At 70.3% G+C, this 57,298-nt stretch carries 48 protein-coding genes (1 of these 48 cut by a window edge); 26 read left to right on the plus strand and 22 right to left on the minus strand.

The genetic code is table 11. The annotated features are described in order from the left end of the window. The first annotated feature begins 360 nt into the window (after nt 1-360). The 7 genes from D9598_RS18780 to D9598_RS18810 all read left to right on the plus strand — a co-directional run bounded on the left by D9598_RS18780 (nt 361) and on the right by D9598_RS18810 (nt 6,914). Nucleotides 361-774 (plus strand): ester cyclase, encoded by a 414-nt coding sequence (locus tag D9598_RS18780; RefSeq protein WP_198368075.1) that lies wholly within the window; start codon nt 361-363, stop codon nt 772-774. 513 nt (nt 775-1,287) lie between these two features. Beyond that, nucleotides 1,288-2,478, plus strand: coding sequence for an NAD(P)/FAD-dependent oxidoreductase (locus D9598_RS18785; RefSeq protein WP_198368076.1), 1,191 nt, complete (start codon nt 1,288-1,290; stop codon nt 2,476-2,478). 22 nt (nt 2,479-2,500) lie between these two features. Continuing rightward, the gene (locus D9598_RS18790; RefSeq protein ID WP_198368077.1) at nt 2,501-3,187 is read left to right on the plus strand and encodes a DUF2848 domain-containing protein; all 687 of its coding nucleotides are present in this window, start codon (nt 2,501-2,503) and stop codon (nt 3,185-3,187) included. A 14-nt stretch (nt 3,188-3,201) separates the two neighbouring features. After that, nucleotides 3,202-3,588 carry a cupin domain-containing protein gene (locus D9598_RS18795; protein ID WP_198368078.1) on the plus strand — a complete coding sequence of 129 codons (387 nt, stop codon included), beginning with the start codon at nt 3,202-3,204 and terminating at the stop codon, nt 3,586-3,588. Further along, complete coding sequence (locus D9598_RS18800) at nt 3,585-4,940, plus strand: amidase (RefSeq protein ID WP_198368079.1); 1,356 nt, start codon at nt 3,585-3,587, stop codon at nt 4,938-4,940. The genes D9598_RS18795 and D9598_RS18800 overlap by 4 nt, the downstream gene beginning before the upstream one ends. A gap of 128 nt (nt 4,941-5,068) precedes the next feature. Then, nucleotides 5,069-6,079, plus strand: coding sequence for a tripartite tricarboxylate transporter substrate binding protein (locus D9598_RS18805; protein ID WP_198368080.1), 1,011 nt, complete (start codon nt 5,069-5,071; stop codon nt 6,077-6,079). 115 nt (nt 6,080-6,194) lie between these two features. After that, nucleotides 6,195-6,914, plus strand: coding sequence for a GntR family transcriptional regulator (locus tag D9598_RS18810; protein WP_198368081.1), 720 nt, complete (start codon nt 6,195-6,197; stop codon nt 6,912-6,914). Nucleotides 6,915-7,502: 588 nt separating this feature from the next. On the opposite strand, the gene D9598_RS18815 is transcribed toward D9598_RS18810, so the two are convergent. The 3 genes from D9598_RS18815 to D9598_RS18825 form a co-directional block, all read right to left on the minus strand. Next, nucleotides 7,503-8,063 (minus strand): transposase, encoded by a 561-nt coding sequence (locus tag D9598_RS18815; RefSeq protein WP_198368082.1) that lies wholly within the window; start codon nt 8,061-8,063, stop codon nt 7,503-7,505. A 149-nt stretch (nt 8,064-8,212) separates the two neighbouring features. Further along, a complete protein-coding gene (gene mobF / locus D9598_RS21525) occupies nt 8,213-12,784 on the minus strand; it encodes a MobF family relaxase (protein ID WP_198368083.1) in 4,572 nt (1,523 codons plus the stop codon). 12 nt (nt 12,785-12,796) lie between these two features. Then, on the minus strand, nt 12,797-13,093 hold the full coding sequence (locus D9598_RS18825) for a hypothetical protein (RefSeq protein ID WP_198368084.1): 297 nt from the start codon (nt 13,091-13,093) through the stop codon (nt 12,797-12,799). Nucleotides 13,094-13,459: 366 nt separating this feature from the next. On the opposite strand from D9598_RS18825, the gene D9598_RS18830 reads away from it, so the two are divergent. The 8 genes from D9598_RS18830 to D9598_RS18865 all read left to right on the plus strand — a co-directional run bounded on the left by D9598_RS18830 (nt 13,460) and on the right by D9598_RS18865 (nt 18,053). Further along, entirely contained in the window at nt 13,460-13,969 is a 510-nt protein-coding gene (locus D9598_RS18830) for a hypothetical protein (protein ID WP_198368085.1), read from the plus strand. Nucleotides 13,970-14,137: 168 nt separating this feature from the next. Next, on the plus strand, nt 14,138-14,908 hold the full coding sequence (locus tag D9598_RS18835) for a hypothetical protein (protein WP_198368086.1): 771 nt from the start codon (nt 14,138-14,140) through the stop codon (nt 14,906-14,908). Further along, nucleotides 14,905-15,516: a hypothetical protein gene (locus D9598_RS18840; RefSeq protein ID WP_198368087.1), complete on the plus strand. Its 612-nt coding sequence runs from the start codon at nt 14,905-14,907 to the stop codon at nt 15,514-15,516. Before D9598_RS18835 ends, D9598_RS18840 begins: the two co-directional genes overlap by 4 nt. Before the next feature lie 17 nt (nt 15,517-15,533). Beyond that, entirely contained in the window at nt 15,534-15,809 is a 276-nt protein-coding gene (locus D9598_RS18845; protein WP_198368088.1) for a hypothetical protein, read from the plus strand. 134 nt (nt 15,810-15,943) lie between these two features. Then, entirely contained in the window at nt 15,944-16,189 is a 246-nt protein-coding gene (locus D9598_RS18850; RefSeq protein WP_198368089.1) for a hypothetical protein, read from the plus strand. A 133-nt stretch (nt 16,190-16,322) separates the two neighbouring features. Next, a complete protein-coding gene (locus D9598_RS18855) occupies nt 16,323-17,195 on the plus strand; it encodes a DUF932 domain-containing protein (RefSeq protein WP_198368090.1) in 873 nt (290 codons plus the stop codon). 70 nt (nt 17,196-17,265) lie between these two features. After that, on the plus strand, nt 17,266-17,535 hold the full coding sequence (locus D9598_RS18860) for a hypothetical protein (RefSeq protein WP_198368091.1): 270 nt from the start codon (nt 17,266-17,268) through the stop codon (nt 17,533-17,535). Continuing rightward, complete coding sequence (locus D9598_RS18865; protein WP_198368092.1) at nt 17,532-18,053, plus strand: hypothetical protein; 522 nt, start codon at nt 17,532-17,534, stop codon at nt 18,051-18,053. The genes D9598_RS18860 and D9598_RS18865 overlap by 4 nt, the downstream gene beginning before the upstream one ends. A 500-nt stretch (nt 18,054-18,553) precedes the next feature. Here D9598_RS18865 and D9598_RS18870 read toward each other — a convergent pair whose 3' ends face one another. Next, nucleotides 18,554-19,885 carry an aminotransferase class III-fold pyridoxal phosphate-dependent enzyme gene (locus D9598_RS18870; protein WP_198368093.1) on the minus strand — a complete coding sequence of 444 codons (1,332 nt, stop codon included), beginning with the start codon at nt 19,883-19,885 and terminating at the stop codon, nt 18,554-18,556. A gap of 228 nt (nt 19,886-20,113) precedes the next feature. Here D9598_RS18870 and D9598_RS18875 point away from each other — a divergent pair, with 228 nt between their 5' ends. Genes D9598_RS18875 through D9598_RS18915 form a run of 9 tightly spaced genes read left to right on the plus strand, consistent with a single transcriptional unit; the run spans nt 20,114 to nt 30,318 of the window. After that, nucleotides 20,114-21,226 carry a C45 family autoproteolytic acyltransferase/hydolase gene (locus tag D9598_RS18875; protein ID WP_370592085.1) on the plus strand — a complete coding sequence of 371 codons (1,113 nt, stop codon included), beginning with the start codon at nt 20,114-20,116 and terminating at the stop codon, nt 21,224-21,226. Further along, nucleotides 21,223-22,773: an ABC transporter substrate-binding protein gene (locus D9598_RS18880; RefSeq protein ID WP_198368095.1), complete on the plus strand. Its 1,551-nt coding sequence runs from the start codon at nt 21,223-21,225 to the stop codon at nt 22,771-22,773. The genes D9598_RS18875 and D9598_RS18880 overlap by 4 nt, the downstream gene beginning before the upstream one ends. 7 nt (nt 22,774-22,780) lie before the next feature. Further along, a complete protein-coding gene (locus D9598_RS18885; RefSeq protein WP_198368096.1) occupies nt 22,781-23,728 on the plus strand; it encodes an ABC transporter permease in 948 nt (315 codons plus the stop codon). A gap of 7 nt (nt 23,729-23,735) precedes the next feature. Beyond that, on the plus strand, nt 23,736-24,548 hold the full coding sequence (locus D9598_RS18890; RefSeq protein WP_198368097.1) for an ABC transporter permease: 813 nt from the start codon (nt 23,736-23,738) through the stop codon (nt 24,546-24,548). Further along, nucleotides 24,545-26,161, plus strand: a complete 1,617-nt coding sequence (locus D9598_RS18895) for an ABC transporter ATP-binding protein (protein WP_198368098.1) — start codon at nt 24,545-24,547, stop codon at nt 26,159-26,161. The genes D9598_RS18890 and D9598_RS18895 overlap by 4 nt, the downstream gene beginning before the upstream one ends. 53 nt (nt 26,162-26,214) lie before the next feature. Beyond that, entirely contained in the window at nt 26,215-27,102 is an 888-nt protein-coding gene (locus D9598_RS18900) for a GntR family transcriptional regulator (protein WP_198368099.1), read from the plus strand. 32 nt (nt 27,103-27,134) lie between these two features. Then, a complete protein-coding gene (locus D9598_RS18905; RefSeq protein WP_198368100.1) occupies nt 27,135-27,968 on the plus strand; it encodes a polysaccharide deacetylase family protein in 834 nt (277 codons plus the stop codon). Further along, complete coding sequence (locus D9598_RS18910) at nt 27,965-28,711, plus strand: polysaccharide deacetylase family protein (RefSeq protein WP_198368101.1); 747 nt, start codon at nt 27,965-27,967, stop codon at nt 28,709-28,711. Before D9598_RS18905 ends, D9598_RS18910 begins: the two co-directional genes overlap by 4 nt. A gap of 29 nt (nt 28,712-28,740) precedes the next feature. Continuing rightward, nucleotides 28,741-30,318: an ABC transporter substrate-binding protein gene (locus tag D9598_RS18915; protein WP_198368102.1), complete on the plus strand. Its 1,578-nt coding sequence runs from the start codon at nt 28,741-28,743 to the stop codon at nt 30,316-30,318. A 19-nt stretch (nt 30,319-30,337) separates the two neighbouring features. Here the strand turns inward: D9598_RS18915 and D9598_RS18920 are convergent, their stop codons facing one another. The 6 genes from D9598_RS18920 to D9598_RS18945 all read right to left on the minus strand — a co-directional run bounded on the left by D9598_RS18920 (nt 30,338) and on the right by D9598_RS18945 (nt 40,753). Next, nucleotides 30,338-31,924, minus strand: coding sequence for an ABC transporter substrate-binding protein (locus tag D9598_RS18920; RefSeq protein WP_370592087.1), 1,587 nt, complete (start codon nt 31,922-31,924; stop codon nt 30,338-30,340). A 23-nt stretch (nt 31,925-31,947) separates the two neighbouring features. Then, on the minus strand, nt 31,948-33,669 hold the full coding sequence (locus tag D9598_RS18925) for a M28 family peptidase (protein ID WP_198368104.1): 1,722 nt from the start codon (nt 33,667-33,669) through the stop codon (nt 31,948-31,950). Nucleotides 33,670-33,681: 12 nt separating this feature from the next. Continuing rightward, entirely contained in the window at nt 33,682-35,271 is a 1,590-nt protein-coding gene (locus D9598_RS18930) for an ABC transporter substrate-binding protein (protein WP_198368105.1), read from the minus strand. Nucleotides 35,272-35,433: 162 nt separating this feature from the next. After that, nucleotides 35,434-36,243, minus strand: a complete 810-nt coding sequence (locus D9598_RS18935) for an IclR family transcriptional regulator (protein ID WP_198368106.1) — start codon at nt 36,241-36,243, stop codon at nt 35,434-35,436. 53 nt (nt 36,244-36,296) lie between these two features. Continuing rightward, entirely contained in the window at nt 36,297-37,997 is a 1,701-nt protein-coding gene (locus D9598_RS18940) for a M28 family peptidase (protein ID WP_198368107.1), read from the minus strand. 542 nt (nt 37,998-38,539) lie between these two features. Next, nucleotides 38,540-40,753: an ABC transporter substrate-binding protein gene (locus tag D9598_RS18945; protein WP_198368108.1), complete on the minus strand. Its 2,214-nt coding sequence runs from the start codon at nt 40,751-40,753 to the stop codon at nt 38,540-38,542. A gap of 272 nt (nt 40,754-41,025) precedes the next feature. Here D9598_RS18945 and D9598_RS18950 point away from each other — a divergent pair, with 272 nt between their 5' ends. After that, nucleotides 41,026-42,378, plus strand: coding sequence for an LLM class flavin-dependent oxidoreductase (locus tag D9598_RS18950; protein ID WP_232477440.1), 1,353 nt, complete (start codon nt 41,026-41,028; stop codon nt 42,376-42,378). A 31-nt stretch (nt 42,379-42,409) separates the two neighbouring features. Here D9598_RS18950 and D9598_RS18955 read toward each other — a convergent pair whose 3' ends face one another. Genes D9598_RS18955 through D9598_RS18970 form a run of 4 tightly spaced genes read right to left on the minus strand, consistent with a single transcriptional unit; the run spans nt 42,410 to nt 47,771 of the window. Next, nucleotides 42,410-44,452 (minus strand): ABC transporter ATP-binding protein, encoded by a 2,043-nt coding sequence (locus D9598_RS18955; RefSeq protein ID WP_198368109.1) that lies wholly within the window; start codon nt 44,450-44,452, stop codon nt 42,410-42,412. Then, the gene (locus D9598_RS18960; protein ID WP_198368110.1) at nt 44,445-45,296 is read right to left on the minus strand and encodes an ABC transporter permease; all 852 of its coding nucleotides are present in this window, start codon (nt 45,294-45,296) and stop codon (nt 44,445-44,447) included. Before D9598_RS18960 ends, D9598_RS18955 begins: the two co-directional genes overlap by 8 nt. Further along, nucleotides 45,293-46,249 carry an ABC transporter permease gene (locus D9598_RS21665; RefSeq protein ID WP_370592086.1) on the minus strand — a complete coding sequence of 319 codons (957 nt, stop codon included), beginning with the start codon at nt 46,247-46,249 and terminating at the stop codon, nt 45,293-45,295. The genes D9598_RS18960 and D9598_RS21665 overlap by 4 nt, the downstream gene beginning before the upstream one ends. A gap of 7 nt (nt 46,250-46,256) precedes the next feature. Then, entirely contained in the window at nt 46,257-47,771 is a 1,515-nt protein-coding gene (locus D9598_RS18970) for an ABC transporter substrate-binding protein (RefSeq protein WP_198368111.1), read from the minus strand. Nucleotides 47,772-48,062: 291 nt separating this feature from the next. Here D9598_RS18970 and D9598_RS18975 point away from each other — a divergent pair, with 291 nt between their 5' ends. Next, the gene (locus tag D9598_RS18975) at nt 48,063-49,373 is read left to right on the plus strand and encodes an NtaA/DmoA family FMN-dependent monooxygenase (RefSeq protein WP_232477441.1); all 1,311 of its coding nucleotides are present in this window, start codon (nt 48,063-48,065) and stop codon (nt 49,371-49,373) included. Nucleotides 49,374-49,507: 134 nt separating this feature from the next. On the opposite strand, the gene D9598_RS18980 is transcribed toward D9598_RS18975, so the two are convergent. The 8 genes in view from D9598_RS18980 to atzF are tightly spaced (at most 41 nt apart) and all read right to left on the minus strand, a layout consistent with a single transcriptional unit that may run on beyond the window. Next, nucleotides 49,508-50,836, minus strand: coding sequence for an AtzE family amidohydrolase (locus tag D9598_RS18980; protein ID WP_198368112.1), 1,329 nt, complete (start codon nt 50,834-50,836; stop codon nt 49,508-49,510). Beyond that, the gene (locus D9598_RS18985) at nt 50,833-51,018 is read right to left on the minus strand and encodes an AtzG-like protein (RefSeq protein ID WP_198368113.1); all 186 of its coding nucleotides are present in this window, start codon (nt 51,016-51,018) and stop codon (nt 50,833-50,835) included. The genes D9598_RS18980 and D9598_RS18985 overlap by 4 nt, the downstream gene beginning before the upstream one ends. Before the next feature lie 15 nt (nt 51,019-51,033). Beyond that, on the minus strand, nt 51,034-52,704 hold the full coding sequence (locus D9598_RS18990) for an ABC transporter ATP-binding protein (RefSeq protein ID WP_198368114.1): 1,671 nt from the start codon (nt 52,702-52,704) through the stop codon (nt 51,034-51,036). Between the two features lie 3 nt (nt 52,705-52,707). Continuing rightward, nucleotides 52,708-53,604 carry an ABC transporter permease gene (locus D9598_RS18995; RefSeq protein WP_198368115.1) on the minus strand — a complete coding sequence of 299 codons (897 nt, stop codon included), beginning with the start codon at nt 53,602-53,604 and terminating at the stop codon, nt 52,708-52,710. Between the two features lie 2 nt (nt 53,605-53,606). Then, nucleotides 53,607-54,617, minus strand: coding sequence for an ABC transporter permease (locus D9598_RS19000; protein WP_198368116.1), 1,011 nt, complete (start codon nt 54,615-54,617; stop codon nt 53,607-53,609). 16 nt (nt 54,618-54,633) lie between these two features. Further along, nucleotides 54,634-56,229, minus strand: coding sequence for an ABC transporter substrate-binding protein (locus D9598_RS19005; RefSeq protein ID WP_198368117.1), 1,596 nt, complete (start codon nt 56,227-56,229; stop codon nt 54,634-54,636). Between the two features lie 41 nt (nt 56,230-56,270). Continuing rightward, nucleotides 56,271-56,672: an amidase gene (locus tag D9598_RS19010; protein WP_198368118.1), complete on the minus strand. Its 402-nt coding sequence runs from the start codon at nt 56,670-56,672 to the stop codon at nt 56,271-56,273. Next, nucleotides 56,669-57,298: the final stretch of an allophanate hydrolase gene (atzF, locus tag D9598_RS19015; RefSeq protein ID WP_198368119.1), read on the minus strand. It continues 762 nt past the right edge of the window; the window shows 630 of its 1,392 coding nt (coding positions 763-1,392); its start codon lies off the right edge, out of view; its stop codon occupies nt 56,669-56,671. Before atzF ends, D9598_RS19010 begins: the two co-directional genes overlap by 4 nt.

The following is a 57,298-nucleotide window of genomic DNA, read 5'->3' on the forward strand; positions in this document are numbered from 1 at the left end:
GCCTCGGTCTCGTTCATCGTGGATGGCGCGGAGCGAGCTTCGGGCATGCCTTGGACCAAGCGACTGCACCTACTCAAAGGTGAAGGTGATGTCCGCTTCGGAGCACAAACGGCACTCAGTTTTCATGACTGCTCTGGGCGCTAAGCTGCCGACCGCTGTGCCGCCGTAGGGGATGGCCAGCGTATTGAGGGCTATCGTCATTATCTGCTGACCGGGACCTGCAACAGGGAGCCTTTGCTGTACAAGGCAGGGAGCGCACCGGTTCTCCTGGGATGGGGCATCCTTCCCCTGCATGATGCTGCGTTGATCCGGCTTCAACGAATCGGGGCGGCCGAACCAGTCAGCAGGGGGAGCAACACCATGTCGCCCGATATCGAACAAGCGAGAGCGTTCTTCACCGCATGCGAAGCGGGTCTGGGTTGGGATGCATGCCGTGCCTATTGCGCACCAGACGCCACGTTTTTAGCGCAGGCCGCTGCGCTGGCCGGCGTCACCACGGTGCAGCAGTACACCGAATGGATGCGTGACCTCCTCGAGGTTCTCACCGACGGCAGCTATGAGTTGAAGTCCTTCGCCGCTGATGAGGAGCGCGGCAATGTCTGCGCCTATGCCACCTTCTCTGGCACACATCTGGCTGGCGGGCCGATGCCGCCGACCGGCAAGGCCACGACAACCGATTATGTGTACGTGATGCAGTTCGAAGGCGGCAGGATCGTGCATATGACCAAGATCTGGAACTCCGGGTACGCCCTACGGGAGCTTGGCTGGGCCTGACCGGCAGTGGCTCTGCGGCGCCCGCGTCGGGCAGACGGTAGCCGCCTCCCGGCATCGCCCGGCCGCATTGCCATGGCCGGTCGAATTGCCGTCAGGGGTTCGCTGGACAGAGTAGAGGCGCCTGGCGTTGCGGCATTCTGTCCTGGTCGGCGGCCGCCAACAGCGGCAGCGCCGCGTCGTCCAGCCTGCGCACCTCCCACAGCGCCCGGCGTCGGGAGATGGGCCGCTCGTATAGCGCGGCACTGGAGCCTTACCGGCATCTTCAGACCTAATAGCCGCTGTTCCAGCACGGACCCGCTTATCCGAGCCGCCTCGCGCCCACCAGTAGGCTCCCTCCAGCAGCGTAGTCTCGCCGTATAAAATCTCACAGTGAAATTTTACTGTTGCATGGTTACGCTTCCTTGTTCAGAGTTCGGCATCCCAACTGTGGCCAAGCCTGACCCTGGGAGCCCTGTGCAGGGCCTTCGGTCATGGGGCGCGGGGAGGGCGACGATTCGCGGAAGATTGGAAGGCATGCCGACACACCATCCTGTTCTCATTGTCGGCGCAGGCCCGGTTGGGCTTGTTGCCGCAGCTGAATTGGTCCGCCTGGGCGTGCCTGTCCAAGTGCTGGAGGCCGGACCAGACCTCTCCGGGGAGATGCGCGGCTCCACCTTCCACGCGCCCACCCTGGACCTGTTGGATGGAATCGGCGCCGCCAAGGCGATGATCGGGCAGGGGATCGTCGCGCCCCGCATGCAGTACCGCAGCCGCAATCAGGGCATCATCGCCGACTTCGACTTCGGCGTGCTGTCCGACGTCACGCGCCATCCCTTCCGGCTGCAGTGCGAGCAGTTCAAGCTCACTCGAATCCTCCACAGCATGCTGACGGACAAGCCTGGCTTTTCCATTCGCTTTGACGCTCGGGTGGCCGGTTGCACCGACCATGGCGACGCGGTGGAGGTCCTGCTCGAGAACGGCGAGAAGATCACAGGGTCCTACGTCATCGGTGCCGACGGCGCCCGCAGCCCGATCCGCAAGTCCTCGAACATCGAGTTCGAGGGCTTCACCTGGCCGGAGCGCTTCCTTGTGCTCTCCACGCCGTTTGACTTCGCCACGCTGATCCCAGGGCTGGCCGATGTCTCCTACTACGCCGACCCGGAAGAGTGGTTCTTCCTGCTGAAAGTGCCCGGTGTGTGGCGCGCCATGTTTCCCGTTCCCGCCGAAGTCGAGGACGAGGAAACGATGACAGACGACTACGCGCGGGCCCGCTTCGCTCGCATCGTCCAGGGGCGCGACGATTACCCCATCCGCCACCGCACCCTGTACCGCGTGCATCAGCGCGTGGCGAAGACCTTCCGCCAGGGGCGCGTGATGCTCGCGGGCGATGCCGCCCACATCAACAATCCGCTCGGCGGCATGGGGCTGAACGGTGGCGTGCACGACGCCTTCAACCTGGCCGGGAAGCTGGCCCAGGTATGGCATGGCGAAGGGGGTGAGGAGTTGCTCGACCTGTACGACCGCCAGCGGCGGGGCGTCACGGTGGAGCATGTGCAGCGCCAGACCATCGCCAACAAGCAGAACCTGGAAGCCAAGGAGCCGGAGGCGCAGCGCGCCTTCCGTGAGCGGATGGCGGATACCGCCGCAGACCCGGCCAAGGCCCATGCCTACCTGATGGGTGTTTCCATGATCAATGGCCTGCGCCGCGCGGCCGAGATCCGCTGAACGCCGCACGAGAGCATCCAACATGACCGAACTGACTTTCGACTTCCTGAGCGTTGGCTCGGCGGACCGCCGCAGCGTCGCCATCAAGAGCTTTGTGATCGCAGGCTGGACCGGCCGCGATACGCACAAGCTGCAGGAGCATATCGAGGAGTTGCGCCTGCTAGGCGTCACCCCACCAGCGAGCACGCCCTGCTTCTACCCCGGCGGTAGGGAACTGCCGACAACCGCGGCAACGATCGACTGCCTTGGCGCCGAGTCCAGCGGAGAAGCGGAATTCGCCATCCTGGTGGACGAGGACGGCACATGGTGGGTCGGCATCGGCTCGGACCACACGGACCGCAAGGTTGAGACCTATTCGGTCGCCGTGTCCAAGCAGGTCTGCCCCAAGCCCATCGCACCCGTACTCTGGCGCTTCGACGAGGTGGCGGAGCACTGGGACCGGCTGGAACTACGTTCCTGGGTGCAGGACGGCGCTGACTGGACGCTGTACCAGGAAGGCGCTGTCGCCGCGATGCGCGACCCGCGCGATTTGGCGGCAGCTTACAAGGCGCTCGGCCGCGAGTTGCTCCCGGGCACCTTGATGCTGGGCGGCACGCTGGCGGCGATTGGCGGCATCCGCCCGCGCGCGGGCTTCCGCATCGAACTGCGCGATCCTGTGCTCGGGCGCGTGATCAACCACACCTACACGGCCAATTGGCTGGCTGAATAAGGCGGAAGCACATCATGCCGATTACCAAGGAACACCTTGAGTTCCATGTGCCTGATCTGAGCGCAGGCTGGGAGGTGCCGAAGGGTTATCCCGCAGGCATTCAGCAAAAGATCCTGGCTGGCAAGCTGGACGAGGAGAACAAGCGCGGCCACCGCACGCGCCTCCTGCGCTTCGAGCCTGGCGAGTTCACCACCGCACCCTTCGTGCATGACTACTGGGAAGAGGTTTGGCTGGTTTCCGGCGACCTGGTCGTTGGCAACGACGCACAGGGCAACGGCGGTGAGTCCTTTGACAAGGCGGCCTATGCCTGCCGCCCGCCTGGCGCCTATCACGGCCCCTTCAAGTCCAACACGGGCTGCACGCTGCTCGAGATTCACTATTACGACGAGACGCCGAAGTGAGTTCCGGAGGTCTGCCCACCCTTGATGGCCTGGCGGCCGACCTTGCCGCCGGACGGACCACCAGTCGCGCGTTGGTGGAGGAGCGCCTGGCGCGGATCGCCGATCCGGCCGGTGAGGGTGGGCGGACCTTCGTGCAGGTGGATACCAAAGGCGCTCTCGCGGCGGCCGAAGCCATGGACGCCTTGCGCGGGGCAGGGGCCGCACCGTCGCCTTACGCTGGTATTCCCGTTTCCGTGAAGGATCTGTTCGATGTCGTCGGGCAGGTGACCCGCGCGGGTTCTCGCGCGCTAGACGATGCTTCGGCGGCTACCACCGATGCCGTCGTGGTGGCCCGGCTGCGGCGTGCAGGGTTCGTGGTGGTGGGCCGCACCAACATGACCGAGTTCGCTTACTCGGGCCTGGGCATCAATCCGCATTACGGCACGCCGCGTAATCCCTGGCGCCGCGAGGAAGGCCATGTGCCCGGAGGTTCCTCCTCCGGCGCCGCGGTCTCCGTGACCGATGGCATGGCGCATGCGGCGCTGGGCACCGACACCGGCGGCTCCTGCCGCATCCCTGCGGCATTCACCGGTCTGGTCGGCTTCAAGCCTACAGCGCGGCGCGTTCCCTTGGTGGGCAGTGTGCCGCTGTCTACCACGCTGGACTCCGTCGGCCCGATTGCCCGCAGCACGCGCTGTTGCGCGATCATGGACGCGGTGCTCTCGGACGAGGCCATCGAGGCGCTGCCCGAGGTGCCGCTCGACGGGCTGCGCCTGCTGCTGCCCGAGACGGTGGCTCTGGACGGCGTCGAGGATGCGGTGGCCGCCGCCTTTGACGCCGCGCTCACCCGCCTGTCGCGCGCGGGAGTGCGCATCACGCGGGCCCCGGTTCCGGAGTTCGCTGAGGTGGCAGCCATGAACGCGTTGGGCGGGTTCACGGCTGCGGAAAGCTTCGCCTGGCACCGCCCGCTGCTGGCGCGGCGCGGCGAGGATTATGACCCCCGTGTCAGCAGCCGCATCCGCCGCGGCGCCAGCATGTCGGCCGCCGACTACCTGGACCTGGCGCAGGCCAGGGCGGATTTCGTGCGCCGTGTGTCCGCGCGGATCTCGGGCTTCGACGCGGTGGTCATGCCCACCACGCCGATCCTTCCACCGCGGATCCGCGACCTGGAGAGCGAGGCTGCCTACACGACTGCGAACCTGGCGGCGCTCCGCAACCCGACGCTGGTCAACATGATGGATGGCTGTTCCATCTCCGTCCCCGCGGCCCGCCCGCCGGAGCCTCCGGTGGGCCTGATGTTCGCCGCCGCGGCAGGGGGTGACCGCCGCCTGCTGGCCCTGGCGGCAGCCGTGGAGGCTTTGCTGGTGACCTGAGCGAGCACCGGCGCCTCGACCGGGGAAGCCCCCGGAATGCCTTTCGGGAAGCCAGTCACACGAGCCACGGCAACAAGGACCGTCAGAGTCCTGCCTGGCGCCGATCAATGGTTCAAGGAGGCAAAGCAATGTTGCGTGACACTGGGATCCGGCCCTGCCCGAAAGTACTCGCTCGGCTGGCACTGGCGGCCTTCGCCGCTGTCTCCGTCACATCCGCAGGCGGCACGGCGAAGGCGCAGGACAAATGGCCCGACCGCCCCATCCGCGTGTTGGTTCCTTTCGCGCCGGGCGGCGTCACCGACAGTATCGGGCGCCTCAGCGCTGAGTGGCTCGGCAAGTCGCTGGGTCAGCCCGCCCCGGTCGAGAACCGCAGCGGTGCCAATGGCGCCATCGCCGCCGAGGCTGTGGCGCGCAGTGCCCCTGACGGATACACGTTGCTCACCGCCAGCGCATCGCAGATGGTGATGCTGCCTGCTCTCATGCAACTGAACTTCGACCCGGCGAAGGATTTCGCGCCGGTGTCGATCGTTGCGAGCAATCCTATGGTCCTAGCCGTGAGTTCCTCGCTGAACGTCACCACGCTCAAGGATTTCGTGGCGCTGGCGAAGGTACAGGCAGGCAAGCTGGACTACTCCTCGGCAGGCAATGGCTCCTCCACGCATCTGGCGATGGCTTTGCTGATGAAGCGGGCGGGCATCGAGATGCAGCACGTTCCCTATCGTGGAGGCGCACCGGCCATGCAGGCCCTCCTGACAGGTGAGGTTGCCGCCTATTTCGGCAACCCCTCCGACATGATCCCACACCTCGGAGGCGGCCGCATCCACGTGCTGGCCGTGGCGGGGACAGAGCGTATCGCGAGCCTGCCCGGCGTCCCGACGGTGGCCGAAAGCGGCTATCCGGAGTTCCGTGCGGAAACCTGGAACGGCCTGGCTGCACCTGCCGGGACCCCTGCGGCCGCGATCCGGCGCATGGCCAGCGCCCTGGGCGAAGCTTGCGCTGACGCGAAGTTCCGGGATTCTCTGGAGCGCCTCGGCACCACGCCGGTCTGCAGCACGCCTGAAGCCTTCGCTGAGGCGATGCGGCGGGATGCGCCGCTTTGGCAGGAAGCCGTCCGGATCTCCGGCGCCCGCCTCGAGTGAGGCCGAAGGTGCCGTTGCGCGCCTCGTGCCCGGTCCTCGTGCCAAAACGGTTCTTGTAACGCGGGCCGGTGTGCCGCAAATCGGCACGACCGGAAAGAGGCGAGGAAACAAGGCGATGGGCGCACCGGTCATCAGGAACTCTCGGTGGCTGACACGTACCGCCAATCCGGCCACGAGTGGCTATTCGGAGCAGGCGCGGGCCGTGCCGTTGAAGGATCAAGCCTACGAGGTCATCCGCCATCAGATCATTACCTGCCGCTTCGCACCCGGCGAGAAGCTGAACGAGGCGCAGGTCGCTGAAGCTCTTGGGCTGAGCCGTATGCCGGTCCGCCATGCACTGGCGCGGCTTCGCCTGGAGGGGCTTGTGACCATCCGGCCCCGGAAAGGCATTGAGGTTCGTCCTATCGACCCGGCGGAACTGCTGCAGATCATTGAGGCGCGTACTGTCAACGAGTGTCATGCGGTGCGCCTCGCCGCCGCTCGTTTCACCGCAGAGGACGCCGCCGCCATAGATGGCGTCCTGCGCGACACCGAAGCCGCGCTGGGCCAGCATGACACCGAGGCTTTGATGCTGCTGGACAAGTCCTTCCACGCCGTCATCGCCCAGGCCTCCGGCAACACCGTGTTCCTGGACATCCTTGGCAATCTCCACGACCGCGCTGTGCGCTTCTGGTTCATCTCGCTGGAACAGGAAGCGCAGCAAAGCAGTGTGCTGCAGGAGCATCGATCCATTCGCGACGCTCTTGTGGCGCGCGATGCGAGCGCGGCCAGTGCGGCGATGGAGCATCACATCGCTGCGTTCCGCCGGAATGTCATGGTGCTGATAGGGCAGTGAAGCCAGTGTAAGGCGATCAACCGCCTTCATCGGACGGCGGCCAGATGTGATGACCAAGCCGATGTTACGCCGCCCTTGGCGGCCACCGGTCTGGCCTTGCGAGCGTGCGGCGGCGAAAGTGGCGCCCATGCGACTGCCGCTCCAATCACGGGTTCGGCGCCGCACCGGTACCCGGTGCACGCGGCGAGGATGATGGAAGCGGGAGGGCGACTGCTTCCTCCGCGTCAATCCTTGGCGGTCCGGCCGACGAGAGCGGTCCTACTCCAACCTGACGACTGGGCCTGCTAGGCGGGGGAGGCGGGCGCCGTCGGATTGGCCCGGCGGGCGTGCCGCTGCCTGAGCTGTCGCTCGCAACCTTGTCCTGCCGCTCGCAGGCGCCGCGGACGTTGCTCGGCTGCGGCTCCGGGAGCGGGAGGAGCCGGTCGCGGGTCGCGGCGGCCGCGCCGGGGAATACTTCGATCCCGGCGATCTGGCGCAACTCGGACATGGAGACGGCGCGCCACGCCATGCCCAGCGCGTTCTCGACGAGGTAGGCGGCCGCTCCGCGCCTGAGAATGTAGGCCGCCTTGTACAGGGAGGTTGTAAGCGTCAGCCGATGGCCGCAGGCTTCGCCTCTGGCCTGAAGTTCCACGGCAAGAGCTCTTCGATGCGGGTCACAGGGTGGCCGCACGCGAGGCGGTCGAGCACGGAGGTGATGTAGGCTTCGGGATTCAGGCCGTTGAGCTTGGCGGTCTCAGCGACGGTGTAGATGATGGCGGCGCGCTCTCCGCCAGTGTCGGATCCCACGAACAGAAAGTTCTGCCTCGTCACAGCGATGCCGCGCAGCAGCCGCTCCGAAAGGTTGTTATCGATCGAGAGCCTGCCATCCTCCAGGTAGCGTGCCAGGGCGTCCCACCTGTTGAGTGCGTACTGCATCGCCTTGCCCAGGGCCGACTTGCCCGAGAGGCGTCGACGCTGCGCCTGCATCCACGCGTGCAGCGCGGCGAGTAGCGGCTTGCTGCGAGCCTGGCGTGCGGTGAGGCGCTGCTGAGCAGGCTGGCCGTTGATCTCCGCTTCGATGGCATAGAGGGCGGCAATCCGTTGCAGCGCTTCCTCGGCGACGCTGACGTGTCTTTTGAGCTTCACGTCCGCTTTCGAGCGGGACGGCAAACCATTACTACTTCCGCTTTGGCGCGAAGCCGACGGTCCATAGAGTTGGCCATCTATGTCCGCTCGCCTATCACCTCCGGACATGCGCCGAGGGTATGGAGATGGCTGGAACTCCAAACTTTCGCGTGAGTGCAGCGGATAAGGCGGCTTCAGCGTAACCTTGGCGCGCGCCGCTGCTCTCTTTGCTCTGCTGCCTGATGGCGGGATGTGGTCCGCGGCGGCTCGGCGATGAAGGCCGGAAGTTGGCGCAGAGCATGCTCCACGGCAGTCGTCACGGGCTTGTTTCCCTGGCGTTTGGCCAAGTCGTTCCAGTCAGTTCCTCGGTCATCCGGCGAGAAGGTCGGCAGCGCGACAGCGCCCCCCACAGCCGCTGCCGCGGCTTCAGCCTTCTCCCTGCCGACGTTGGGGAGCGGCGGCGAGCGGCGCGGCAGATGGTGGTCATTGTCGCCCGCGATGACGATGGGCCGCTTTGGATCGTGGGCGCGGTACGCCTTGGCCACAGTCTCCAGGTTCGAGGCGTTGAAGGCGACCGCCACCGGCAGATGTGTCGCCGCATGCAAGGTCGCGCCTGTTGCATAGCCCTCTGCGATCAGCAGCGGCTGGCCAGATTTTGGCGTGCCGATCAGCGCGTGCCCGCCCTCGGTCCTGGCCCCTTTGAGAAACAGCTTGGACCCGTCTACCCCAATGCGCTGCAGCCCCCAGAGGCTGCCATCGATACCCTGCACCGGCACCAGCAGCCGGCCACGCGTATCCTGCCGGAGCCCGTGCGAGTGCACCCCTTTGGCCGCGAGATACGGATGGGCGGCCGCAGGTCTGGCTGCCTCCCAGAGTTTCTGGGCCAGCCGGGCCGCGCGTGCCTGCACGGCCTGCCGTTCCTTGGCGCGCTCGGCTGCCCGGACCGCGGTCTCCGCCGCAAGCGCTGAACGCTGCTCGGCGGTCAATGGCTTGCTCGGCCGATCCGCCTTCCAGCGGATCTCGGTGCCGGTCTTGTGGTTGCGAATGTAGCCCGCCGGCCAGCCATCCAAGTGCCCAACATAGGCGCCGGACTTCTGTCCTTTGCGGTCACCCTCGACCGGCACACGGCGGAGCGTCCCGTCCATCTCGACCGTCCCGGACACCTTGAGCCCCGCACGTTGTAGTTCGGCCACGAAACCGGCCATGGCCTCAGAGGCCGAGAAGGAAGCCGGCGTCTGGGGCGCGCGTGCCCGGGCTGGACGCGTTGAACGCCGCGGGCCGGCTGGAGCCGATGCTGGCGCTGGGGCTGTTGGAGGCGGCTCCATGGGCGCCTGACCTGGCGCCGGCACCGGTTGCAAGCTCGCGCTCTGCCGCAGGCCCTGCAGAGCTTCCTGGCGTTCGCCCAGCGCCACAGCCAGGCGGTCCGCGACCGCCGCGAGGACCTGTTCATCCCGCTTCCGCTGCGTGGGGCGCCGGAGGCTTGGCTTGCGCTCACGCTGCTGGATCAAGCGTTGCCAATAAGTGGACGGCTCAGTCGGCACCTGATTGGCCTGAGGCTTGCGGTACCTGGCCACAATGCCCCCCGCCCGGGTCTGCTCTGCCGCCGCCCTGTTGGTGAGCGCTGCGGCCGCAATTCGGGTCTGTGCAGCCGCAGATGACGCGGCCGGCCTCCCCCAGCCCCGCTGCTGGACCTGCTGTGCCAGGTCACGCAAGCTCCTCCAGCGCCCTTCCAGCACCTGCTTCAATCGCATCGCCATTTCACCCATGGCTTGCCTTTCCCGCTGCTGCCGCGTTCGCTGGGAGAGAGTGGTGGGCCGTTGTCCCGCCGCGTCCCGGACCTCTGCCCGGTGCAGTCCCCGCTGCAGGGACCGGGCTGCACCCCGGCTGACACCCTGCACCCGCTCCAGCAGCACCAGCGCGCTCGCCTTCTCCGGCTGCCGGGACAGGTTGCGTGCCATGTTCTCCCACACGTGCTCGGCCGCGATGGGCCGACGGTCGCCCAGCGCCCGGCGCTGTTGCACCTCGCGCCGCTCGGCGCCCTCCGAGGTGATGAGCCAGGAGCGATGGGTATGGCGACTCTCGGCCGTGTAGCCCTTGTAGCCCTGGATCGCGGCGGTGCCGCCCGGCAGGGCATTGATGTGCTCGTGGCTGGTGAGGCCCTGCGCCGCGTCGATGGTGAGCACATCGCCGGGCGCCAGCCGTGTCCTCCCCGTGCTGCGGTCCCGCAAACTGTCCCAGGTCACCAACCCGTCGTGGCCAGCAGCGGTTCGCAGCACCAGCCCTTCCGGCGTGACCGCCCGGAACTCCAGCACCGAGCCGTTATGGCCGATGTTGCCGCGCCCGCCGCTGAGCAACCGCGCGTTCACCCGGTCGAACAACCGCACCCGGTCCCCCGGCGCGAGCGTCAGGGTGTACTCTGACCTGGTCTGGTCTGTGGCCAGCAGGCTGACGCAATCGGCCCCGAGCTCCCCCATCGCTCGCCGCTGTTCTCGGATGGCGCTCGCGATGGCCCGGGCGTCGGCATTGGTTGGTGCCGAGACGCTGAGGGTGAACCCTGCGTCGCCAGCATGAGCCTCCCGCCGCGCCCGCCAGAGCGCCGCTACCCGCTGCACCGCCTCGCCGTAACCACCCGGCACCACCTCAGCCGTTCCGTCCTCACGCTTGAGCTCCAGAGCCTCGGCGGCCCGGCCAGCTCGGAACAGCCCGGCAATCTGCTGCTCGCGCTCGGACTGCTGCCGGCGCGTGGTCAGGATCTCGGGCACCGCTTCCGGGCCGAGCGCACGGCGCATCAGGGTGATCACCGGGCCGGCTTCGATGCTCTGACACTGCTTGTCGTCGCCCACGGCCACCAGCCGGAACCCGTGCCGCGCCCGCAGCCGCAGCAATGCCAGCATCTGCCGCGCGCCGACCTGGCCTAGCTCGTCCAGCACCACTACGCTGTTGCGGCCGAGGACGATCCGCTCCTCCTGCGCTGCCTTGAGGAAGCCGGCGAGCGCCAGGGTGCGGTCAATGCCAGCGGCCTTCAGCGGCTCGGCCTGCCGCCACGCCAGCGCGACGCCGATCACCGCGTCGCCTTGTGCCGTCCAAGCGTCTACCAGCGGCCGCAACAGGGTGGTCTTGCCCGATCCGGCCACGCCGATGGCCACGCCGACCGCGCCGCCGGTGCCGAGCCGCAGCATGGCCCGCCGCTGGGCTTGGCCGTGGGCGTCCAGGAAGCTCAGGCCAGCCTTCTGGGCGGCCTGCTGGATCGCGCGCGGTGAAAGCGCGCGGGACCGGTCACCGGCCGCTGTGCGGGCCAGATCGACTGCCTCCTGCTCCTGCTCCACATGCAGGGCCGTCGTCACCCGCACCTCGCCGCGGTCGCTCTCACGGCCCCAGATCAGGGCCGTCTGTTGCCCGTCCTGCCGCACCCCGTGCTGGCGCATGGTCCGGGTCAACGCATCCACATCTGCCCGCGCACCCTCGGCGCCTGGCGTCATGCCGGCCGCGATCAGCGCCCGGGCCGCAGCCGACCGCAGGTCGGCGCCGTTCAGCACGGCGCTGCGCCCGAACTCGGCCTCGAGTAAGGGTATGGCGTTCTCGTATCCTGCAGCCAGCCGTGCGCTGCGGTGGGGCAGGGGCGGTGTACCCTCCAGCCAGATGACGCTCTGGTGCCGCCAGCCCAGCGTCTCCGCCTGCTCCCGCCACGCCGCGAAGTCGGACAGGTCATCGGTCTTGCTCTTGCGGGCCGCATGGGTGCCGCCCTTCAGGAAGTCGATCCGCATCTCGGGCGTCATGCGGTCCCAGTCGAGCCCTCGCCGCACCGCCTCCTCGCGGGCGGCCTGTTCACCGTCGCGGGTCCGCTTGCTGAACTCCTGGCACACCGCCTCCGGGATCGCCGGCAGCCGCGCCATACCGGTGCGCTCCTCCAGCTCCACCGCGATGCTGGCCCGCGTCAGGTTGGCGGCCAGCTGCGCCTGGTACACGGCGCCATACTCATGGATGCGGGTGCGTGTGGCGGTGAGATCGAGCGCGCCGACATGACCGCCCTCCGTCACCACCAGGTTCGGCACGGCATTGTGGGTGTGCAGCTGCGGGTCGCCCGCCCCGGTCGGATCGCGGTCCGGGCGCAGCGTGTGCAGCTCCGTGACCGCCTCGCCCGTCACCGCGTCCGTGCGCACCACCTCGACGGTCGGCCGGGCGGTGAAGTGCTCGAAGCTGATCCAGCCGATGTGGCCCGGCTCGGCCGCGCCTTCGCCACCCTTGCCCCGCCGCGCCACGCCGATGTCCTGGGCGACGTAGCGCAGCGTCGCATCCACCGCCTCGCGATGCGCCTGCAGGATTGTCGCGCGCTCCGCCTCCGTTGGCGCAAAAGCCCAGGCCAGGCTGACACTCTTGGGCGCGGAGAAACACAGGTCGATGTAGCTGATGCTGCGGGTGGTGGTGGCGTCGTTGGTCACCAGCTCGGCCCCATCGGCCCGCCGCCCTCCAAGGATCTGGCTGACCTGCTCCAGGCTCAGCGTGCTGTGCGGCTCAAGGCCCAGCGCGGCGGCGAGCCTGGGGTGCATGTCGCGGCGCGGCTGCGGCCGGGTGCCCTGCCGCGGCGCCTCCGGTCCAGCCTCTCCCTCTGGACCCGTGCCGGCACCCAGTTCGACGGCGCGGTTCCGGGTGTAGTAGTCCGCCATGTCCACAGCCGGCTGCGACAGAGTTTCCTCCATCAGGTGATCGGCCATGGCGCGACCACCGGACGGAGCAGAACTGGCGGCGCCTTTGCGGAAGGTCAGCACCGGCGCAGATGCTCAATGCTGTCCGCGCTGCACAGCGGCTTCTTCTTCGACATCCTCGCGGGTGGGCATGCCGGTCGCGGCTGCCTCGATCCGCTGCAGAACTGCGGTCTGCTCATCCAGTCGCGTCACGATCTGCTGCAGCAGATCGGGCAGGGGGCTGTCCTCCGGCTCCTCGGTCGCTGCCTCCAGGATGCGTTCCAGCATCTCGGTGTGTGTCGCTTGCGTCTCGGCCATCATGCGCAAGCCTTGGGTCAGCACCTCAACGGTTTCGTGCAAGTGCCTCAGTTCGGTCGAGAGAGGATCAGCCACGCCGTACTCCATCTGCTCACTCGGTGCGACATCAGGACGTCCCGATGCGATCAAACGCAAGCACCTTCTAGGTTGCATTGGTCTGTCGAAGATTCCTCCCAAGCGGATTGGCCAATTCACTTACCAGAGACCAAAGTGATGATGTTGCGATCAGGTCCTGATTTGTGTCGACTCAGTCGCGACCGTGTGTCGACTGTGTCCTGCTTCTGTGTCGTGTGCATCAGCATCTTCTTCAAACCTTGTGTCGCATGTGTCGCGAGTGCGTGTAGGCTGTGTGCGGATTTGTTCGCGAGGCCCTTCAGGCTTGCATTGCATCGCCAGTCTGTTTCAGGCTGCGGGAGGCGCGAAACAGATCAGGGAGCGCGCATGCCCGAGACCAACGCTGTCACAGTTGCTGACAGAGCTCGAAAGTTCTTTGCTGACCTGCCCGGACGCTCGCCGCTGCTCGATTGGATGCGGCAGAACCACGCGGTGATCACACACCAGCTGCAAACCAGTCGGCCACGCTGGGCCGGCATTGCCCAGGCACTGGCCCAACAGGGGGTGCGCGATGCCAAGGGCCAACCGCCCAAAGGTGAGACCGTGCGGCGGGCCTGGCAGCGGGTCACCGCCCACCAGACGGCAGCAGGGCGTGAGCAACGGCCGGTGCGAGCGGAGGCGACGACGGTGCCGCAGACCGCCCAGGCTTCTCCGGCAGTAACCAGCGAGCCGACCTATCAGCCAACAGTTCCAACGGCTCCTGGGTCGTCGGGGGCCTCGTCACCGGTCCAGCAAGACGTGCCGGTGCGACCGGCGACATCCGTCTTTGATCCCATGGAAGGTGCCTTCGAGCCCGCCAGACCGCCACGCCGGTTCCGGCCGGTCAGCCTTCGCTAATTGCCAGAGGACACCCGCGCCATGACGTCATCCTCTCCCGCCCACGGACCGGCGTTTTGGGCTGGTGCTTCCCCCGCGCCGCGCCTGTTCAGCCGCAGCCGCTCTCTGGAGCATGAGCCTGAGATCCCGGTCGGGCCGGCGGCGCTGCACCGATCCGAGGCATCCACCATGCTGCCCGCCGTGTCGGCGGTGGATCTCGGCGGCGGCCCCACAGCGGTTTTCGTCATGGGACCGGGCCGCAGCGGCAAGACCACCCTGCTGCGCTACGTGGTGGAAACCATGAAGCCGGATAGGCCGGCGCTGGCCGCGGCCCTTGATCCCCATAACCGTTCGCTGGCTGCCTTCCTGAACAGCGTGGAGCAGCCACCGACCCATGAGCCGGCGGGCGTGGCCCGGTGGGCTGAGGAACTGCTGGCCTTTGTGATGGCCGAACAGCATTCGACCCTACTCGATATGGGGGGCGGCGACCTCAGCATGGGCCGGCTGCTGGCGGACGTGCCCGACCTTGTCGGCAGCCTGGAAGGGGCGGGCGTGCATCCCGTGGCGCTTTACACGCTGTCGCCGCGGGTCGATGATCTCGGCATCCTGGCAAGCTATGAGGCCCAGGGCTTTCAACCGAAGGCCACGGCGCTGATCCTGAACGCGGGGCTCGCGGACCCCACCGTGCCGCGCGAAGACGCCTTCGCCCGCGTGCTGCGGCACAGCGTCTTCCAGGCGGCGCTCGCCCGCGGCGCGGTGCCGCTGTGGATGCCGCGCCTGGACGCGACGGTGGCCGCCGAGATCGAGGGTAAGCGCCTGCGCTTTGGCCAGGCTCGGGACGGACAAGCGCCCGAAGGCCAGCCGGACGCCATTCTGGGGCCCTTCAACCGCTCTCGTGTGCGCAAGTGGATGAGTGACATGGAGGCAGCGCTTGCCCCCCTCCGGAGCTGGCTGCCGTGAGCATCACAGTGGAGGGCGCGCCGGCCGCGCCCTCTGCTCCGCAGCCGGCGATCGGTCACGCACAGGCGGCGCTGCGGCAGGCAACCGCGCGGGCGGAGATGGAAGGCGACCCGCTGCGGCCGGTGCTGGCCGCTCTGTCGGCCAGCCTGGGTGCCATGGATGGGCTGCTGGCGCAGGCAGAAGCCCACCGGCAGCCGCTGGACGCCAAGGAACGCGCCGAGATGGTGCGGCAGGTGGTGCAGGTCACCCGGGCCGACCTCCTCCGCTTGGCGGGGCTGCGGGCCCGGCGGCTGGCCATCATGGCGGGCGCTGGAGCGGCCACGCTGCTGCTGAGCGCTGTGGCCATTGGCTATCTCTCTGGTCAGGCAGCCGAGCGGTCCGGCATCCAGTCGGCCTCGGCCGTGATCCAGTCGGCGCTGTCAGACGGCGCTGCGTCGGGGCAGGTCTGGGCGGAGGCGATCCGGCGGAACGACCTGCCGGCGCTGTTGCAGCGCTGCCAGGGCGAGGCGGTTTGGACCGATGTCAGCACGGGCCGGCGGGTCTGCGCCGTGCCGCTGTGGCTGGATGATGACCCACACGCCCGGCCAGCAGGCCCCCAGGGCCCTTAAGCGATGAGGCAGGTGCCATGCTGAAAAGCCGGCCCTGGCTGCGTGCGCTGGCGGCAACTATCTGCTTCCTTTTGGCGCCCATCCTGTTCATCGGATGCGGCCCGGCCCGGCTCCTGTTGCTCATGATCGCAGTGCTGAGTCATCTGGCAGCGCTGATGCTGGTGCTGAACTCAGCGCTGACCTGGCGTCGTTCCGATACTTGGGAGGTGCTGGCGATGGCCTACGGTCTTGCCATGGCCGGTACCCTCTGCCTGGGATTGCGTGGGCGGATCCGCAGAACGCGGACCTTCTAAGGCCACAGGTTTCCTATCCAGCGGCGCCAGGCCTTGCTCTGCTCTGACGGAGAGCGGCTATTCATTACCACCACTATATTGGCGTTAAAAAGTTGAAGCGCTAAATTCGTGGGCTTCGTACCAGGACCGCTCCCATGCCGCGCCGTACCACTGTTCCCGAGATGCAAACCGAACCTGCGGTGGAGGCCACACCGGCCAAACGCCGTCCTGGCCGGCCATCGCCCGGAGATACTGTGCCGCTGACGTTGCGACTACCGCGCGCGCAACTGGCGCAACTGGCCGAAGAAGCCGGCCGGCGTTCCATGAACTCAGGGCGTAACATCACGCCGCAAGCGGTGATCATGGACCTCATCACCGACTTTCTGGCCACGAAGCCATAGGCGCCAATCGACAAAACCTCACGGCCTAGTGATATATTTTAGACGTTAAAATGTTTGAACGCTGAAAACGGTTGGCTTAAAGTTCTTCCAGACGCGGCGTTGGGCCTCGTCGACAAGAGCAAGGTGCTCCACCATGACGTTTTTTCGTCCTCGTTCCTCCTTTAACATTCACCAGGGTGGCCGCTCCGCCCTCTCGAATGAGGCGCTCTCCTGCCTTGCCCCGTCCGCCTTCGCCACCGGTAAGCACGAGAGCCGCAGCGAGCGCTATGCCTACATCGCAACCTCCGAGGTGATCGACGGCCTGCGCGCCAACGGCTTCTTGCCTGTCTTCGCAAAGCAGGGCCGTTCGCGCATTGAAGGCAAGGAGGCTTTCACCAAGCACCTGATTCGCTTTCGCTACCAGGGGCAGGGACCGGCTCTGCAGCGGGTTGGCGAGGTGTTTCCCGAGGTCGTGCTGGTGAACAGCCATGACGGCACCAGCGCCTACCAGCTGATGGCTGGCATGTTTCGCCTCGCGTGCCTCAACGGCATGGTGGTGGCTGATCGCGAGCTGGCCACCGTCAAGGTGGCTCACAAGGGCGACGTGGTGCGCCAAGTGATCGAAGGCTCCTACACCGTGCTGGAGGAATCGAAGCGGGCGCTGCAGGCGGCCGATGAATGGGCCGGCGTGACGCTGAACCAGACCGAGCGGATGATCATGGCCGAAGCCGCGCACACGCTCCGCTTCGCCGATGAAGAGGGCCAGACCACCACGCCCGTTCGGCCCGAACAATTGCTGGATATCCGCCGTCAGGCTGATCGTAGCGGCGATCTCTGGACCACCACCAATGTGGTGCAGGAGAACATCATTCGCGGTGGCCTCACCGCTTACGGACGGGACAGCAACAATCGCCGCCGCCGGGTGACCACGCGGGAGGTGCGCGGCATTGATCAGGACGTGAAGCTGAACCGGGCACTCTGGGTGCTGGCGGAGCGGATGGCCGAGCTCAAAGGCGCTGCCGCGTAACAGCCAGGGGCGGGGAGAGATCCCCGTTTCCTTTTGTTTCTGCCACCACCTGCCGCGGAAAGTGCCGACCATGAACACCAAAGCCCTACCCTTTCTGGGCCAGCCCCTGATCCTGCAGGACGAAGCCGGTAACGGTGTGGCGCTCGGCACAAGCGCTGCCGATCCTGCCTTTCTGTGTGCCGTCATCCAGGACGTTGCCGGCCGCGCCATCATTGCCAACCTGATCGACGCAGAGAGTGAGGCGTTCCTATTGGAGCTGTTGCATCAGCGGCAGGCCATCCGCGCCGCGGCTGCAGTGCCAAGCTTCCGCGGTGATCTGGGCGGGGCAGGGAGAACATGAACGCAGCGTCAGCGACGGGAGCAGGCTACGGCCTGCTCTTGCCGTTCTGGGCGTCCAAGCGCGCCTCCTCTCTGCGTCAGTCGAAGCTGGGCGGCTTCTGGCGTTGCATCACGCTTTGGCGCACGGCACTGTCCGGGCCCATGACGATGACCCCGGAACGCTTCACCGAATGCCTTGATCTGATCGGCTGGACAAAGCGTGGCTTGGCCCGCCATTTGGGCTGTGACGCAGCGGCGGTGCGGCGGCTGGCCAATGGGCATCGGCCGATTGGATCCGACCTTGAAACGTGGCTGGAAGTCCTGGCGGCGGTGCATGCGCCGCTGTCTCCTGAGCTTCGCGAGATCGCTGCCAGCATGGGCTGCGACCGCGGTGAATTTGTGCGCTATCCACGAGGTGTCCGGCCCATCACGGATCCGGAGGCGGAGTTGCTGCGGAAGGTTGCGGCGGCACATGCTGCCGCACCGCTTCCGCAAAGATGGCTCCACCCTGATGGATCGAAGCTTGAATCTCCCGAATAAAGCCTGAAGCAACGCGTCAGACTGCTGCTGGATCGGTTTCAGGCAAGCTCGCGCAGAAGAACTCGTTCTGGCCTTTAGCCATGTTCAGGCGCCAGCGTGTAAGATGACGAAGTGCGCCACTTCACCCGCATCGCTGTCCTGAAACAACCGCAGCAGCCGGCGCATCTGCCGCTAACTCGGTCCCAGCAGCCTGCCGCCGACGCCACGCTGAGCCGGTTTGCCACAACTTCTGCCAGGACCTCAATCCGGCGTAACTCGCGCTTGCTCAGTTTGACCCAGCGACCGCCAGCCTCTTGACCTCCCCGACCAGGGCAGGAGACTGACACTTCTGGCTTGCTCAGGACTGAGATTCTAACTTTGCGCCTACAGAGAAAGGTCGCGTAACCTCTATTCCGCAATTCTGATAAGAAACGTCCTATAGACAATCTTGTAATTCGGAGGCCGCGGCTTCAACCCTCCATGCCAACTTGGCTTCAGTGAACGCTGGGGATGCCGTCAGATCAGGTGGCCCTCGCTTCCTGCCTGATAGTGTCCGCAATCTGCTCGATCTGCTCGGCTGTAACCGGCAGAGGCGGCGACAGTACCAGCGAATCCCCTACGGCCCGAATCAGCACGCCGGCATCGAAGCAGCGGGCCGCGATGGCGCGCGCCCGTGCCGGGCTGCCGCCGGCTTCCGCGCCGAACTCGATCGCGGCTAGCAGGCCGATGTTGCGGATGTCGGTCACGCCCGGCGCATCGCGCAGAGCGTGCATCGCGTCCTCCCAGGTCTGTGCCGTGGTGGCCGCGCGCTGGAACAACTCCTCCTCCTGGTACACCTGCAGGGTGGCCAGGGCCGCCGCGGCGGCCAGCGGGTGGCCGGAATAGGTGTAGCCGTGCATGAACTCGGTCGCCCCATCCTGCTGCGAGAGCAGGCCCTCGGCGACCCGGTCGTTGATCAGCACGCCGCCCATCGGCACGGCGCCGTTGGTCATGCCCTTGGCGCAGCAGATCAGGTCGGGCACCACGCCCAGCGCCTGGCTGCCGAAGGCGGCGCCCAGGCGGCCGAAGCCGGTCACCACCTCGTCGAAGATCAGCAGCAGATCATGGCGGTCGCAAATCTCCCGCAGCCGTTCCAGGTAGCCTACCGGCGGAACCAGTACGCCGGTGGAGCCCGCCACCGGCTCCACGATCACCGCCGCGATCGTGGAGGGGTCCTGCGCGTAGAGCATGCCTTCCAGCGCATCCGCGAAGTTCTCGCCGCCATGGGCGGGGCGACCGCGGCTGAAGGCATTGCGCTTCGGGTCGTGCGTGTGCGGCAGGTGGGACACGCCCGGCAGCAGCGGCCCGAAATGCCTTCGCTGCGTGCCGATGCCGGCCACCGAGAGCCCGCCGAAGCCGACGCCGTGGTAGCTGCGCTGCCGCCCCACCAGCTTCACCCGCTGCCCCTCGCCGCGGATGTTGTGGAAGGCCAGCGCCAGCTTCAACGCCGTGTCCACCGCCTCTGAGCCCGAGCCGGCGAAAAAGGCGCGGTTGAAGCCGGGCGGTGCCGCCTCCGTCAGCCGGTTGGCGTATTCGAAGGCCGCCGGATGGCCGAGGCCGAATGAGGAGGCGAAGTCGAGCTGCCCGGCCTGGGCGCGGATCGCCTCGACGATGCGCGGGTGGCAGTGGCCGGCATTGACGCACCACAGCCCGGCGATGGCATCCAGGATGCGGCGCCCGTCCGGCGTGACGTAGTGCATGCCCTCCGCCCGCGTGACGAAGCGCGGGTCCTGCTTCCAGGCCCGGTTGGGCGTGAAGGGCATCCAGAAGGCGTCCAAGTCATTGGGCGCGGTGTCGAAGACGAGGTCGTTCATGGCGCGGCGATCCGTGCGGGAAGGTGGGCATGGGCGAGGGCGGGGCGGGGTGCCGCCTCGGCACGGTCCTCGTCCATGGGGGTCCGCACGCGGTGGGACCGGCACCAGGCGGTGCCGCGAGGAAAATGCACGTTGCGCATCATTCGCCTTGAGCTTTCACCGATGGCGTATCAGGATGCTTGCACTTTGGTCATCCAAAGTCCAGTCAGTCGGTAGGAAGCAGTGCCCGTGGAACCCTTTCCCCTCATCGAGCTGAGCGGCACCGCCGAGCAGCGCGGCCGGCTCTACGGCCAGCAGGCCGCCGATCGGATCCGCCGCAGCATCGGCCATTACGGCGCGCAGCTGGCCGCCGATGGCCATGGTGCCGCGGCCGTGCGTGGCTGGGCGCGGGAATTCCTACCGCGCATAGAGGCCTTCGACCCGGACTACATCGCCGAGATGCGCGGCATCGCCGCCGGCGCCGATGTCGAGTTCGAGGACATCGTGCTGATCAACGCGCGCACCGAGGTGCTGCAGCTCGGCAAGCGCCGGGCCGAGAGCCGGGAGCCCGATGGCTGCACCGGCGTGGTGGTGCTGCCCGAGGCCTCGGCCGACGGCGCGCTGATCCACGCGCAGAACTGGGACTGGAAATCCGAATGCGCCGAGACCGGCGTGGTGCTGCGCATCCGCCGCGATGACGGGCCGGATATCCTGACCTTCGTGGAAGCGGGCGGCCTGGCGCGGGCCGGGCTGAACGCGGCGGGCATCGCCATCACGGCCAACTACCTGCAGAGCGACCGGGACTACCGCTCGCTCGGCGTGCCGCTCGCCCTGATCCGCCGCAAGGTGCTGGAAAAGGAGCAGCTCGCCCACGCCTTCCACGCTGTCTACACCACAGTGAAGTCGGCTTCCAACAACGTCATCGTCAGCCATGCCGGCGGCATCGCCATCAACTTCGAATGCGCGCCGGACGAAAGCTTCCAGGTGCACGCGACCAACGGCCTGATTGTGCATGCCAATCACTGGATCAGCCCGATCGCGCTGAGCAAGCTGAAGGATACCGGTATCGCCACCACGCCGGACAGCCTGTACCGCGACATGCGCGTGCGGCAGCTGCTGGAAGCGCACGGGGGCAAGCTGGATATGGCGGCGGTGAAGGACGCGCTGTTCGACGACTACCAGAGCCCCTGGGCCGTCTGCCGCCCGCCGCGGCTGAACTCCGCCGGCAACCTCTCCGCCACGGTGGCGATGCTGGTGATGCAGCCGGCGCGCGGCGTGCTGGAGATCGCGCCGCTGCCCGCGCTGAACCGCAGGTTCACGCGCTACGAGCTGTTCCCCCAAGCCGAGGTGAAGGCCGCATGAAGACCGCATCCCTGCTGGCGGGCCTCGCCGCCGCCGCGCTGGGCATCCTGCCCGCCGTCGCCCAGGAACCGCTGCGCGCCTCGCTCAACTCCGACATCCGCAGCACGCAGCCCGGCGGCAACCGGGACGCCAACACGGATGCCGTGACGCTGCATATGGTGGAAGGGCTGGTCGCGCTGGATGAGCGCGCGACGCCCGTGCCGATGCTGGCGCAGACGGTGGAGGTCTCGCCGGACGGGCGGACCTACACCTTCACGCTGCGCCAGGGCGTCACCTTCCACAACGGCGCGCCGCTGACCTCCGCCGAGGTGCTGTGGAGCCTGCGCCGCTACATGGACCCGGCGACGCAGTGGCGCTGCCTGCCGGATCTCAACGGCCGGTCCGGCATCGCCAAGGTCACCGACATGGCGGCGCCCGACGCGCGGACCGTGACGGTGACGCTGGAACAGCCGGCGGCGCTGTTCCTCTCGATCATCGCGCGGCCGGATTGTGGCGAGACGGCGGTTCTGCACCCCAGCTCGGTCGGCGCGGATGGCGCCTGGGTCAAGCCGGTGGGCACGGGCCCGTTCATGATGGGCGAGTGGCGGCGCGGCCAGTTCGTGGAGCTGGAGCGGTTCGACGGGTACGCGTCCCTGCCGGGCGAGCGGAACGGCCTGGCGGGCGGCAAGAAGGCGCAAGTCGCGAAGCTGCGCTTCGTGGTGATCCCGGATTCCTCGGCGGCCAAGGCGGCGCTGCTGGCCGGCAATGTCGACGTGCTGTCGGAAGTGCCGGCCCCGGAACTGCCGGACCTGCGCCGCAGCGCCGGCGTCACGGTGATGGCGGCGCCCACCATGGGTGTGACGGCCCTGCTGATGCAGACGCGCGACCCGCTGCTGAAGGACGCGCGCATCCGCCGGGCCATCGCGCTGTCGCTCGACGTGCCGGAACTGGTCACGGCGATGATCGGCGACGACGCGCCGGCCAATGCCTCCCCCCTGCCCAGCGCCAGCGCCTTCCGGAGCGAGGCGCAGGCCGCGCGGCCGACGCGGGACGTGGCGGCGGCCAAGCGGCTGCTGGCGGAGGCCGGCTATCGCGGCCAGACCATCCGCATGATCACCAATCGCCGCTATCCCAACGTCTACGACGCCGCCGTGGCCAGCCAGGCGATGGCGGCTGAGGCGGGGATCAAGATCGAGCTGGAGGTGCTGGACTGGGCGACGCAGCTCGACCGCTATACCCGCGGCGAGTACCAGATGATGTCCTTCATCTATTCCCCGCGCCTCGACCCCTCGCTCTCCTACGAGATGCTGTCCGGCCCCAAGGACACGCAGCCGCGCAAGGTGTGGGAGGATCCTGAGGCCCTGGCGCTGATCGGGCGGTCCATGACCACCACGGACACCGCCGCGCGGCAGGCGATCTTCGACGAGCTGTACAAGCGGTTCATGGACCAGGTGCCCATGGTCATCCTCTACAACCAGCCGGACTACATGGCCGTACGCCGCGGCGTGCAGGGCGCGAGGCCCTGGGCGGGTGGCCTGACGCGGCTGTGGAACGTGTCGCGCGACTGAGCCCGGCATGACCGCGACCTATGCCCTGAAGCGGCTCGCCATGGCGGTGCCGACCCTGCTGCTGGTGGCCGTGGCGGTCTTCGCCCTGCTGCGGCTGGTGCCGGGCGACCCAGCGCAGCTGATGCTGGGCGACGCGGCCGATGCCGACCAGCTCGCCGCGCTGCGCGAGAGCATGGGGCTGAACCACTCCCTGCCCGTGCAGTTCTTCAACTGGCTCGGCGCGGCCCTGCGGGGGGATCTCGGGCGGTCGCTGTCCAACGACCAGCCGGTGCTGCCGCTGATCCTGGAGCGCTTCCAGGTCACGGCCTCCATCGTGCTGCTGGCGGTGGCCCTGGCGGCGCTGATCGCCATTCCGCTAGGCACCATTGCCGCCTGGAAGCAGAATTCCTTGCTGGACATCGCCGTGGTGGGGGGCGCCACGCTACTGCTCTCCATCCCCTCCTTCTGGCTGGGGCTGCTGATGCTGCTGTTCTTCGGCCTCAAGCTCGGCTGGGTGCCGGTGATCGGCTATGTCGGCTTCGGCGAGAACCCATGGCAGGCGCTGCTCTACATCGTCCTGCCCGTGGTGACCCTGACGCTGATCGAGACCGGCGTGCTGACCCGCATGGCCCGCAGCGCCGCCATCGACGTGCTGCGGCTGGAATACGTGGCGCATGCCCGTTCCAAGGGTCTTCGCGAGTTCACTGTGCTGCGGCGCCACGTCCTGCCCAATGCCTTCGCGCCGACCCTGACGCTGCTGGGCATCGTGCTGGGCAACCTGCTCGGTGGCATCGCGGTGATCGAGACGGTGTTCACCATCCCCGGCCTTGGCCGGCTGCTGGTGGACGGCATCTATGCCCGCGACTATCCGGTGGTGCAGGGCACCATGCTGTTCGTCGCCGCCATCTATGTGCTGGTGAACCTGCTGACAGACCTGCTCTACCCCTTCTTCGACCCTCGCGTCGCCGCGGAGTGAGGCCCCCATGCGTCTGCGGATGAATGCCGTGCTCGGCGGCACGCTGATGGCCCTGGTGCTCGGCACCGCCGTTACCTCCTTCTTCTGGACGCCCGCGAACCCGTTGCGCATCGCCATGCGCGCGCGGCTCAACGCGCCCTCCGCCGCCCACTGGCTGGGCACGGACGAGGTGGGGCGGGACGTGGTCAGCCGTCTGATGGCGGGGGCCGGCACATCCTGCCTCGTCGCGGCGCTGACGGTGCTGGCGGCGGTAGTGCTGGGCAGCCTGATCGGGCTGCTCTCCGGCTTCGCGCGCGGTTGGGTGGACCGGGTGCTGATGCTGGTGAACGACGCGCTGCTGGCCTTTCCCGGCATCCTGCTCGCCCTCGGCCTGCTGGCGGTGCTGGGCGCCAGCCAATGGGGCATCGTGGCGGCGCTGGGGCTGGCCTATACGCCGACCGTCGCGCGCATCGTGCGCGGTGCCGTGCTGTCCATCCGGGAGCGGGAGTTCGTGGAGGCGTCGCGCTCCATCGGCAATTCCGCGCTCTACACCATGTGGCGGCACGTGCTGCCCGGCACCGTCTCGCCGCTGATCGTGCTGGCCACCAGCCTGTTCGGCTGGGCCATCCTGGCGGAAAGCGCGCTGAGCTTCCTGGGCCTGGGTGTGCCGCCGCCGGCGCCGACCTGGGGCAACATGCTGGCGGCCGCGCGGCCCTACCTGGAATCCGCCGTCTGGCTAGGGGTCGCGCCGGGCGCCTGCATCGCGCTGACCCTGCTGGGCGTGAACCTGCTGGGCGACGCGCTGCGCGACCAGCTCGACCCCCGGAGCCGCCCACAATGAGCATCGCCCTGCATCCCGGCCGCCCGGCACCCGCGGCCGACCAGGCGGCGCTGCTGGCAGTGGAGGGCCTGCGCGTCGGCGCCGGCGGCTTCCGCGCCGTAGACGGCGTCTCCTTCGGTATCGCGCCGGGGGAGATCCTGGCGCTGGTAGGGGAATCCGGCAGCGGCAAGACCGCCACAGGCCGCGCCATCCTGGGCCTGCTGCCGCCGGGGCTGGAGCGGCTGGAGGGCGCCATCCGCCTGGAGGGCGAGGACCTGGCCCAGGTGGCCCCCGCCCGGCTGCGGGAGCTGCGCGGCGGCGCCATCGGCATGGTGTTCCAGGAACCCATGGTCTCCTTGAACCCCGCCATGACCATCGGCGCCCAGCTGGGCGAGGCGCTGGCGCTGCATAGCACGCTGAGCCGGGAGGCCCAGCGCGCCGCCTGCATCGCCATGCTGCGGCGCGTGCAGATCGCGGACCCCGAGGGCTGCCTGCGCGCCTACCCGCACGAATTCTCCGGCGGCATGCGCCAGCGCATCATGCTGGCGGCGGTGATGCTGCCGAAGCCCCGCCTGCTGATCGCGGACGAGCCCACCACCGCACTGGACAACCTCGCCCAGGCCGAGGTGCTGGACCTGATGGTGGAGCTGGCGCGGGAGAACGGCACGGCGGTGCTGCTGGTGACGCACAACCTGGGCCTCGTCGCCCGCTACGCCGACCGTGCGCTGGTGATGCAGCGCGGCCGGGTGGTGGAGGAAGGCCCGGCGCGACAGGTGCTGACGGCGCCGCGCCACGGTTACACGCGCCTGCTGGTCTCCGCCATGCCGCAGCGCCTGCCGCGCCCGCCCCGCGCGGAAGGGGAGGTGCTGCTGGAGGCGCGCGGCCTGGTGGTAGACTATCCCGGCCGCGCCCGCCTGTTCCGCCGCCTGCCCGGCAAGCGCGCCGTGAAGGGCGTGGACCTGCAGATCCGAAGGGGTGAGACGGTGGCGCTGGTGGGGGGAAGCGGTTCCGGCAAGACTACGCTGGGCCGCGCCATGCTGCGGCTGGTGCAGCCCAGCGGCGGGCGGCTGCTGTTCCGTGGGCAGGACGTGACCACCGGCCCGGCGCGGGAGTTCCGGCTGGCCTGCCAGATCGTGTTCCAGGACCCTTATTCCTCGCTGGACCCGCGCCAGCGCGTGGGCGAGATCGTGGCCGAGCCGCTGCGGCACGAGCCCGGCCTTTCCGCCGCCGCCCGCGCCGCGCGTGTGGCCGAGACCTTCGAGGCCGTGGGGCTGCCCGGCATGGACCGCCGCTTCCCGCACCAACTCTCGGGCGGGCAGCGGCAGCGCGTGGCCATCGCCCGCGCCATCGTCCGCCGCCCCGCGCTGGTGGTGGCGGACGAGCCGGTCAGCGCGCTGGACATGACGGTGCAGAAGCAGATCCTGGAACTGATCCGCCGGCTGCAGGAGGAACGGGGCTTCGCCTGCCTGTTCATCTCCCATGACCTCGGCGCCGTGGCGGAGGTGGCCGACTGCGTGCTGGTGATGCAGGACGGCGCGATCGTGGAGCAGGGGGCGCGCGACGCCATCTTCGACGCGCCCGCCCACCCCTATACCCGCGCGCTGCTGGACGCGACGCCGCGGCTTGTGCCCTGAAGGGGCGCGGCCGGATTTTGCAAGCGGCGCCGCCCCCGCCTATGCCCCGCGCCATGAGCGACCCGACCACCTCGCCCCTGCGCCGCAACCTGGCCCGCAACATCCTGGACCTGTTGCGGGAGCGCGGCGCCGCGCCGGGGGAGCGGCTGAGCCGCCTGGCCCTGGCGGAAGCGCTGGGCGTCTCCCGCACGCCGGTGAACGGCGCCATCGCGCTGCTGGAGGAACTGGGCGCCGTGCGCAGCGAGGGCAGGGCGGTGCTGCTGCAAACGCTGGACCTGGACGAGGAACGGTTGCTGCCCGGCGGCGAGGAACGCGGCGTGGCGCGGCTGCTGGTGGCCATCGCGCGCGGCCGCGCCGATGGCAGCGTGCCGGACGAGGTCTCGGAACGGCAACTGGCGCAGCAGTTCGGCGTCGGGCGCGGCGTGGCGGCCCAGGCCCTGGCGCAACTGGCGGAAGCCGGGGTGGCAACACGCAACCGCGGCCATGGCTGGCACGTCACCGCCGGCTTTACCTCGCGCGAGGAGCGCGCGGCCTCCTACCGCTTCCGCCTGCTGATCGAGCCGGCGGGGCTGCTGGAACCCGGCTTCGCGCTGCCGGCCGGCTTCGCCGCGCGCATGCAGCGGGAACACCGCCGCTTCCTGGAAAAGCCCTGGCGGGACGACGACGCCGTGGCCTTCTTCGAGATCAACGCCGCCTTCCATGCCGGGCTGGCCGATGCCTCCGGCAACCGCTTCATCGCCGCCGCCGTGGTGCAGCAGAACCGACTGCGGACGCTGTCCAACTATTCCTGGCGCATGGGACCGGACCGCGCCGCCGTGAACGTGCGGGAGCACCTGGCGATCCTGCAATCCGTGCTGGACGGCGACCGGGACCGCGCGGCGCTGCAGATGCGCCTGCACCTGGCCGATGCCCTGGCGCTGCGGCCCGTTCCCAAGGATTGATCTTCGGCATGCCATAGTGCAGGCTCGCGGGCATGACATCCTCCGCGACACCTTCCCGCTGGCCCGGCGGCGCCAGCTGCGTGGTCTGCGTCACCGTGCACATGGACGGCCCGGCCGTGGAGGCGGGGAAGGGGCTGAACCACCTCGGCATCCATTCGCGCGGCCGCTACGCCGCCCGGCGCGGCATCCCGCGCAGCCTGGAGGTGCTGGCGCGCCATGGCATTCCCGCCAGCTACTTCATGTGCGGCTATGACGCCGAGCTGTATCCCGGACTGATGCGGGAGGTGCACGCGGCCGGGCACGAGATCGCCGCCCATGGCTACCGCCACGAAGGCTGGGAACTGGGCGGGGAGGAGGTGGAGCTGCTGGAACGCACCCACGCCATCCTCTCCGACTGCGTGGGGGAGGCGCCGGTGGGCTGGTGCTCGCCCTCCGGCCGCAAGAGCGCGGTGACGCTGCCGACGCTGCGGCGCCTCGGCTATGTCTACGATTGCAGCGAGAAGGATGAGGACCTGCCCTATCTCGCCACGGTGGATGGCGCGGTCGCCGAGGACTTCGTCATCCTGCCCAACAACACCGTCTCGCTGGACGATGCGCCGCTCTACGTGCAGGGGCAGGCCACGGCGGCGGAGGCGCTCGCGAACTGGATGCAGGAGCTGGAGGCCATCGCGGAGGGCGACGGCTACCTGCACTTCATCGTGCATCCGCGCGCGGGCTACGGCTCCGGCACGCCGGCGCGCATGGCGGCGGTGGACCGCTTCCTGGCTGCGGCCAGGGCGGTGCCGGGGCTGCGCTTCATGACGCTGCGGGATCTCGCGGCGCATTGCCTGGCGCAGCCGCAATCCTGGCGGAGCCCACGGGCATGAGCGCGACCCTGCTTCTCACCGTCAACGTGCAGGGGCTGGGGCCGGAGCGCGCCGAGAGCAACGGCGCCGCGCTGTTCGGCCGTTTCGCCCATGGCGGCTACACCGGCCGCGTCGGGCTGGCCCGGCTACTGGACGCGCTGCGTGATCTTCGCGTCCACGCCACCTTCTTCTGGCCCGCCGCCGAGGCGCTGGCCATGCCGGCCCTGCTGAAGCGCTGTCTGCGCGAAGGCCACGAGATCGCCGCCCATGGCCATGATTTCGAGGACCACATGGCGCTGGAGCCGGCGCGCGAGGCCGCGCTGCTGGAAGAGGCGCACGCCACGCTGACGCGCCTTTGCGGCGCGGCGCCCATCGGCTTCCGCGCACCCACCGGCACGCTGTCGGCGAACACGCTGCCGATCCTTTCGCGCCTGGGCTACCGCTACGACAGCAGCTTCGTGGATGACGACGCGCCGTATCCTCTCGCGGAGGATGGCGGCGGCACCATGTTGGAACTGCCCTGGAGCGAGGGGCTGGCCGACGCCACGCATTTCTGCCGCCGCCTGACCCAGGACCGCGCCGAGATCCTGCTGAACGAGGAACTGGACGCGCTGCTGCCCGTCGCCGGCTATGCCTGCCTGACGCTACACCCGCGCGGCGACCTGGGGCTGGTGCGCGCCGCGCGCCTGCCGGTGCTGCACCGGCTGCTGGACCGCGCAGCCGCCCTGGGCGCCACCCCGCGCCGCTGTTGCGACCTGCTCTGACAGCCAGCCGCTTCAAGGAGACCCTGCCCATGCGCTTTCTCTCCCGCCGGCTGGCCCGGTGCCTGCCCCTGGCGCTCTCCGCCGCGCTCTCCGCCCCCTTGGCCGCGCCCGCCGCCCGGGCGGAGACGGTGCTGCGCGGCATGATCGGCTCCGACCTGCGCGGCCTGATGCCGGGCGTCAGCCCGGATGTCGCGACGGGCGCCGTGCTGCAGCACATCTATGAAGGGCTGGTCGCCTGGCGCAGTGACGGCAGCGTCAGCCCAATGCTGGCCGAGAGCATCGACACCAGCGCCGACGGCCGCGCCGTCACCTTCACGCTGCGCGAGGGGCTGCGCTTCCACAACGGCGCGCCGGTGACCTCGCGGGAGGTGGCCTGGACCTGGGGCCGCTTCCTGGATCCGAAGATGAACTGGCCCTGCCGCACCGCCTTCGACGGCACACGGCAGGTGCATGTGACGGCGGTGGAGCCGGTGGACGCGCGGCGCGTCACCTTCCGTCTGGCCGAGCCCTCGCCCGTCTTCCTCAGCATGATGGCGCGCTCGGACTGCGACAGCAGCGGCATCGCGCACCCGGATGCGGTGGATGCCGAGGGGCGCTGGAGCAAGGCCGTCGGCACCGGCCCCTTCATGCTGGAGGAATGGCGGCGCGGGCAGTACGTGCAGATCGCGCGCTTCCCTGACTATGTCTCCCGCACCGAGGCGCCGGACGGCCTGGCCGGCGCCAAGGCGGCGCAGGTGGACAGGATCCGCTTCACCCTGATTCCCGACCCCAGCGCCGCCCGTGTGGCGCTGCAGGCCGGCAACCTGGACGTGCTGCAGGAGGTGGACCCGACCCTGGCCAAGGAGCTGGAGGCCGCGCCCGGTATCCGGGTGGCGCATTCGCCGACCGCGGGGCTCAACACCGTGCTGATCCGCGCGAGCGACCCGGTGCTGGCCGACGCGCGGGTGCGGCAGGCTATCGTCGCCGCGGTGGACGCCGCCGGCATGCGGGAGAGCCTCTATGCCGGCTTCGGCGCGCCGGGCACCTCGCTGGTGCACACCACCAGCCGCTTCTACACCAATGTGCAGAAAGGCGAGATTGGCTTCGACCCCGCCCGCGCCGCGACGCTGCTGCGCCAGGGCGGATATCGCGGCCAGCCCGTCACCATCACCTCCAACAGCCAATTCGGGCTGATGAAGGACACGGCCATCCTGTTGCAGGCGCAGCTGGAGGCCGCCGGGATCAACGCGAAGGTCGAGATCCTGGAATTCGGCGCGCAGCTGCAGAAGTATTTCCGCGGCGACTACCAGCTCATGGTCTGGAACGTCACGCCCTATCTCGATCCGGTCTTCACCTTCGACCGCTTCGTGGGCGCGCCGGATGCCTCGCCGGACAAGGTGTGGCGCAGCGCGGCGGCGAACGACCTGCTGGCGAAGCTTTCCGCTACGCCGGAAGGCCCGGCGCGCCAGCCGGTCTTCGACGCGCTGCACCACCAGTTCCTGCAGGACGCGCCGATGCTGGTCTGGGCCAACCGCGAGACCATCGCCGCCATGCGCGACACCGTGCGGGGCTTCGAGCCCTGGCCCGGGCTGAAGCCGCGCTACTGGAACGTCTCGCTCGGCCGGTAGCGCGGGCCGCGCGGCGGGATCAGGCGTCCCGCCGCAAGTTCCAGAAGATGGGGAAGCCGGCGACGCGGCCGCGCAGGTTCTTCTTCAGCGCCGTCAGCCGGTACAGGCAGCCCAGTGGGATGCTGGGCAGCTCGTCCATCGCCACCACCTGCATCTCGCGCGCCAAGCGCCGCTGCTCCTGCAGCGTCGGGGCCACCAGCCACTCGTCGCGCAGCGCCTCAATGCGCGGCACGGTGGGCCAGCCGAACCAGGCGTCCTTGCCGTTGCCGCGGATCAGGCTGTGCGTGCCCGGGTTCTCGAACCACAGGCCTGGGAAGGCCCAGCAGGATAGCGACCAGCCGCCATTCTCTACCGGCTCCATCGAGCGGCGGCGCTGCGTCACGCTGGCGGAATCCAGCAGCGTCGCCTCGAAGTTGAAGCCCAGGCGCGGCATCAGGTCGGCCGTCACCTGCGCCATGGTGCCGGTGACGCCACCCTCGGCATTGCCCAGCAGCCGCACCTTTTCCCCGCCGTAGCCGGCTTCCTTGATCAACTGCCGCGCCTTGTTCAGGTCGCGCGGGCCCAGCAGCGGCGCAAGCCCGGCATCGCTGGCCATGGAGGAGCCGGCGGGAAAGAAGCCGGTGCCAATGGCGAAGCGCTTGGGGTCCGTTCCCACCGCCGCCATGGCGTAATCTTCCTGGCTCAGCGCCGGCAGCAGCGCCTGGCGCAGCTTCTTGTTGTCGAAAGGCGGCTGCAGGTGGTTGGGCCGCAGCACCATCACCGAGGGCAGCAGCTCCATGCGCGAGACCTCGATATCCCGCACGCGGTCGAACAGCTCGATGATCTCGGCCGGCGGGTCGGCGTACCAGTCCACCTCGCCGGTCTGCAGTGCGGCGGCGGCGGTGGAGGCATCGGGGATGCGGCGCCATTCCACGCGATCGAAATGCACCTGCTTGGCGCCGGCGGTCAGGCCACGCCCGGCATCCGGGGCCGGACTGTAGCCGGCGAAGCGCTCGTACACCGCGCGGGCGCCGAGCTGATACTCGTCGCGCTTGAACACGAAGGGGCCGGAGCCCGTGGTGTCCGTGATCTGTTGCGTGGCCGGGGCCTGCGCGATGCGCTCCGGCATGATGAACGGCACCGGCGCGGTGGCTTGGCCGAGCACGTTCAGCAGCAGCGGGAAGGGGCTCTTGAGCCGGAAGCGGATGCGGCGGTCATCGACCGCCGACATCTCGTCCATGCGCGCGGCGAGTGTCTGCCCCATCGGCGCCACGGCCATCCAGCGCCGCAGGCTGGCGACGCAGTCCTGGGCGCGGATGGCCTCGCCGTCGTGGAAGCGCAATCCGCTGCGCAGCGTCACGGTCCAGAGCCTGCCATCCTGCTCCACCGTGTGGCCCTCGGCGAGCTGCGGGCGCGGCTGCAGGTGTTCGTCCAGGCCGTAAAGTGTGTCATAGACCATGTAGCCATGGTCGCGGGTGATATCGACCGTGGTGAAGATCGGGTCGAAGATCGCGAGGTCGGTATAGGGCACGAAGCGCAGCACGCGCCCCTGCTGCGCCAGCGAGGGCCGCCCCAGGCCGAGCGCGGCGGCACCGATGCCGCCGGCCAGGACATCACGTCGTTGCATCATGATCGGTCCTTTCCGTCGGTTCAGGCGAGTTCGGCCAGGATGGCGTCCTCGGCCCGCCTCATGCCGTGCGCAATGCGGTTGGCGCGGCGGCGCAGTACGGTGCGCGCCATGCGCGCCGCATCCGGCTCCAGGCCTGCCAGCTTCAGGGCCGGCGCCAGCCCCGGCAGAAGCCGACTGGCGCGGCCCAGGTCGAAGTCGAAATCGCCGCCGGCATGGTGCATCATCGGGTTCAGGTACCGCGCGACGCGCAGCAGGGCGGCGTTGCGCCGCGCCGTGTCGGCGGCGGGGGCGGCGGCCAGCTTCGCCGCGGCGTCGCCCAGCCGTTGCGCCAGAGCGGAGAGTTCCGCGATCTCCGGCAGGTCCGGCGCGGTCTCCGCGTATTCCCGCAGGGCGGCGCGAATGTCGGCCACCGTGCCGCGGAAGTCCAGCGGCAGCACCTCTGTGCGCACCAGCCCTTCCAGCAGGTTGCGGTAGATCAGCGTGTCCGTCGCCAGGATATCGGGGTCGCAGCGGTCGGCGGTGTCCTGGTCGGTCTGCCACCACCAGGCCAGGCCGCTGTCAGGCATGTGGTCCGGGCTCGCCGCCGGCAGGAAGGCGCTGACCTGCGCGGTGGAGAGGCCGATGCCCGAGAAGCTCTGGTCGGAATTGCGGGCGCAGCGGCGCGGGTCGACATACCTGTCCTGCCGGTGAAGCGCGCGACGGACGAAGGTCTCCTCCTCCTCCGGCAGCGCGCCGGCGGTCGCTTCCAGCACGGCGGCGGCATAGTCGGCCAGCTCGCCGGTGGTGTTGCGAAGCGCCTTGGTGGTGGCGCCCTTCACGCCGACGATGTCGACGTTCAGATAGGCGACGGCGTCGCGGAACAGTTCTTCCCGCGCGTTGTCGGCGTACCAGGAGGAACCGGCATAGCCGCCCTGCTCATGCCCGGTCCACCAGCAGAAGCGCAGGCCGTGGCGCGGTTTCTCGCCGGCAGCGTAGAGGCGCGCCAGCTCCAGCAGCAGCGCCACGCCGGCCAGGTTGTCGGTCGCACCATCGGCCCAGGTGCAGTAATGCGCGCCCAGCAGCACGAAATGCGGGCTCTCCCCCGGGATCTCGGCGCAGGGCATGCGCACGCGGCGCCAGGCGCGGGTGGATTCCGCCAGCAGCAGCACCTCGGCCTCCGGCCCGGCTCCGCGCAGGGCGGCGCCGTCCTCCTTCGACACCTGCACCACCGGGATGGCGGGCAGCAGCGCCAGGTCGGCCACGCCGGTCGGCGCGCCCCAGACGGGGGAGGTCTGCACGTAATGCCGCTCATGCCCGTGCGAGACGGCGATCACCCCCACCGCGCCCGCACGCTGCGCCGCCATCACGGCGTCGTAGCGCGGCAGGCCCTCGATCAGCGCGATGCGGCCGGCGCGGTCGCCGCCATCGGCCAGCCGCGCGCGCAGTCCCCCGGGCGGGCTGGCACTGGCGAAGCCGACGCCGGTGGCCGCGATCTCGCACGGCGCCTCGCCCAGCAGCGTCACGGCGCTGCGGCCGGGCCAGGAGATGAAGGCGTCGAATTCATGTACCTCGTGCCGCACGCCGGCTTCATCCAGCAGGCGGGTGATGACCGCGCAGGCCCGCGCCTCTTCCTCCGACCCCGGCAGCTTGCGGCCAAGGGAGGACAGTTCCGTCACCACGCGGTGCATCGCGGCGCCGGAAATGCCTGCCGCTCTCGGCGCGGTGGGCAGGGCGCCGGCCAGGCGCGTCTGGTCATGGGTCATGGGTTCAGCCTCTCACTTCGCCGGGCGGATGCCGGTGGCCAGCGTGTACTGGTCGCCGCGCGGTTCCATGGTCAGGCCCCGGCGCAGGCCCCAGGCGCCCTTCAGGTAGAAGATCGGGATGGTCGCCAGGTCCTGCTCGAACACGATGCGGGTCGCGCGGTCCAGCACCGCCTGCCGCTCGGCGGGGTCGAAGGTGGCGGCGGCCTTGTCGATCAGCGCGTCCAGCTCCGGGTTGCTGTAGCGGCCGAGATTGGAGGTGCCGCGCCCGCGCGCCGGGTCGTAGCCCTGCACCAGGGAGGTGAAGGCATTGTCCGGCAGCCCCGCGGCGCTGCCGAAGATGCTCATGGAGGCCGAGAATTCAGGCTGCCCATTGGCGCCGCTCTGCGCCCGGCGAAAGAAGATGGCCGACGGCATGGCATCCACCGTGGTGCGGATGCCGACGGCGGTGAACATCTGGCCCATGGCCTGGCAGGTCTTGGAATCGCCGTAGAAGCGGTCGTTCAGGCAGTGCAGCGTCAGGCCGAAGCCCTGCGGAAAGCCGGCCTGCGCCAGCAGGCGGCGGGACAGGGCGGGGTCGAAGGCGGCGGGCTGGACGCCGGGCACATGGCCCAGGAAGCCCGGCGGCATGAACTGCCCGGCCGGCACGGCGCCGCCTTCCATGGCGCGCCCCGCGATGGCCGCGCGGTTGATGGCGTGGCTCAGCGCCTGCCGCACCTCGCGCTTCGCCAGCGGGTTCTCGGCCAGCGGCTTGCCGTCGGCGCCGGTGACGAAGTTGGTCTGCGCGCGGCTGTCCAGCGTCAGGTTCAGCGCGAAGAGCGAGGTGGCCGTTTCCAGCGTGGTCCGGCCGCCGTTGTTCTGCACGCGGTCGTAGAGCCCGGCCGGCACCGCATCCACTACGTCCACGTCGCCGGAGAGCAGCGCCGCCACCCGCGCGCTGTCATTGCCCAGGAAGCGGAACGTCACGCGGGACCAGGGCTGCTTCCCCGCGCGGTAGTCTTCGTTGCGCTCCAGCGTCACGTCCTGCCCCGGCGTCCAGCGGCCCCAGCGATAGGGGCCGGTGCCGATGGCGGCGCGGCCGCCGTTGAAATCCTCCGCCGTCGCGCCTTGCGCCGCGCGGGCGGAGGCGATGCCGAAGGTGGACAGGTTGTTGGGCAGCAGCGGGGAAGGCGCGGTGGTGCGGACGATCACCGTGTGCGGCCCGGCGGCCTCCACCGAGGTGATGTCGCGGATATAAGCGCGATAGGTCCGCACGCCCTCGATGGTTTGCGCGCGGCGGATGGAGAAGACCACGTCCTCCGCCGTCAACGGCGAGCCGTCGTGGAAGCGCGCGTCCTCGCGCAACGTGAATGCCCAGGTGGTGTCGTCCACCGCGCGCCAGGAGGTGGCGAGGCCCGGCGTCGGCTTCACCTGCGCGTCCTGCACCACCAGCGGTTCCCACACATGCAGTTGCACGTTGCGGCTGGGGGTGAAGAGCAGGTGCGGGTCGGCGCTGTCGATGGCCGCCTTCATGCCGATCCGCAACTCCTGCGCCGGGGCCAGGGTGGGGAGCGACAGGGCCGCCAGGAGGCCCGCGACAGGCACGCTGCGAATGGAAAGGGCCATCGGAACAAGCCTCCAGGCGAAGAGAGCCATCACCATGCGCCGGCGGCGCGTTCCCCGAAAACGAACCGGTGGTTCGTTTTTATTGTTGCGCGAAGTCGTATCAGCCGCGGCAGGCGCCAGCAATCCGGTTTCGGGCGTGGCGGCAAGATTCCCGCCTGCGCCTCAGCGGTGACCCAGCGCCCGGGACAGGGCTCGGGCGCCTTCCTCCGCCAGCGCCAGCAATTCCCTAGCGCGCGCGCCGCCGGCCCGCACGAGCGGCGCCGCGATCAGCAGCGCGGCCACCACCTGCCCCGCCGCGTCCACCACCGGCACGCCGACCGAGAAGGCTTCGGGCGAGACCTCGCCCCGGCTGACGCAATGGCCCTGGCTGCGGACCTTCTCCAGCTGCCGGCGCAGCTCCCCGGCCTCCACCGGCGTGTCCTCGGTGAAGGAGCGGCGCTGTCCGGCCAGCACGGCCCGCTGCACGGCCTCCGGCGCGAAGGCCAACAGCACCTTGCTGGCGCCGGCGTAGAGGGGCGAGGTCTGCCCCACCGTGGCGTGGTAGCGGATGATGCGGCCGGTTTCCCACTTGGCCAGGCACAGGCTTTCCAGCTCGTGCCGCACGCGCAGCTGCACCGTCTCGTCGCAGCGCGGGCCCAGGGCGTCCAGCACTGGCTGGCCCAGCCGCAGCAGGTCGATCTGCTGTTCCGCCCGCGCCGCCAGCCGCACGGCCTGGAAGCTGAGCCAGTAGGTGGCCTCCGCGCCCTTGCGCAGCACGAAGTTGTTGGCCTCCAGCGTCTGCAGCAGCCGGAAGGTGCGGGCCTTGCTGTTGCCGGACAGCCGCGCCAGGTCCGACAGCCCCAGCCCGGGCGTGTCGCCCACCAGGGTGAGCAGGCGCAGCGCGCGGTCGGCGGCGGCGATCAGGTAGCCGGGGGAGGCGTCCTCCTCCGCCGATGCGGGCGCGGCCGCGCGCGGCTTGGGTGTGCTGGCCATGCTGGTTCCTGAACGCTGCCTCCGCGCTGCCGTAGCAGAAGCGCGCGCAGGGGTCAGCCCGCCGCCTCCAGCGCCTCAGTTGCCTGCCGCAGCGCGTGGGCCGCGCGGTTGCGGGCCTGCCGGGCGGCGACGCGCAGAAAGGGCGCCTCCGGCGTGCCGGCCGCCTCCGCCAGGCGGCGCAGGGGCTGCAGGCTGGGCCAGGGGTGCTGCTCCAGCGCCGGATCGTGGCGGAAGCGGTCGCCCTGCGTGTAGTCCAGCGGCACCAGGGCGCGGGAGGCGCGCATCAGCGCCGCGTTCAGCGCGGGCAGGGCCTCGGACGGGGCGGCGGCGGCGCGGGCGGCGAGGGCGGCGGCGGCCTGCTCCAGCGCCGCGGCGCGCTCCGCCAACAGAGAAAGGTCCAGCGCGCCGTCCAGCGCGGCGCGCAGCGGCGCCAGCTCCGCGCCCAGGGCACGGGCATGCGCGGCATAGTCCAGCGGCAGCAGCGGGGTGGAGAGCAGGCGCCAGACCACGTGCACGAAGACGCGGGTGTCCCGCACCAGCCGGTCCGGGTCGATCTTGTCCAGCGTGTCGTGTGCCGTGTGCCACCACCAGCCCAGCGGCATGTGCGCCTGCGCGGCCACGCCCTCCGGCCGCGCGTGGCGGCTGAGGCTGTTGAAGATGGCGGGGATGCCGACCCCCCAGAAGCTCTGGTCGCCGTTGCGGCCGGGGCGGGTGGGCACGTAGTCCTGCCCGGCCTGGGCGGCCACGGCATCGGCGGCCAGCCCCCACAGCTCCGCCGCCGCGCCGGAATGCGCCACGTCGTCGGCGTCGCGCCCGCCGGTGGAATCGGTGTTCACATGGGCGACGCAGCGGCGGTCCAGCTCGTCCCAATACTCGTCGGCATACCAGGCGGAGCCGGAATAGCGGCCCTGAGAATGGCCGGACCAGAAGCAGAAGCGCAGCCCGCGCCGCCAGCCCTGGCGCTGCCCGACGCAGAGCCGCGCCACCTCCATCATGGTGGCATTGGCGGCGCCGTTGTCCATGACGCCGAGATGCCAGGTGTCGTGGTGGCCGGAAAACATCACGAAGGGCGCCTCCGGCCCGGCGCCGGGCGCCTCCAGCTCCGCCACCAGGATCGGCGTGTCCCGCCAGCCCGTGTCCACCTCGGCGAACAGGGTGGCGGAGAGCGCCTCGCCGGCCCGCAGCCGGTCACGCAGCGCGAGGCCCGCCTGCCGCTCCACCGTGACGGCGACGGTGGAGGGAAGCTGCGCCCGCGTGGTGTCGGACGGGCTGCCCCAGACCGGCGAGATGCACATCTCGTGTAGCTGGTCGTCGGGCGAGATATGGAGCTGCGCCAGCGCCCCGGCGTCGCGCGCCCGGGCGGCGCTGGCCGGGTTGGCCATGCCCTCGATCAGCGCGATGCGGCCGCGCAGGTCCTTGCCCACGAAATCCGCCGCCGCGCCGGGGCCGAGGTCCACCAGGTTCGCGGTCACGCCCTCCGGCCCGGAGGACAGGGAAAAGGAATGGGTGATGCAGGGCAGGTCCCGGCCGCTGGCCGAGACGCGCGCGGCGCCGGGCAGGCTGATATAAGCCGGGTGGTGCAGGATGGCGGTGCGGTAGCCGTAGTCGCGCATCCGCGTCTCGATCATGCGCAGGCTTTCCAGCTCCTCCGGCGTGCCGGCCAGCTTCACGCGGGTGGCCAGGGCTTCCAGGTTCCGCATCATCGCCTCGGCGGAAACGGCGGCGGTTAGCGTAGGCAGGACGGTATCGGTCATGGGGCCTCTGTTCCGGAGGCGGCGATCCTGGGCGGGTGCGCGGGGGGCGTCAAGATTCCGAACCGGCGGTTCCTTTTTCGGCCGGCCGCTGTTTACGCATAACTTTTATTATGTAACAATAATGATGGTCACATCTTCCGAGGTTTGTTCCTCGAAGGCGCATCCGTATTGACCGGCCGGTCGGTCAGCAGCAGTTTGTGCTGATGCAAAGCGGCGACGGAGATCGCCTCAGCCGACTGGAGGAGGAGTTCATGGTGGCGTGTAGTGTCTCCCGCCGGCATCTGCTGGCGGGCATGGGGTGCCGTCATACCCGGCCGTCGCGAAAAGTCGCGCCAATTCCGAGAGAATCTGCAGGATACGCTCATTCGGCTTGGTCGCGTCCGACACCGATCCGTTGAGTGCGGCACGCGCCATGAGGAACCTCCAGGGCCGCCGCATATTGTCCGCCCGGGCAGGTGTTCGCAACTCCCGCCGGCCGACCGGCCGTGCGCGCGCGGAAGCGGGCCGCGCCCCATGCGCGGCGGATCGGCAGGACCTCGCAATCAGACCTTGGCGACGTTCCACGGCAAGGTCGCCGGCCCCTTGAGCACGCCCTGGATGTTCTTGCGGTAGGCGGTGCGCTGCACGTACTGGCCCAGCGGCACGATGGGGGCGGTGCGCATCACCACGGCCTGGATGCGGTCGCCGATCGCCACGCGCTCTGTCTCCGACGGGGCGCGCAGCCACTGCTGCACCAGCGCCTCCACCTCCTCGTTCTCGTACCAGCCGAAATAGCCGCGCGCGCCTTGGCCGCGGATCATGAAGTTCACCGGCGGGCTCATGATCGCGGGGCCGTTCACCACGGTGACGAAGGCCGACCAGCCGCCCTGGGCGATCGGGTCCTTCTTCACCCGCCGCTGCACCACGGTCCCCCAGTCCGTGCTGACCACCTCCACGTTCAGCCCGATCTGGCGCATCAAGTCAGCCGCCAGTTCGGCGAAGTCGCCCAGCGGCGGGTTGTCGGTGGGCGCCAGCAGCACCACCGGCTCGCCCTTGTAGCCGGCGGCGGCGATGGCGGCCTTCGCGGCCTTGACATCGCCCGGCATGGTGCCGGGGATCGGCCGCCCCGCCGGCGTGCCGCAAGGAAAGGCCGAATGGCAGATGGTGTAGGAGGATTCGTCCCCCGCCGCCGCAACCTGCAGGAAAGGGTGCTGGTCCACTCCCCGCAGCACGGCGCGGCGGATGGCCTCGTTGTTGAAGGGCGGGTGCAGCACGTTGAAGCGCAGCGCGCCGGCCCAGCCGGTGGGGTCGATCACGTCCAGCGCGATGTCGCTGCGCCGCTGCAGCACGGGCACCAGATCCGCCAGCGGCTTCTCCACCCAGTCCACCTCGCCCTGCTGCAGGGCGGCGACGGCCGTGGCGGAATCCGGGATCACCCGCCACTCGATGCGATCCAGCTTCGCCACCTTGCCGCCGGAGGTCCAATCCGCCGCCTCCTGCCGCGGCACGTAGCCGGCGAACTTCTCATAGACTGAGAGTACGCCGCTGACATACTCGTCCGCCTTGAAGCGGAAGGGGCCGGAGCCGACCATCTCCGGCACCTGCTGCCCCGGGTCGGTCTTCGCCAGCCGCTCTGGCATAATGAAGGGCGGGAAGACGGACATGGCCATCAGGGTCGCCAGCGTCGGCATCGGCTCCCTCAGGTGCGCGACCACCGTGCGGTCGTCCGGCGCCTCCCACCGGTCCAGGAAGGTGCCGATGATCTGCCCGGCGCCCTGGCGGATGCACCAGCGCTGCAGGCTGGCCACGCAGTCTCGCGCCAGCACGGGCGCGCCGTCATGGAAGCGCAGTCCGTCCCGCAGCCGGATGGTCCAGCGGCGGCCGTCGTCGGAGATCGTGTGGCCCTCAGCCATCTGCGGCAGCACGTTGCCCCAGGCGTCGGCGCCGTAGAGCGCGTCGAACACCGCGTAGCCGTGGCACAGCGTGACATAGGCGGTGGACCAGATCGGGTCGAGCTGCGTCAGGTTGGCGGAAGGCACGTAGCGCAGCACGCGGCTGCCGGCGCCCTGCGCGACGGCGAGGCGCGGCAGGGCGCCCAGGGCGGCGGTCGCGGCGAGACGGGGAATGAAGCCGAGTTCCTCGCAGGCCGTGAGGAACTTCGCCCGCAGCGCCGGCTTGCCGCGATCGGGCGGGATCAGCCACTCGGCCTCCGCCAGGTGCTGCAGGGTGAGGCTCTGGACGGAGGCCAGCGGGTGGTCCGCCGGGGTGATCAGCACGTAGCGCTCCCGCGCGAAGAGCAGCGACCCCAGGTCCGGCGGGACGACCGGCGCCGTCTGGATGCACAGGTCCAGGCGCCCGTGCCGCAGGGCTTCCAGCTGCTGGTCCTCGTGCATCACCTCGAAGCTGACCTGGATGGCGGGGAAGGCCTCGCGCAGCTTGCGGATGGCCCGCGGCAGCACGCCGTTATACATGGCGCCGGGCATGTGCCCCATGATCACCAGCCCGCCCTCGCCGCTGGAGCGGCGCTGCAGGCCACGCGCCAGCTTCTCATTGCTGCGCAGCAGGTCCCGGGCGTTCTCCAGCAATTCCTGCCCGGCGATGTTGAGGCGGATGCCCCGTCCGACGCGGTCGAACAGCGGAAAGCCGATCTCGTCCTCGAGCTGCCGTATGGTCCGGCTCAGAGGAGAGGCCGAGATGTTCAGCAGCACCGCCGCGCGGGCAATGCTCTGCTGCTCCGCGACCACCACAAAATAACGCAGGCTCCGCAGATCCAGCATTGCCCTTCCCTTCTACCACCACGGCGGCTCGCGCGTCGAGTTCGGCCGAAGGTGGCACACAGCTGTGGCAGGACCGGCGCGGCGCGTTCATGGGCGGCGCGAGCCGCGCCGGCCGCAGGTTCCGTGAAGCCGGCGACGCCGCCACCCGGGATGGCAGGCAGCGGCGCCATCCAGGCGCAGGCACGGAACTTGCTGCCCTCCAGTCCGATTCAGCAGAGCAGGCGCGGGCCGGAACCGGACCCGCGCCGTGCGCCGGCAGGGAGCAGGTGGCCATGATGAACCTCTTCACGATCCCCAACATGGTGGGGGGCCACCTGGTCGGCTGGCGCCACCCCGACGCCTGGCCCGAGCCGGTGATGAACCTGGCCTACAACATCGAGACGGCCCGCATCGCCGAGCGCGGCAAGCTGGACGGCCTGTTCCTGGCCGACGGCAACGCCGTGCGGGACATGGACAAGCCCGCCCTCTTCGCCGCCAACTATCCCAGCTCGCGGCCCGGCGTCTTCGATCCCGTGGTGCTGCTGACGGCGCTGGCCGGCGTCACCAGCCGCATCGGCCTGGTCTCCACCGCCACCACCACCTTCGACCAGCCCTATTTCGTCGCCCGCCGCTTCGCCTCGCTGGACCATGTCAGCGGCGGCCGCGCCGGCTGGAACATGGTCACCAACTCCTTCGCCGGCGACGCCTTGAACTTCAACCACGCCGAGCCCGTGGGGCGCGAGGACCGCTATGCCCGCGCCGAGGAATTCGTCGGTGTGGTGAAGGGGTTGTGGGACAGCTGGGCGGAGGACGCCTTTGTGCAGGACAAGGCCAGCGGCCGGTTCCTGGACCCGGCGCGCGTGCACGTGCTGAACCACCAGGGCGCGCATTTCCGCGTGCAGGGACCGCTGAACGTGCCGCGCACGCCGCAGGGCCGGCCGGTGGTCTTCATGGCCGGCCAGTCCGAGCCGGGCAAGGAGCTGGCGGCGCGGGAGGCGGACGCGATGTTCGGCGCCGGCAGCACGCGCGAGCAGTTCCAGCGTGACTACGCCGACATCAAGGGCCGCATGGCGAAATACGGCCGCGCGCCGGAGGAGCTGCGCTTCATCCCCGGCGTCAGCGTCTTTGTCGGCCGCACGGCGGCGGAGGCGGACGAGCTGTACGAGGAGCTGGCGGCGCTGATCACGCCCGCGCTCGGCGTGCACTACCTGTCCAAGATCGTCACCCGGGACCTCAGCGGCTATCCGGTGGACGGGCCGCTGCCGGAAGTGGCGGCCGAGGTGATCGGCGGCAGCAGCACGCGCACGCTGGCCATCGAGATGGCGCGCCAGGAGAACCTGACGATCCGCCAGCTCTACGAGCGCATGGTGCCGGCCTTCGGCAGCCCGGTGATCAAGGGCGACCCGGTGCAGGTGGCGGACATCATGGAGGACTGGTACCGCGGCCAGGCCTGCGACGGCTTCATGGTCTCGATCCCGGTGATGCCGCGCGGGCTCACGGACTTCGTCGACCTGGTGGTGCCGGAGCTGCAGCGGCGCGGCCTGTTCCGCCGGGACTACCAGGGCACCACGCTGCGCGAGCACATGGGGCTGGCGCGGCCGCGGAACCGCTTCTTCCCCACCGGCGCCTCCCTGGCGGCGGATTGAGCGCCCAGGAGGACCCCACGGGGAGGAAGGCTTAGGCCGCCTCCCCCAGCGCGGGCGGGATGGCGGCCAGGGTTTCCAGCGGCAGGTGGCAGGCGATGCGGTGCCCCGGCGCGGGCTGCCGCACCGGCGGCGGCACGGTGTCGCAGACCCCGCCGATGCGGCGCGGGCAGCGCGGCGCGAAGCGGCAGCCCGCGCCGTCCGGCACGGCCGAGGCATCGCCGGTCAGCCGCACCCGCCGGGCCGCGCGCCCGCCCGAGCCCACCAGCGGCACGGCGGAGAGCAGCGCCTCGGTATAGGGGTGGTAGGCCGGCGACAGCACCTGCTCCGCCGTGCCGATCTCCACGATGGCGCCGCGGTACATCACCGCGATGCGGTCGGCCAAATGCGCGATGACGCCGATGTCGTGCGAGATGAACAGGTAGGCCAGGCCCAGCTCGTCCCGCAGGTCCGACAGCAGGTTCAGCACCGCCGCCTGCACCGACACATCCAGCGCCGAGACCGCCTCGTCGCAGACGACGAAGTCCGGCCGGCTGGCCAGCGCGCGGGCGATGCCGATGCGCTGCTTCTCGCCGCCCGACATCTGGTGCGGGTAGCGCGCGCGGTAGCTGGAGGGCAGCCGCACCAGCTCCAGCAACCGGTCCACCTCCCGGTCCGCCGCCGCCCCGCGCGCCAGCCCGAAGCGGACCAGCGGCCAGCGCAGCGCCTGTTCCACCGTCTGGCGCGGGTTCAGCGAGGAGTTCGGGTTCTGGAACACGATCTGCGCGCGCCGGCGGAACTCCACCGCCGGGCGGTCGGTCACCGGCTGGCCGTCGAAGCGCAGCCGGCCCGCGTCGGCGCCCAGCAGCCGCAGCACCATGCGGCCCAGCGTGGACTTGCCGCAGCCGGATTCGCCCACCAGCCCCAGCACCTCCCCCCGCGCGACGTGGAAGGAGACGTCGTCCACCGCGCGCAGCTCCGCCGGGCGCCGCAGCGCCAGCCTGCCGCCGCGCAGCGCCAGGCCGGGCCGGCCCAGGCGGAAGGTCTTGGTCAGCTCCGTCGCGATCAGCAGCGGCGCGTCGGAAGGCCGGCGCGGCGGCGGCGGCGGCGCCCCGGTCACCCCGGGCAGCGGCGCCAGGCCGACGGCCTCGGCCCGGTGGCAGCGCACCAGCCGGCCGTCCTGCGGCGCCAGGGCCTGCGGCGCGGCGCAGGACGGCAGGGCGAAGGCGCAGCGCGGGCGGAAGTTGCAGCCGGGATCGGGCCGGGTCAGGTCCGGCAGCCCGCCCGGGATGGGCGCCAGCCGCCCCATGCGGCCGCGGTCCGCGCGCGGCACCGCCGCCAGCAGCCCGCGCGTGTAGGGGTGGCGCGGCGCGGCCAGCAGCGTGGCCGCCGCGCCCTGCTCCACCACCCGCCCGGCATAGAGCACGGTCAGGTCGTCGCACAGCCGGTCCACGATGCCCAGGTTGTGGCTGACCAGCAGCATGCCCACGCCGCGTTCGCGACGGAGCCGGTCCAGCAGGTCCAGGATCTGCGCCTCCACCGTCACGTCCAGCGCGGTGGTGGGCTCGTCCAGCAGCAGCAGCTCCGGCTCGCAGGCCAGGGCCGTGGCGATCACCGCGCGCTGCTTCATGCCGCCCGAGAGCTGGTGCGGGTAGGCGCGGACCACGGATTCCGCGCGGGCGATGCCCACCTCCGTCAGCAGCGCGGCGGCCCGGTCCAGCGCGTCCTGGCGCGACATGCGCAGGTGGCGCACCAGCGGTTCCGCCACCTGCGCGCCGATCGTCATGGCGGGGTTGAGCGCGGAGCCCGGGTCCTGGAACACCATGCCGATGCGCCGGCCGCGCAGCGCCGCCGCCTGTTGCCGCAGGTCCAGCCCGTCGAACTGCATGGACGCCGCGTCCAGGACGGCGCCGGTGCCGGGCAGGCCCAGCAGCGCCATGACCAGGGAGGACTTGCCCGAGCCGCTCTCCCCCACCAGCCCCATGACGCGGCCGCGCGAGAGGGACAGGGAGACGCCCTCCAGCGCCCGGACTGCGCCGCGCGGGCCGGGGTAGCGCAGGGACAGGTCGCGCACGTCCAGCAGGGGCTGCTCAGCCATGGCCGCGGCCCCGCATGCGGGGGTCCAGCAGGTCGCGCAGCCCCTCCCCCACCATGTTCACCGCCACCAGCAGGGCGCAGAGGCAGAGGCCCGGCATCAGGCCGATCCAGGGCGCTTCCTCGATGAAGGGGCGGCTTTCCGCGATCATCAGGCCCCACTCGCTGGCGGGCGGTTGCGGGCCGAGGCCCAGGAAAGACAGCGCGGAGCCCAGAAGGATCGCGAAGGTGATGCGCAAGGCGGTTTCCACGATGATGGGCGACCAGGCGTTGGGCAGGATCTCCGACCACAGGATGCGGACCATGCCGTCCGCCCGCGCCCGCGCCGCGTCGACGAAGTCCTCCGCCAGCAGGCCCAGCGCCACGGCGCGGGACAGGCGCGTCATGATCGGCACGTAGACCAGCCCGACGGCGGCCACCGTCTTGCCCAGGCCGGGGTCGGTGGTGGCCAGGATCAGCAGCCCCAGCAGCACCGGCGGGATGGAGATCAGCAGGTCCACGCCGCGCATCACCGCCTCCTCCACCCATCCCCGGTGGAAGGCGGCGAGCATGCCGAGCGGCACGCCCACCAGCAGGCTGAGCCCGGTGGCGCCGAAGCCCATCAGCAGCGAGTAATGCGCCCCCGCCAGCACGCGGGAGAAGACGTCGCGGCCGAACTCGTCCGTGCCGAACCAGTGCGCGGCGGAGGGCGGCCGCAGCCGGTCCAGCACCGCGAACTCCTCCGGCGGGTAGGGCGCGATCCAGGGGCCGAGGATGGCCAGCAGCGCGATGACGCCGACAACGGCGCCGCCCACCACCAGGCTGGCCGGCCAGCGCCGCCCCGGGCGCGCGAGGGCCACGCCGCTCATGCCGCGCCGCCGTAGCGGATGCGCGGGTTCAGCAGCGCGTAGAGCAGGTCCGCCACCAGGTTCGCCAGCGCGTAGGCGGCGGTGACCACGATCATGCCGCCCATCATCAGCGGCAGGTCCTGGTTCTCGATGGCGTAGATCAGCAGCCGCCCCAGGCCGGGATAGGAGAACACCGTCTCCGCCACCACGATGCCGCCGATCAGCAGGCCGACATCGATGGCCAGCACCGTGATGGCCGGCAGCAGCGCGTTGGGCAGCGCGTGGCGCCACAGCACCACGCGTTCCGGCATGCCCTTGGCGCGGGCGGCGAGCACGTAGTGGCTGTCCAGCGCCTCCAGCATCGAGGAGCGCACCATGCGCGAGACATGCGCGGTCAGCCCCAGCGCCAGGGTGGCCACCGGCAGCACCAGGTGGCTGGCCCAGCGCAGCACGCCGCCCTCGCCCATCGGCGTGTAGCCGGTGGCCGGCAGCCAGCCCAGCCAGGAGGCGAAGAGCAGGATGGCGAGGATGCACCAGAAGAATTCGGGAATGGCGATGAACACGTACTGCGCGATCGTCAGCACCTGGTCCTCCACCGAGCCGCGCTTCACCGCCGAATGGATGCCCAGCGCCATGCCGAGCAGCGCCACCAGCACGATGCTGATGCCGGCCAGGATGGCGGAGCGGCCCAGCGCTTCCAGGATCAGCGGCCCGGCCGGGCGGTCCATGGTCAGGGACAGGCCGAAATCGCCGCGCAGCAGGGCGCTGAACCAGCGCCAGTACTGCAGCCAGAGCGGGTCGTTGAGGCCGAGCCGCCGTTCCAGCGTGGCGATGGCGTCCGCCGTCGCGAACTCGCCCAGGATCATGTGCGCCACGCTGCCGGGCAGCAGGTGCACGATGCCGAAGACCAGCACCGTCATCGCCCAGACGATGGCGACGACGGAGAGCAGGCGGCGCCCGACGAAGCCGGCCACGCGCGGCTCAGGCGGCCATGGTGGTGTCGCGCAGGTCGAACCAGCGCAGCGGGTGGGTGGCGACGCCCTTGACGTTGCCGCGGTAGCCGCAGGCGAAGTTCATGGTGTAGGAGAAGTAGCTGACCGGGTTGTCCGCCAGCACGGCCTGCATCTCCAGGTAATGCTTCTTCTGCTGCTCCGGGTCGCCGGTCAGCCGCGCGGCTTCCAGCGCCTTGTCCATGCGCGGGTCGTTGTAGTGCCAGAGCCGCTCGTTCCAGCTGCCCTTGGAATGCAGGAAGGGATAGGTCGCGGTATCCACCGTCGGCCGCGCGAAATAGCCGTCGATGAACAGCGGCGCCTTGCCCGACACTTCCGCCGAGTAGCGGGCATAGGGCACGCGCTGCACCTCCAGCTCGAACCCCGCCGGGCGCAGCAGCTGCTGCAGCGTGACGCCGAGCCGGTCGCGCAGCGGGCGGCCCACCGGCACGATGATGGGCAGCTTGATGCCGCGCGGGTAGCCGGCCTGCGCCAGCAGCGCCTTCGCCCCCGCCACGTCCGCCTTGGACTGGAAGGGAACCTCCTTGTTGAAGAACGGGTGGTTGGGCGGGATCGGGCTGTGCGTCGGCGCGCCTTCCCCGAACAGCACGAGCTGCACCACGTCCTGCTTCGGCGCCGCCATGTGGAAGGCGCGGCGCACGCGGGCGTCGTCGAAGGGCTTTATGGCGTTGTTCAGGATCGCCGCGTCCCAGGTGGCGGTGGGGATGCTCTCCACCCGCACGGCGGCGACCTCCTTCAACGCGCGGATGTTCTCCGGCCCCAGGTCCCAGACCACGTCGATGTCGCCGGCCTGCAGCGCCGCCACGCGCACCGCCATCTCCGGCATGATGCGGATCTCGACGCCCTCCAGCTTCGGCCTGCCGGGCTCGAAGTAGTTCGGGTTCTTCACCAGCACCAGGCGGTCGCCCGGCGTGTAGCTGCGGAACATGAAGGGGCCGGTGCCGACGGGCTGCGTCGCCAGCGCGTCGAACCCGTCATGCGGCACGATCTTGGCCTGCCGGTCCGCCAGGATGTCGGCGAAGCCGCCATAGGGGTAGGAGAGCCTGAAGACGACGGTATGCGCGTCCGGCGCCTCCATGCCCTCGATCATCTCGTAGTTGCTGCGGGCCGCGCAGCCCGTCTCGGGGTCAAGGATGCGGCGGTAGGTCGCGACCACGTCCTGCGACGTCATCTCGCGCCCGTTGTGGAACTTCACGCCCTGCCGCAGCCTGAAGGTCCAGTTCCGCAGGTCTTCCGAATAGGTCCAGGATTCCGCCAGGTCCGGCTCGATCGTCTGGTCCTCGCGGATGCGCGTCAGGCCGCTGAAGACCAGCACGTCGTAGATGTATTCCTCGCCCGTGGTGGTCTTGGTGACGTCCAGCGTGCGCAGGCTGCCGCCGACCGCGATGCGCAGCACGCCGGCGCCCTGCGCCGCCGCCGGGCGCGCCAGGCTGGCGGCGGCGACCACGGCGGGAAGGGCCAGGATGCTGCGTCGCTGAAGGGACATCACGATCTCCGCGTGCGGGTTGCTGCCGGGCAGGCCGGGCCGGTGCGGCAGTCAAGCCTCGCACCGCCGGATCTGTCGAGCGCAAAGCGGCGCGCACGTGGTCAGAATTTCAGCATACGGCCGGCGCATTCCCAATGATGCACAAATTCCGTTCCAAATGGCCCGCATCATGGCCATTTCATTAGCATATCCGGCCACCGCCGCGCGGGCCGAACGGGTTCCGGCAGGCGCGCGGCACGGTACGCTTCTTGCGTCCTGCGCCGGACGCCGCCGTTCGGATTGGAGAAGCGCTTGGCCCGTTCCCGGAAGATGCACCTCGCCGCCTATCTGAAGACGGCGCCCACGGCCAGCTACGCGGCCGGCTGGCGCCATCCGGCCGCGACGCTGAACGATATCTGGACGCCGCAGCGCTACGAGCATATCGCCCGCGTGCTGGAGGACGCGCGCTTCGACGTCGCCTTCTTCGCCGACGGGCTCGGCGTGCCGGACATCTACCGCGGCAGCTTCGCCGACTATCTCGGCCGCGGCGGGCAGACCAGCCTGCTGGACCCGATGGTGGTGCTGCCGCTGATGGCGCGCGTCACGTCGCGTCTTGGCCTGGCGCCGACCATGTCCACCACCTTCAACGGCCCCTACCAGCTCGCGCGCAGCCTGGGCTCGCTCGACCTGCTGAGCGGCGGCCGCGCCGCGTGGAACGTGGTGACCTCGGCCACCGAGTTCGAGGCGCGGAACTGTGGCATGGAAGGCCTGCCGCCCAAGGACCAGCGCTACGACCGCGCCGACGAGGTGCTGGAAGCCTGCTTCGCGCTGTGGAGCGGATGGGACGCCGACGCGGTGGTGCTGGACCGCGAGGGCGGGCAGTTCATCGACACCAGCAAGGTCCGCTACGCCGATTACCAGGGGCGCTATGTCAGCGTGCGCGGCCCGCTCTCCATCCCGCGCAGCGCGCAGGACCGGCCGGTGGTGATGCAGGCCGGCTCCTCGCCACGCGGCCGCGCCTTCGCCGCGCGCTGGGCCGAGATCATCTTCTGCTCCCACGCCACCCGGGAGGACGCGCAGCGCTACTACGCCGACATGCACGCGCGCATCGAGGAAGCCGGGCGCGTGGCGGAGGATTGCAAGATCCTGCCCTCCTTCTCCGTCGTGCTGGGGGAGACGGATTCGATCGCCCGGGAACGCGCCGCCTATCTCGACACGCTCGTGGACCCCGAGCTGGTGATGGCCTCCAGCTCCGAGCTGCTGGGCGTCGACCTCAGCACGATCGAGACCGAGGAGCAGGCCGAGGCGGCGGCCGGCACCCAGGGCATCGCCGGCTCACGCCAGCGCATGGGGCAGGTGGCGCGGGCGCAGGGCATCAGCTTCGCGCAGGCCGTGCGCAAGCCGCGCGGGCTGATCGCCGGCACGCCGAAGATGATCGCCGACATCATGGAGGACTGGTTCACCTCCGGCGCCTGCGACGGCTTCGTGCTGCCGCCGACCGTGTTCCCCACCACGCTGGAGGAGTTCGGCCGCATGGTAGTGCCGGAGCTGCAGCGCCGCGGCCTGCTGCGCCGCGAGTATGCCGGCACGACGCTGCGCGAGAACCTGAGGAACCCGGGCTGACGGCGGGCGGCGCGGGGTGCCGCGCCGGGCCGCCGGCCGCTGCACGCGGACCGGCGGACCCTGGCGGCGGGCGAGATGCCGGGGGCGGACCCGGTCCCGACGGTGCGGTCACCGGCCGCCCGGGCGGCCCCGGCTCAGCCGCAATGCGCCACCCCGCCGCGCTCCAGCACCCGCGCCACGCGCAGCGCCAGGTCCTCCCGCCAGGGCGCGGCTATGACCTGCACGCCGATCGGCAGCCCCGCATCGGGCCAGAGCGGCACCGCGACCACGGGCAGGCCGATGAACGAGATGGGCTGGGTATAGAGGCCGAGATTGGGCCGCAGCGGCACGGTGGCGCCGTCCAGCTCCAGCGTCTTCTGCCCCAACAGCGGCGCGCGTACCGGCGTCGCGGGGGCCAGCACCACGTCCACGTCCCGGAACAGCGCCGCCACCCGCGCCTGATACCAGCGGCGGAAGCGCTGCGCCCACGCCACCCAGGCCGCCGGGATGGCCAGGCCCGCGATCAGCCGGTCCCGCACCTCCGGGTCGAACCCGGCGGCGCGGTCGCGCAGGCGGGCGGCGTGCAGGGCGGCGCCCTCGGCCGCCGTGATGACGTAGGCGGCGGCGCGGGCCCGGTGCGCCTCGGGGAACTCCACCACGGTTGTGGCGCCCAGCGCGCGCGCGGCCGCGGCGACCGCCGCGAAGGCCTCCGGGTGGCCGCCCCGGGCGAAATAGCCGCCGGCCACCGCGATGCGCAGCCCGGCGATGCCCCGCTCCAGCTCCGGCAGCACGGGCTCGACCGGGCGCGCGGCCTGCATCGGGTCCTCGGGGTCCGCGCCCTGCAGGGCGTCATGCACCCGCGCCAGGTCCGTCACGTTGCGCGCCAGCGGCCCGAGATGGTCGAAGGAGGAGACGAAGGGAAAGGTACCCGCGCGGCTCAGGCGCCCATAGGTCGGCTTCAGCCCGAACAGCCCGCAGAGCGAGGCCGGCACGCGGATGGAGCCGTTGGTGTCCGAGCCCAGCGCCACCGGCACCATCCCCGCCGCGACCGCCGCCGCCGAGCCGCCGGAGGAACCGCCGGTCATGCGCTCCGGGTCGCGCGGGTTGCGGGAAGCGCCGTCATGCGCGTTCTCGCCGGTGAAGTCGTAGGCGTACTCGCCCATGTTCAGCGCGCCCAGCAGCACGCCGCCGGCCTGCTCCATGCGGCGGACCAGGAAGGCATCGCGCGCGGCGGGCGGGCGGTCCCGGTTGATGCGCGACCCGGCCAGGGTGGGCAGCCCCGCCACGTCGAACAGGTTCTTCACCGCGAAGGGCATGCCGGCCAGCGGCGCGGGGGCGGCGGCGTCCAGCCGGTCCGCCGTGGCACGGGCGCGCTCCGCCGTGACGGCGGTAAAGGCGTTGATCAGCCCGTCGTGTTCCGCGATGCGGGCCAGCGCGGCCTCCACGCCGTCGCGGGCGGTGCCCTGGGCGATGGCGGTGCTCATGCGCGGAAGACCGGGGCGAATTCCGCCTCGTCCTCCAGCGGGAACTCCGCCACCAGCCGCGCGGCGGCGGCGACCGTGGCGAAGCTGGCGGCCGCCACCTCCCGCCATTCCGGCTGCAACGGGATCTCGAACAGCGCGGCCGCCGTGTCGATGGCGTCGCGGGGGTCGGGCGTGTCGCTCATGGTGCTCTCCGGCGTTCAGACGGGCGGGTGCGGGATGGCGGCGAGCAGTTCCCGCGTGTAGTCGGCGCGCGGGGCTTCCAGCACCTGCTCCACCGGGCCTTCCTCCACCACGCGGCCCTGGCGCATGACGATGACGCGGTCGCAGAGCAGGCGCACCACGTGCAGGTCGTGGCTGACGAAGAGGTAGCTCATGCCCAGCCGCAGCTTCAGGTCCTGCAACAGGTTCAGCACCACGGCCTGCACGGAGACGTCCAGCGCCGCCGTGGGCTCGTCCAGGATCACCAGCTCCGGGTCCAGGGCGATGGCGCGGGCGATGCCGACGCGCGCCTTCTGCCCGCCCGAGAGCTGGTGCGGGAAGCGGTCCAGCAGCGGGCGCGGCAGGCCGACCAGCCCGGCCAGTTCCTCGACGCGGGCGCGCAGCGCGGCACCGCGCGCCGTGCCCATGCGCAGGATGGGGTCGGCGATGGCGCGGGCGGCGGTCAGGCGCGGGTTCAGGCTGTCGGTGGGGTCCTGGAACACCATCTGGATGCGGCTGCGCAGCGGGGAGGAAGCGAAGCCGCGCGCCGGGATGCCCGAGATCTCCTGCCCCTTCAGGCGGATGCTGCCGGCGGTCGGGTCCAGCAGCCGCATCACCATCATCGAGGTGGTGGACTTGCCGCAGCCGGATTCCCCCACCAGCCCCAGGCTTTCCCCCCGCCGCACCGTGAAGCTCAGCCCGTCCACGGCGCGGAAGGGCGCCGGCGCCGCGCGGCCCGCGAGCCGCCCCAGCAGCCCGCCGCCGCGCGAATATTCCTTCACCAGGCCCGCGACCTCCAGCAGCGCCTCTCCCTGGCGCGGGTCGGGCGGCGGGTCGGCCGGGCGCGGCGCCTCCTGCGGCAGCAGGTCGCGCAGGCCGGCGCCGGGGCGGGGCGTCGCGCGCATCAGCCGGCGGGTATAGGGGTGGGCGGGGGCGCGGAAGATGGCGGCGGCTTCCGCCTGCTCCACCACCACGCCCTTCTCCATCACCGCCACGCGGTCGCAGTAGGCGGCGGCGAGGCCGAGGTCGTGGGTGATCAGCAGCGTGGACATGCCGCGCTCCCGCGTCAGCTCCGTCACCAGCTCCATCACCACCTTCTGGGTGGTGACGTCGAGGCCCGTGGTCGGCTCGTCCGCGATCAGCAGGCGCGGGCGGCAGGCGAGCGCCAGCGCGATCACCACGCGCTGGCACATGCCGCCCGAGAGCTCGAAGGGATAGGCGTCGTAGCGCTCCTCCGGCCGCGCGATGCGGACCTGCGTCAGGGCCTCGATCGCCTTGGCGCGGGCATTGGCGCGCGTCGCCTGGCCGTGCTGCAGCAGCACGTCCGCGATCTGCCGCCCCACGCTGCGGATGGGGTTCAGCGCCGCGCGCGGGTTCTGGAAGATCATGGAGATCTCCCGCCCGCGCAGGTCCTGCATCTCGCGTTCCGGCAGCTCGCGCAGGGCGATGCCGGAGAAGCTGACCGCGCCTTCCGCGATACGCCCCGCGCGGTCCAGGATGCGCATGACGGCGTAGGAGGTAACCGACTTGCCAGAGCCGGATTCCCCCACCACGCCCAGCGTCTCCCCCTTGCCGATGGACAGGTTGACACGCTTCACCGCCTGCACGGTGCCGCGGCGCGTGGCGAATTCCACCGTCAGGTCGCGCACGTCGAGCAGCGGCATCTCCATGGCTCAGGTCCTCCGCTGCGGGTCGACGATGTCGCGCAACCCGTCGCCCAGCAGGTTGAAGCAGAACACGGCCAGCATCAGCGCCAGCCCCGGGAACAGCGCCACCCACCATTCGCCGGACACGATGAAGGAGGCGCCCTCCGCCACCATGATCCCCCATTCCGGCGTCGGCGGCTTGACGCCCAGGCCGATGAAGGACAGGCCCGCCGCGTTCAGGATGGCGTAGCCCATGGTCAGCGACATCTGCACCGCCATGATCGGCAGGATGTTGGGCAGGATGGTGCCGAGCAGCACGCGCATCTCGCCATTGCCGGTCAGCCGCGCAGCCTGCACGTAACCGGCGTCGCGCCGCACCGCCGCTTCCGCCCGGGCGATGCGGGCGTAGAGCGGGAAGTTCACGATGGCGGTCGCGATGACGATGTTGGTGACGGTGTTGCCCAGCGCGGCCACGATGCCCATGGCCAGCACGAAGAGCGGGAAGGCCATGATGGTGTCCGCCAGCCGGCCGACGATGCGGTCCGTCCAGCCGCCGAAATACCCGGCGGCCACCCCGGCGAGCCCGCCGAGCACGAAGACCAGCGCGACGGAGGAGATGGCGATGCCCATGTCCAGCCGCGTCGCCACCACGATGCGGGAGAGGATGTCGCGCCCCAGGTGGTCCGTGCCCAGCCAGTGCGCGGCGGAAGGCGGCTGCAGCGCCGCCATGGTGTCGCTGGCCAGCGGGTCGTAGGGCGCGAGCCACGGCCCGAAAGCGGCGCAGAGCAGCAGCAGGAAGAACAGCACGAAGCTGGCCGCCGTGACGACGTTGCCGGAGATGACGTAGCGCGCGTGGCGCAGCAGCGCGATGGCGGCGGAGGGGCGTGGTTCCGCCTCTGCCGTCAGGGGAAGCGGGGCGTCCATCCTCAGCCCTCCTTCATGCGCGGGTCGACCAGCCCGTAGAGCAGGTCGATGAACAGGTTCAGCAGGATGTAGAGAATCGCCATGATCAGCACGAAGCCCTGCACCGGCGCGAAGTCGGAGGCGATCAGCGCCTCCACCGCGTAGGAGCCGATGCCGGGCCAGGCGAAGACCTTCTCCACCAGCACGTTGGCGCCGAGCAGGAAGGAGAACACCATGCCGAGCGTGGTCAGCACGGGCAGCATGGCGTTGCGGAAGGCGTAGCGCAGCACCACCGTGCGGCCGTTCAGCCCGCTGGCCCGCGCGGTGCGGACGAAGTCGGCCGACAGCGCGGCGAGCATGGAGGCGCGGGTGATGCGCGCCAGCGGCGCCAGGGCGAAGACCGCCAGAGTGATGGCCGGCAGCAGCAGTTGCGCCAGCGCGGCGCGGAAGGTCTCGCCATCGCCGGCCAGCGCGCTGTCGACCAGGAAGAAGCCGGTGACGCGGGCGGGCTCGCTCATGAAGCTGTCGAGCCGCCCGAGCGGCGCCGGCGACCAGCCCAGCAGGAAGTAGAAGACGTAGACGGCCAGCAGCCCGGTGAAGAAGACGGGCAGCGAGACGCCCGCCGTGGTCACCAGCCGGCAGAGGTGGTCGATCCAGGACCCCTGCCGCAGTGCCGCCAGCACGCCCAGCGGCACGGCGGTGCAGACCGCCAGCAGCAGGCCCAGCAGGGTCAGCTCGATGGAGGCCGGCAGGCGCGCGGCGATGTCGGCCAGGACAGGCTGCCCAGTGGTCAGAGAGACGCCGAGGTCGCCCCGCGCCAGATCTCCCAGGTAGCGCGCGAACTGCGCCAGGAGAGGCTGGTCCAGGCCAAGCTCGGCGCGGATCTGCGCGATGGCCTCGGGCGAGGCCACCGGGCCGGCGAAGTACGCCGCCGGGTCGCCCGGCAGCACGCGGGTGAGCAGGAAGGTCACGACGACCACCCCGGCCAGGCTGGGCAGCGCCGTGCCCAGCCGCGATGCGATGGTGCGCAACATCTCCGTGCCCTCCCCCTCAGCCCTTGGTGAAGGCGCGGAAGTCCGGCTCGCGGCACGGCCAGAACTGGTAGCCGCCGATGCTCTTCTGCATCGCCATGTCGTGCAGCGGCTGCGCCAGCGGCACCACCGGCACCTGGTCCTGCGCCATGGCCACGAAGCCCTTCACCGCCGCGTCATAGGCCGCCTTGTCGCCGGTGAAGCGGGCGCCATCGATCAGCTTGTCCATCTCCTGGTTCTGGTAGGAGGCGACGTTGAAGATCGAGTTGCTGCCGTGGAAGTTCCAGAAGAAGTAGTAGTCCGGCCAGTCCAGCCAGCCGGCGAAGCGGTTGATCACCATGGGCGAGTTCTTCTTCGCCAGCTCGCCGCGGAAGTTGGCACCGGGCACCTTGTTCAGCTCGACATTGATGCCGAGCGGCGCCAGCGCCTCCTTCACCAGCACGGCGATGGGCTCGGCCACCGTGGCCTGCCCGGCGTCGAACAGCACGGAGGTGGTGATGCCGCCCGGCGCCGCCTGCTGCACCAGCTCCTTCGCCTTTTCCAGGTTGGTGTTGTAAGGGAAGGGCTGCGGCCAGGCGGTGGTCGGCCCGCCCTGGGCACCGGCCATGGTCACCCCGCGGCCGAACAGCGCCACCTGCATGATCTTGTCGTACGGCATGGCCCAGGCGACGGCCTGGCGCAGCCGCACATCCGTGAAGGGGCCCGTCGCGCTGTTCATGGCGCAGTACCAGATGCCGTTGGGCACGGGCACGCCCACTACCTTCACCTTGCCGGCGGCAGCGAGGTCGGCGAAGTCCTTTGGCGGCAGCAGAGCGGAGACGTCGGCGTCGCCCCGCTCCAGCAGCGCGCGGCGGGTGGAGGGGGAGGCGATGTCGCGCGTGATGATGCGGCGCAGCTTGGGCCTGCTGTTCCACCATTCCTCGTTGCGGACATAGATGGTCTCGTTGCCCGGCTTCCAGCTTTCCACCTTGAAAGCGCCGGAGCCGGCCACGTTGTTCTTCAGCCATTCCTTGGCCCAGGGGTCGCCGCCGGAATTGGCGATGGCCGTGGTGCTGTCGATCACGTAGGGGATGGTGACGCCGAGGTTCGGCATCAGCAGCTTGTCGCGGCGGATGAAGTCGATGCGGAAGGTCTTGTCGTCCAGCGCGACGAACTGTTCCGGCTTCTCCATGCTGCCGGCGTTCATCTGCGTGGTGGCGAAGCCGCCGATGGAGACGGCGCGGTCCAGCGACCACTTCACGTCCTTGGCCGTCACCGGCCTTCCGGAATGGAACTTGGCTTCGCGCAGCTTGAAGGTCACGCTCATGCCGTCGCTGGCTTCCTGCCAGCCCTCGGCCAGTTCCGGCTCCAGCTCATGGAGCGTGAACGTGTTGCCGCCGCCGTCGGGCAGCGGCACCTTCTTGTAGCTGACCAGCCGGTCGTAGCAGTTCAGCGCCACGCCGTTCACGGGCTGGGAGGCGCCGATGCCCTGCATGTCCATGCTGTTCGGACCGTATTCCTGCACCAGCAGCAGGGTCTCGGCGCGGGCGGCGGACTGCGCCTCGGCCTTGCCGGGCGCAAGGAAGGGTGCGGCCAGCGTGCCGGCGGAAGCGGCGAGAAAGGCGCGGCGGTCCATGGGCGAACTCCGGTGAACGGGTTGGCGGTTCAGGCGTGGCATCAGGCGGCCCGGGCGGCGAGAAAGCCGCGCCAGCCGCCAAAGCGGGAAACATCCTCGGCGCCGTGCACGCCCTCGGCTTCCACCAGGAAGCCCTTGGGCGTGGTGCCATCGGCGAGACGCAGCGTGCCCAGGCCGAGCGGCGCGGGAATGCCGGCCAGCAGCGTGCCGACCTTTTCCAGCGGCACGGCCCAGACTTCCGTGGCGATGGCGGCGCCCTCGCCTGCCGGCACGCGCAGCAGGCCCGGGCGCAGCGGCGGCCCGCCGGGCAGGGCGTAGAGGCGGTAGCAGGGCTCGGTGTCCACCGCGCGCAGCAGCGTGGCGCCGAGAGCCGTCAGCTCCCCGTTCAGGGGCAGGCCGGACAAGTGCGCGCCGACCACGGCGACCTCCAGCACCGCGCTCATGCCGCCGCCTCGAACCGCATGCCGAAGGCGGCCAGGTGCGCATCGCTGCCGCCGGGGCCGATGAAGGTGGCGCCGGCCGGCAGCCCGTCCGGCCGGTCCGGCCCCGGCACCGCCAGCGCGGCCAGGCCCAGCAGGTTGACGAAGTTGGTGAAGGTGCCGAGCCGCGAGTTCGGCCCGATCGGGTCCGCCTCCAGCTCCGCCAGCGTCGGAAAGAGCGGCGCGGTGGGCACGGCCAGCGCGTCGATCCGCTCCCAGACCGGCGCCGTCTCGCGCTTCAGCGCCTCCAGCCGGTGCAGGGCGCGGAAGGCATCCGCCGCGCTGAAGCGGCCGCCATTGCCGGCGATGATGCCGCGCGTCACCGGCAGCACGGCGGCGGGGCCGGCGAGGAAGCCTTCCAGTGCGGCCAGCCGCTCCGCCACCCAGGCGCCCTCGTAGAGCAGCGCGGCGACCTCGTTGAAGGCGCCCATCGGCACCGGCAGCAGCGTCACGCCCATGGCCCGCAGCCGGTCCATGGCGGCGTCCCAGGCGGCCTCGGCCGCCGCGTCGAAGCGGGGGCGGCCGGCTTCGTCCGGCACGCCCAGGACGCGCAGCGGCGCGGCATCGGCCGGCGTCGCGGCGGGCCAGGG

Origin of the sequence: Roseomonas sp. KE0001 (assembly GCF_016107285.1) — a bacterium.
Lineage (GTDB): Bacteria > Pseudomonadota > Alphaproteobacteria > Acetobacterales > Acetobacteraceae > Pseudoroseomonas.

Bases quoted from the DNA above. Each gene is read 5' to 3' on its own strand.
- D9598_RS18780 (WP_198368075.1), top strand. From the start codon at position 361: ATGTCGCCCGATATCGAACAAGCGAGAGCGTTCTTCACCGCATGCGAA.
- D9598_RS18785 (WP_198368076.1), top strand. From the start codon at position 1,288: ATGCCGACACACCATCCTGTTCTCATTGTCGGCGCAGGCCCGGTTGGG.
- D9598_RS18790 (WP_198368077.1), top strand. From the start codon at position 2,501: ATGACCGAACTGACTTTCGACTTCCTGAGCGTTGGCTCGGCGGACCGC.
- D9598_RS18795 (WP_198368078.1), top strand. From the start codon at position 3,202: ATGCCGATTACCAAGGAACACCTTGAGTTCCATGTGCCTGATCTGAGC.
- D9598_RS18805 (WP_198368080.1), top strand. From the start codon at position 5,069: ATGTTGCGTGACACTGGGATCCGGCCCTGCCCGAAAGTACTCGCTCGG.
- D9598_RS18810 (WP_198368081.1), top strand. From the start codon at position 6,195: ATGGGCGCACCGGTCATCAGGAACTCTCGGTGGCTGACACGTACCGCC.
- D9598_RS18830 (WP_198368085.1), top strand. From the start codon at position 13,460: ATGCCCGAGACCAACGCTGTCACAGTTGCTGACAGAGCTCGAAAGTTC.
- D9598_RS18835 (WP_198368086.1), top strand. From the start codon at position 14,138: ATGCTGCCCGCCGTGTCGGCGGTGGATCTCGGCGGCGGCCCCACAGCG.
- D9598_RS18845 (WP_198368088.1), top strand. From the start codon at position 15,534: ATGCTGAAAAGCCGGCCCTGGCTGCGTGCGCTGGCGGCAACTATCTGC.
- D9598_RS18850 (WP_198368089.1), top strand. From the start codon at position 15,944: ATGCCGCGCCGTACCACTGTTCCCGAGATGCAAACCGAACCTGCGGTG.
- D9598_RS18855 (WP_198368090.1), top strand. From the start codon at position 16,323: ATGACGTTTTTTCGTCCTCGTTCCTCCTTTAACATTCACCAGGGTGGC.
- D9598_RS18860 (WP_198368091.1), top strand. From the start codon at position 17,266: ATGAACACCAAAGCCCTACCCTTTCTGGGCCAGCCCCTGATCCTGCAG.
- D9598_RS18865 (WP_198368092.1), top strand. From the start codon at position 17,532: ATGAACGCAGCGTCAGCGACGGGAGCAGGCTACGGCCTGCTCTTGCCG.
- D9598_RS18870 (WP_198368093.1), bottom strand. From the start codon at position 19,885: ATGAACGACCTCGTCTTCGACACCGCGCCCAATGACTTGGACGCCTTC.
- D9598_RS18880 (WP_198368095.1), top strand. From the start codon at position 21,223: ATGAAGACCGCATCCCTGCTGGCGGGCCTCGCCGCCGCCGCGCTGGGC.
- D9598_RS18885 (WP_198368096.1), top strand. From the start codon at position 22,781: ATGACCGCGACCTATGCCCTGAAGCGGCTCGCCATGGCGGTGCCGACC.
- D9598_RS18890 (WP_198368097.1), top strand. From the start codon at position 23,736: ATGCGTCTGCGGATGAATGCCGTGCTCGGCGGCACGCTGATGGCCCTG.
- D9598_RS18895 (WP_198368098.1), top strand. From the start codon at position 24,545: ATGAGCATCGCCCTGCATCCCGGCCGCCCGGCACCCGCGGCCGACCAG.
- D9598_RS18900 (WP_198368099.1), top strand. From the start codon at position 26,215: ATGAGCGACCCGACCACCTCGCCCCTGCGCCGCAACCTGGCCCGCAAC.
- D9598_RS18905 (WP_198368100.1), top strand. From the start codon at position 27,135: ATGACATCCTCCGCGACACCTTCCCGCTGGCCCGGCGGCGCCAGCTGC.
- D9598_RS18910 (WP_198368101.1), top strand. From the start codon at position 27,965: ATGAGCGCGACCCTGCTTCTCACCGTCAACGTGCAGGGGCTGGGGCCG.
- D9598_RS18915 (WP_198368102.1), top strand. From the start codon at position 28,741: ATGCGCTTTCTCTCCCGCCGGCTGGCCCGGTGCCTGCCCCTGGCGCTC.
- D9598_RS18920 (WP_370592087.1), bottom strand. From the start codon at position 31,924: ATGCAACGACGTGATGTCCTGGCCGGCGGCATCGGTGCCGCCGCGCTC.
- D9598_RS18925 (WP_198368104.1), bottom strand. From the start codon at position 33,669: ATGACCCATGACCAGACGCGCCTGGCCGGCGCCCTGCCCACCGCGCCG.
- D9598_RS18930 (WP_198368105.1), bottom strand. From the start codon at position 35,271: ATGGCCCTTTCCATTCGCAGCGTGCCTGTCGCGGGCCTCCTGGCGGCC.
- D9598_RS18935 (WP_198368106.1), bottom strand. From the start codon at position 36,243: ATGGCCAGCACACCCAAGCCGCGCGCGGCCGCGCCCGCATCGGCGGAG.
- D9598_RS18940 (WP_198368107.1), bottom strand. From the start codon at position 37,997: ATGACCGATACCGTCCTGCCTACGCTAACCGCCGCCGTTTCCGCCGAG.
- D9598_RS18945 (WP_198368108.1), bottom strand. From the start codon at position 40,753: ATGCTGGATCTGCGGAGCCTGCGTTATTTTGTGGTGGTCGCGGAGCAG.
- D9598_RS18950 (WP_232477440.1), top strand. From the start codon at position 41,026: ATGATGAACCTCTTCACGATCCCCAACATGGTGGGGGGCCACCTGGTC.
- D9598_RS18955 (WP_198368109.1), bottom strand. From the start codon at position 44,452: ATGGCTGAGCAGCCCCTGCTGGACGTGCGCGACCTGTCCCTGCGCTAC.
- D9598_RS18960 (WP_198368110.1), bottom strand. From the start codon at position 45,296: ATGAGCGGCGTGGCCCTCGCGCGCCCGGGGCGGCGCTGGCCGGCCAGC.
- D9598_RS18970 (WP_198368111.1), bottom strand. From the start codon at position 47,771: ATGTCCCTTCAGCGACGCAGCATCCTGGCCCTTCCCGCCGTGGTCGCC.
- D9598_RS18980 (WP_198368112.1), bottom strand. From the start codon at position 50,836: ATGAGCACCGCCATCGCCCAGGGCACCGCCCGCGACGGCGTGGAGGCC.
- D9598_RS18985 (WP_198368113.1), bottom strand. From the start codon at position 51,018: ATGAGCGACACGCCCGACCCCCGCGACGCCATCGACACGGCGGCCGCG.
- D9598_RS18990 (WP_198368114.1), bottom strand. From the start codon at position 52,704: ATGGAGATGCCGCTGCTCGACGTGCGCGACCTGACGGTGGAATTCGCC.
- D9598_RS18995 (WP_198368115.1), bottom strand. From the start codon at position 53,604: ATGGACGCCCCGCTTCCCCTGACGGCAGAGGCGGAACCACGCCCCTCC.
- D9598_RS19000 (WP_198368116.1), bottom strand. From the start codon at position 54,617: ATGTTGCGCACCATCGCATCGCGGCTGGGCACGGCGCTGCCCAGCCTG.
- D9598_RS19005 (WP_198368117.1), bottom strand. From the start codon at position 56,229: ATGGACCGCCGCGCCTTTCTCGCCGCTTCCGCCGGCACGCTGGCCGCA.
- D9598_RS19010 (WP_198368118.1), bottom strand. From the start codon at position 56,672: ATGAGCGCGGTGCTGGAGGTCGCCGTGGTCGGCGCGCACTTGTCCGGC.